Origin of the sequence: Pseudomonas sp. NPDC090203 (genome assembly GCF_044746765.1) — a bacterium.
GTDB lineage: Bacteria > Pseudomonadota > Gammaproteobacteria > Pseudomonadales > Pseudomonadaceae > Aquipseudomonas > Aquipseudomonas putida_AD.
Genome location: NZ_JBIVCV010000021.1, coordinates 1 through 57129 on the forward strand (window position 1 = coordinate 1; position 57129 = coordinate 57129).

At 61.5% G+C, this 57129-nt stretch carries 49 protein-coding genes (1 of these 49 only partly in view); 25 read left to right on the forward strand and 24 right to left on the reverse strand.

From position 1 onward, the window contains the following. Positions 1-175: 175 nt before the first annotated feature. Together ACIPO9_RS26380 and ACIPO9_RS26385 are read right to left on the reverse strand one after the other, a co-directional pair. Positions 176-1669, reverse strand: coding sequence for a CoA-acylating methylmalonate-semialdehyde dehydrogenase (locus tag ACIPO9_RS26380; protein WP_400784292.1), 1494 nt, complete (start codon positions 1667-1669; stop codon positions 176-178). 70 nt (positions 1670-1739) lie between these two features. Further along, the gene (locus tag ACIPO9_RS26385; RefSeq protein ID WP_274135708.1) at positions 1740-3086 is read right to left on the reverse strand and encodes an aspartate aminotransferase family protein; all 1347 of its coding nucleotides are present in this window, start codon (positions 3084-3086) and stop codon (positions 1740-1742) included. A 139-nt stretch (positions 3087-3225) separates the two neighbouring features. Here ACIPO9_RS26385 and ACIPO9_RS26390 point away from each other — a divergent pair, with 139 nt between their 5' ends. From ACIPO9_RS26390 to ACIPO9_RS26410, 5 genes are all read left to right on the forward strand, one after another. After that, positions 3226-4146 carry a LysR family transcriptional regulator gene (locus tag ACIPO9_RS26390; protein ID WP_400784294.1) on the forward strand — a complete coding sequence of 307 codons (921 nt, stop codon included), beginning with the start codon at positions 3226-3228 and terminating at the stop codon, positions 4144-4146. An 89-nt stretch (positions 4147-4235) separates the two neighbouring features. Further along, positions 4236-4895, forward strand: a complete 660-nt coding sequence (locus ACIPO9_RS26395) for a TetR/AcrR family transcriptional regulator (protein WP_274135710.1) — start codon at positions 4236-4238, stop codon at positions 4893-4895. A 36-nt stretch (positions 4896-4931) separates the two neighbouring features. After that, positions 4932-5525, forward strand: coding sequence for an IMPACT family protein (locus ACIPO9_RS26400; protein WP_400784296.1), 594 nt, complete (start codon positions 4932-4934; stop codon positions 5523-5525). 473 nt (positions 5526-5998) lie between these two features. Beyond that, on the forward strand, positions 5999-6685 hold the full coding sequence (locus ACIPO9_RS26405; RefSeq protein WP_400784297.1) for an SDR family oxidoreductase: 687 nt from the start codon (positions 5999-6001) through the stop codon (positions 6683-6685). A 158-nt stretch (positions 6686-6843) separates the two neighbouring features. Beyond that, positions 6844-8199 carry an 8-oxoguanine deaminase gene (locus ACIPO9_RS26410; RefSeq protein WP_400784299.1) on the forward strand — a complete coding sequence of 452 codons (1356 nt, stop codon included), beginning with the start codon at positions 6844-6846 and terminating at the stop codon, positions 8197-8199. Positions 8200-8396: 197 nt separating this feature from the next. On the opposite strand, the gene ACIPO9_RS26415 is transcribed toward ACIPO9_RS26410, so the two are convergent. Beyond that, positions 8397-9488 carry a calcium:proton antiporter gene (locus ACIPO9_RS26415; RefSeq protein ID WP_400784301.1) on the reverse strand — a complete coding sequence of 364 codons (1092 nt, stop codon included), beginning with the start codon at positions 9486-9488 and terminating at the stop codon, positions 8397-8399. A gap of 180 nt (positions 9489-9668) precedes the next feature. Between ACIPO9_RS26415 and ACIPO9_RS26420 the strand changes: the two genes are divergently transcribed. Then, entirely contained in the window at positions 9669-10622 is a 954-nt protein-coding gene (locus ACIPO9_RS26420; RefSeq protein WP_274135717.1) for an adenosine deaminase, read from the forward strand. An 88-nt stretch (positions 10623-10710) separates the two neighbouring features. Here ACIPO9_RS26420 and ACIPO9_RS26425 read toward each other — a convergent pair whose 3' ends face one another. Together ACIPO9_RS26425 and ACIPO9_RS26430 are read right to left on the reverse strand one after the other, a co-directional pair. Next, entirely contained in the window at positions 10711-11403 is a 693-nt protein-coding gene (locus ACIPO9_RS26425) for a helix-turn-helix transcriptional regulator (RefSeq protein WP_274135719.1), read from the reverse strand. Positions 11404-12077: 674 nt separating this feature from the next. After that, positions 12078-13286: a multidrug effflux MFS transporter gene (locus ACIPO9_RS26430; protein WP_274135721.1), complete on the reverse strand. Its 1209-nt coding sequence runs from the start codon at positions 13284-13286 to the stop codon at positions 12078-12080. 228 nt (positions 13287-13514) lie between these two features. Between ACIPO9_RS26430 and ACIPO9_RS26435 the strand changes: the two genes are divergently transcribed. Together ACIPO9_RS26435 and ACIPO9_RS26440 are read left to right on the forward strand one after the other, a co-directional pair. Beyond that, on the forward strand, positions 13515-13874 hold the full coding sequence (locus tag ACIPO9_RS26435; RefSeq protein ID WP_400610887.1) for a hypothetical protein: 360 nt from the start codon (positions 13515-13517) through the stop codon (positions 13872-13874). 84 nt (positions 13875-13958) lie between these two features. Then, entirely contained in the window at positions 13959-14456 is a 498-nt protein-coding gene (locus tag ACIPO9_RS26440) for a GreA/GreB family elongation factor (RefSeq protein ID WP_274135724.1), read from the forward strand. Positions 14457-14741: 285 nt separating this feature from the next. Here the strand turns inward: ACIPO9_RS26440 and ettA are convergent, their stop codons facing one another. Beyond that, the gene (ettA, locus tag ACIPO9_RS26445; RefSeq protein ID WP_274135726.1) at positions 14742-16406 is read right to left on the reverse strand and encodes an energy-dependent translational throttle protein EttA; all 1665 of its coding nucleotides are present in this window, start codon (positions 16404-16406) and stop codon (positions 14742-14744) included. 386 nt (positions 16407-16792) lie between these two features. On the opposite strand from ettA, the gene ACIPO9_RS26450 reads away from it, so the two are divergent. After that, a complete protein-coding gene (locus ACIPO9_RS26450) occupies positions 16793-20632 on the forward strand; it encodes an EAL domain-containing protein (protein WP_400784303.1) in 3840 nt (1279 codons plus the stop codon). 233 nt (positions 20633-20865) lie between these two features. Next, positions 20866-22119, forward strand: a complete 1254-nt coding sequence (glyA, locus tag ACIPO9_RS26455) for a serine hydroxymethyltransferase (protein ID WP_274135727.1) — start codon at positions 20866-20868, stop codon at positions 22117-22119. A 165-nt stretch (positions 22120-22284) separates the two neighbouring features. Here glyA and yjiA read toward each other — a convergent pair whose 3' ends face one another. The 3 genes from yjiA to ACIPO9_RS26470 form a co-directional block, all read right to left on the reverse strand. Next, on the reverse strand, positions 22285-23256 hold the full coding sequence (yjiA, locus tag ACIPO9_RS26460; protein WP_400784305.1) for a GTPase: 972 nt from the start codon (positions 23254-23256) through the stop codon (positions 22285-22287). Between the two features lie 178 nt (positions 23257-23434). Next, positions 23435-23632, reverse strand: coding sequence for a YbdD/YjiX family protein (locus ACIPO9_RS26465; RefSeq protein WP_274135730.1), 198 nt, complete (start codon positions 23630-23632; stop codon positions 23435-23437). Between the two features lie 26 nt (positions 23633-23658). Beyond that, a complete protein-coding gene (locus ACIPO9_RS26470; protein WP_400784306.1) occupies positions 23659-25728 on the reverse strand; it encodes a carbon starvation CstA family protein in 2070 nt (689 codons plus the stop codon). A 134-nt stretch (positions 25729-25862) separates the two neighbouring features. Here ACIPO9_RS26470 and ACIPO9_RS26475 point away from each other — a divergent pair, with 134 nt between their 5' ends. Next, positions 25863-26231 carry a PilZ domain-containing protein gene (locus ACIPO9_RS26475; RefSeq protein WP_400784308.1) on the forward strand — a complete coding sequence of 123 codons (369 nt, stop codon included), beginning with the start codon at positions 25863-25865 and terminating at the stop codon, positions 26229-26231. Between the two features lie 119 nt (positions 26232-26350). Here ACIPO9_RS26475 and radA read toward each other — a convergent pair whose 3' ends face one another. After that, the gene (gene radA / locus ACIPO9_RS26480) at positions 26351-27721 is read right to left on the reverse strand and encodes a DNA repair protein RadA (RefSeq protein WP_274135734.1); all 1371 of its coding nucleotides are present in this window, start codon (positions 27719-27721) and stop codon (positions 26351-26353) included. 196 nt (positions 27722-27917) lie between these two features. Between radA and mscL the strand changes: the two genes are divergently transcribed. Further along, positions 27918-28367: a large-conductance mechanosensitive channel protein MscL gene (mscL, locus tag ACIPO9_RS26485; RefSeq protein ID WP_274135735.1), complete on the forward strand. Its 450-nt coding sequence runs from the start codon at positions 27918-27920 to the stop codon at positions 28365-28367. Between the two features lie 170 nt (positions 28368-28537). Here the strand turns inward: mscL and ACIPO9_RS26490 are convergent, their stop codons facing one another. Then, positions 28538-29314, reverse strand: coding sequence for a ferredoxin--NADP reductase (locus ACIPO9_RS26490; RefSeq protein WP_400784309.1), 777 nt, complete (start codon positions 29312-29314; stop codon positions 28538-28540). Positions 29315-29639: 325 nt separating this feature from the next. Here ACIPO9_RS26490 and ACIPO9_RS26495 point away from each other — a divergent pair, with 325 nt between their 5' ends. Continuing rightward, positions 29640-29876 carry a helix-turn-helix transcriptional regulator gene (locus tag ACIPO9_RS26495; protein ID WP_400784310.1) on the forward strand — a complete coding sequence of 79 codons (237 nt, stop codon included), beginning with the start codon at positions 29640-29642 and terminating at the stop codon, positions 29874-29876. Between the two features lie 154 nt (positions 29877-30030). Continuing rightward, positions 30031-31155, forward strand: coding sequence for a methyltransferase (locus ACIPO9_RS26500; RefSeq protein WP_400784311.1), 1125 nt, complete (start codon positions 30031-30033; stop codon positions 31153-31155). 112 nt (positions 31156-31267) lie between these two features. Here the strand turns inward: ACIPO9_RS26500 and ACIPO9_RS26505 are convergent, their stop codons facing one another. The 5 genes from ACIPO9_RS26505 to choX all read right to left on the reverse strand — a co-directional run bounded on the left by ACIPO9_RS26505 (position 31268) and on the right by choX (position 36353). Further along, positions 31268-31435: a DUF2474 domain-containing protein gene (locus ACIPO9_RS26505; RefSeq protein WP_400784312.1), complete on the reverse strand. Its 168-nt coding sequence runs from the start codon at positions 31433-31435 to the stop codon at positions 31268-31270. A 10-nt stretch (positions 31436-31445) separates the two neighbouring features. After that, on the reverse strand, positions 31446-32453 hold the full coding sequence (cydB, locus tag ACIPO9_RS26510) for a cytochrome d ubiquinol oxidase subunit II (protein WP_274135745.1): 1008 nt from the start codon (positions 32451-32453) through the stop codon (positions 31446-31448). A gap of 3 nt (positions 32454-32456) precedes the next feature. Beyond that, the gene (locus ACIPO9_RS26515; protein WP_274135746.1) at positions 32457-33896 is read right to left on the reverse strand and encodes a cytochrome ubiquinol oxidase subunit I; all 1440 of its coding nucleotides are present in this window, start codon (positions 33894-33896) and stop codon (positions 32457-32459) included. A 445-nt stretch (positions 33897-34341) separates the two neighbouring features. Then, complete coding sequence (locus ACIPO9_RS26520) at positions 34342-35274, reverse strand: alpha/beta hydrolase (protein ID WP_400784359.1); 933 nt, start codon at positions 35272-35274, stop codon at positions 34342-34344. Between the two features lie 137 nt (positions 35275-35411). Next, positions 35412-36353: a choline ABC transporter substrate-binding protein gene (gene choX, locus ACIPO9_RS26525; RefSeq protein WP_400784314.1), complete on the reverse strand. Its 942-nt coding sequence runs from the start codon at positions 36351-36353 to the stop codon at positions 35412-35414. 306 nt (positions 36354-36659) lie between these two features. Here choX and ACIPO9_RS26530 point away from each other — a divergent pair, with 306 nt between their 5' ends. From ACIPO9_RS26530 to ACIPO9_RS26540, 3 genes are all read left to right on the forward strand, one after another. Continuing rightward, positions 36660-37955 (forward strand): NCS2 family permease, encoded by a 1296-nt coding sequence (locus tag ACIPO9_RS26530; protein ID WP_400784315.1) that lies wholly within the window; start codon positions 36660-36662, stop codon positions 37953-37955. Further along, positions 37952-39037, forward strand: coding sequence for a tRNA (uridine(54)-C5)-methyltransferase TrmA (trmA, locus tag ACIPO9_RS26535; protein WP_400784317.1), 1086 nt, complete (start codon positions 37952-37954; stop codon positions 39035-39037). The genes ACIPO9_RS26530 and trmA overlap by 4 nt, the downstream gene beginning before the upstream one ends. A 276-nt stretch (positions 39038-39313) precedes the next feature. Then, a complete protein-coding gene (locus ACIPO9_RS26540; protein ID WP_400610912.1) occupies positions 39314-40600 on the forward strand; it encodes an MFS transporter in 1287 nt (428 codons plus the stop codon). Positions 40601-40701: 101 nt separating this feature from the next. Here ACIPO9_RS26540 and araD1 read toward each other — a convergent pair whose 3' ends face one another. From araD1 to ACIPO9_RS26565, 5 genes are all read right to left on the reverse strand, one after another. Further along, positions 40702-41697 (reverse strand): AraD1 family protein, encoded by a 996-nt coding sequence (gene araD1 / locus ACIPO9_RS26545; RefSeq protein ID WP_400784319.1) that lies wholly within the window; start codon positions 41695-41697, stop codon positions 40702-40704. A 131-nt stretch (positions 41698-41828) separates the two neighbouring features. Beyond that, positions 41829-43004 (reverse strand): L-rhamnonate dehydratase, encoded by a 1176-nt coding sequence (locus ACIPO9_RS26550; RefSeq protein ID WP_074756263.1) that lies wholly within the window; start codon positions 43002-43004, stop codon positions 41829-41831. Between the two features lie 385 nt (positions 43005-43389). Further along, the gene (locus ACIPO9_RS26555) at positions 43390-44394 is read right to left on the reverse strand and encodes a 4-hydroxythreonine-4-phosphate dehydrogenase PdxA (RefSeq protein WP_400784321.1); all 1005 of its coding nucleotides are present in this window, start codon (positions 44392-44394) and stop codon (positions 43390-43392) included. Further along, the gene (locus ACIPO9_RS26560; protein WP_400784323.1) at positions 44391-45350 is read right to left on the reverse strand and encodes an amidohydrolase family protein; all 960 of its coding nucleotides are present in this window, start codon (positions 45348-45350) and stop codon (positions 44391-44393) included. Before ACIPO9_RS26560 ends, ACIPO9_RS26555 begins: the two co-directional genes overlap by 4 nt. Then, a complete protein-coding gene (locus ACIPO9_RS26565; protein WP_400784324.1) occupies positions 45343-46692 on the reverse strand; it encodes an MFS transporter in 1350 nt (449 codons plus the stop codon). The genes ACIPO9_RS26560 and ACIPO9_RS26565 overlap by 8 nt, the downstream gene beginning before the upstream one ends. Positions 46693-47280: 588 nt before the next feature. On the opposite strand from ACIPO9_RS26565, the gene ACIPO9_RS26570 reads away from it, so the two are divergent. The 8 genes from ACIPO9_RS26570 to ACIPO9_RS26605 all read left to right on the forward strand — a co-directional run bounded on the left by ACIPO9_RS26570 (position 47281) and on the right by ACIPO9_RS26605 (position 54909). After that, the gene (locus ACIPO9_RS26570; protein ID WP_400784325.1) at positions 47281-48297 is read left to right on the forward strand and encodes a Bug family tripartite tricarboxylate transporter substrate binding protein; all 1017 of its coding nucleotides are present in this window, start codon (positions 47281-47283) and stop codon (positions 48295-48297) included. A 64-nt stretch (positions 48298-48361) separates the two neighbouring features. After that, the gene (locus tag ACIPO9_RS26575; RefSeq protein WP_400784327.1) at positions 48362-48895 is read left to right on the forward strand and encodes a tripartite tricarboxylate transporter TctB family protein; all 534 of its coding nucleotides are present in this window, start codon (positions 48362-48364) and stop codon (positions 48893-48895) included. Beyond that, entirely contained in the window at positions 48892-50418 is a 1527-nt protein-coding gene (locus ACIPO9_RS26580) for a tripartite tricarboxylate transporter permease (protein WP_274136050.1), read from the forward strand. Before ACIPO9_RS26575 ends, ACIPO9_RS26580 begins: the two co-directional genes overlap by 4 nt. Before the next feature lie 71 nt (positions 50419-50489). After that, a complete protein-coding gene (locus ACIPO9_RS26585; RefSeq protein ID WP_274136052.1) occupies positions 50490-51428 on the forward strand; it encodes a LysR family transcriptional regulator in 939 nt (312 codons plus the stop codon). A 118-nt stretch (positions 51429-51546) separates the two neighbouring features. Continuing rightward, the gene (locus tag ACIPO9_RS26590; protein WP_400784329.1) at positions 51547-52518 is read left to right on the forward strand and encodes a hypothetical protein; all 972 of its coding nucleotides are present in this window, start codon (positions 51547-51549) and stop codon (positions 52516-52518) included. Further along, positions 52518-52880, forward strand: a complete 363-nt coding sequence (locus ACIPO9_RS26595; protein WP_400784330.1) for a hypothetical protein — start codon at positions 52518-52520, stop codon at positions 52878-52880. Before ACIPO9_RS26590 ends, ACIPO9_RS26595 begins: the two co-directional genes overlap by 1 nt. A 147-nt stretch (positions 52881-53027) precedes the next feature. After that, the gene (locus tag ACIPO9_RS26600) at positions 53028-53915 is read left to right on the forward strand and encodes a neutral zinc metallopeptidase (protein WP_400784331.1); all 888 of its coding nucleotides are present in this window, start codon (positions 53028-53030) and stop codon (positions 53913-53915) included. Positions 53916-53919: 4 nt separating this feature from the next. After that, positions 53920-54909 carry an alpha/beta hydrolase gene (locus ACIPO9_RS26605; RefSeq protein ID WP_400784332.1) on the forward strand — a complete coding sequence of 330 codons (990 nt, stop codon included), beginning with the start codon at positions 53920-53922 and terminating at the stop codon, positions 54907-54909. Between the two features lie 187 nt (positions 54910-55096). On the opposite strand, the gene ACIPO9_RS26610 is transcribed toward ACIPO9_RS26605, so the two are convergent. From ACIPO9_RS26610 to ACIPO9_RS26620, 3 genes are all read right to left on the reverse strand, one after another. Beyond that, a complete protein-coding gene (locus ACIPO9_RS26610) occupies positions 55097-55690 on the reverse strand; it encodes an HAD family hydrolase (protein ID WP_400784333.1) in 594 nt (197 codons plus the stop codon). Next, positions 55687-56556 carry an acyl-CoA thioesterase II gene (gene tesB, locus ACIPO9_RS26615; protein ID WP_400610938.1) on the reverse strand — a complete coding sequence of 290 codons (870 nt, stop codon included), beginning with the start codon at positions 56554-56556 and terminating at the stop codon, positions 55687-55689. The genes ACIPO9_RS26610 and tesB overlap by 4 nt, the downstream gene beginning before the upstream one ends. An 88-nt stretch (positions 56557-56644) precedes the next feature. Next, positions 56645-57129 carry the 3' portion of a GNAT family N-acetyltransferase gene (locus ACIPO9_RS26620; RefSeq protein WP_274136066.1) on the reverse strand. Its footprint extends 79 nt past the window's final position, so the window shows 485 of its 564 coding nt (coding positions 80-564); its start codon lies beyond the right edge, outside the window; the stop codon is at positions 56645-56647.

Genomic DNA, 57129 nt, shown 5'->3' on the forward strand with positions numbered 1-57129 from the left:
CGTCTAACTCGTTGATATTCAAGGAGTTTTCCGTTCCGACTGCGCCGGAAGTGGGGCGAATTATAGAGAGATTCGAGGGGGCGTCAACACTTAATTACATTAAATTGTCATATCGGTCAGAACGGCCTGAAAAGCAAAGGGGCGAGCCTTGCGGCCCGCCCCTTTCGGTCAAACATTACAAGCTTGGGAAGGCGAACTGCGACGCCTCGTGGCTCGCACGTTGCGGCCAGCGCTGGGTGATCGCCTTGCGACGGGTGTAGAACCGCACGCCATCCGGGCCATAGGCATGCAGGTCGCCAAACAGCGAACGCTTCCAGCCACCGAAGCTGTGGTACGCAACCGGCACCGGCAGCGGTACGTTGACGCCCACCATCCCGACTTCGATTTCATCGCAGAACAGACGCGCCGCTTCACCGTCACGGGTAAAGATGCAGGTGCCGTTGCCGTATTCGTGGTCGTTGATGAGCTGCATCGCCTGCTCAAGGCTGTTCACACGAACGATGCACAGCACCGGCCCGAAGATCTCTTCTTTATAGATGCGCATTTCTCGGGTCACCTGATCGAACAGGCAGCCACCCAGGAAGAAGCCGTCTTCGTGACCGGCCACGGTCAGGCCACGACCATCGACCACCAGCCTGGCACCGCTGCTGACGCCGTCTTCTATATAGCCGCTGACCTTGTCGCGATGTTGACCGGTCACCAGAGGCCCCATGTCCAGGCCACAGGAAGTGCCCGCGCCAATCTTCAGCGCCTTGATCTGCGGGACCAGCTTGGCCACCAGTGCATCGGCCACCTGGTCACCCACGCACACGGCAACCGAGATCGCCATGCAACGCTCGCCACAGGAACCGTAGGCGGCGCCCATCAGAGCGCTGACAGCGTTGTCCAGATCCGCATCCGGCATCAGGACCGCATGGTTCTTCGCGCCACCCAGTGCCTGTACGCGTTTGCCACGGGCGGTCGCTTCTTTATAGATGTACTCGGCGATAGGAGTCGAACCCACGAAGCTCAGCGCCTTGACTTCCGGCGCCTCGATCAGCGCATCCACTGCAACCTTGTCGCCATGTACCACGTTCAGCACGCCTTTGGGCAAACCGGCTTCGTGCAGCAACTGGGCGATCAGCAAGGTGGAGCTTGGGTCGCGCTCCGATGGTTTCAGGATGAAACAGTTGCCGCACGCAATTGCCAGCGGATACATCCACAGCGGGACCATCGCCGGGAAGTTGAACGGTGTGATACCGGCCACCACGCCCAGCGGCTGGAAGTCCGACCAGGCATCGATGTTCGGGCCCACGTTGCGGCTGTACTCGCCCTTGAGGATTTCAGGGGCGGCACTGGCGTACTCGACGTTTTCGATACCACGCTTGAGTTCACCGGCGGCATCTTCCAGCGTCTTGCCATGTTCTTCGCTGATGAGCTGGGCGATGCGTGCCTCGTTCTGCTCCAGCAATTGCTTGAAGCGGAACATCACCTGGGCGCGCTTGGCAGGTGGTGTGTTGCGCCATGCCGGGAATGCAGCCTTGGCCGAGTCGATGGCTTGCTGGACGGTTTCACGGCTGGCCAGCGAAACCTTGTGAATCGCCTGACCGGTGGACGGATTGAAAACATCGGCGGTACGGCCGCCGTCGCTGACCAACTCGCCATGAATCAGGTGTGCAATGGTGCTCATGCGTTAACTCCGAGGAAGTGGTGCCCGCAGGCGCAACCCGGGCTGCGCCTGTTGATAAGTGAGAGGGGAATCAGTCGATCTGGTTGAGCGCTTCGCCCACCGCATCGAACATGCGGTCCAGGTCCTGCGGCTTGCTGTTGAACGTTGGGCCGAACTGCAGGGTGTCGCCGCCAAAGCGGACGTAGAAACCGGCTTTCCACAGCTTCATTGCAGTCTCGAACGGCCGAACGATGGCATCGCCATCACGGGCAGCGATCTGGATTGCGCCGGCCAGGCCGTAGTTGCGGATGTCGATGACGTTCTTGCTGCCCTTGAGGCCGTGCAGCGAATTCTCGAAATGCGGGGCAGTTTCAGCCACTTGCTGCACCAGGTTTTCGCGCTTGAGGATATCCAGCGCCGCCAGACCTGCTGCACACGCTACCGGGTGCGCCGAGTAGGTGTAGCCGTGGGGGAATTCCACCGCGTATTCCGGCGTCGGCTGATTCATGAAGGTCTGGTAGATCTCGCTGCTGGCAATCACGGCGCCCATTGGGATTGCACCGTTGGTGACCTGCTTGGCGATGCACATCAGGTCAGGGGTGACGCCAAAGCTGTCGGCACCGAACATGGAGCCAGTGCGGCCGAAGCCGGTGATCACTTCGTCGAAGATCAGCAGGATGTTGTGCTGATCGCAGATTTCGCGCAGACGCTTGAGGTAACCCTGCGGCGGAACGATCACGCCAGCAGAACCTGCCATCGGCTCGACAATGACGGCCGCGATGTTCGAGGCGTCGTGCAGCTCGATCAACTTGAGCATTTCATCGGCCAGCGCGATGCCGCCCTGCTCCGGCATGCCGCGGGAATAGGCATTGCTGGCAAGCAGGGTGTGAGGCAGATGATCGACATCCATCAACTGGCCGAACATCTTACGGTTACCGTTCACGCCACCCAGGCTTGTGCCCGCAATGTTCACACCGTGATAGCCACGGGCACGGCCGATCAGTTTGGTCTTGGTCGCCTGGCCTTTCAGGCGCCAGTAGGCGCGCACCATCTTCACGGCGGTGTCCGCACACTCGGAACCGGAGTCGGTGTAGAACACGTGGTTCAGGTTGCCCGGCGTCAGCTCGGTGATCTTTTCAGCCAGCTGGAAAGACAGCGGATGCCCGAACTGGAAAGCCGGCGAGTAATCCAGCGTGCCCAGTTGTTTGGCGACGGCTTCCTGAATCTCCTTGCGGGTGTGCCCGGCGCCGCAGGTCCACAGACCGGAAAGGCCATCGTAGATCTTGCGCCCCTTGTCGTCTGTCAGATAACTGCCCTCTGCCGCCACGATCAGTCGCGGATCGCGCTGGAAATTGCGGTTCGCGGTGTAGGGCATCCAGTGCGCATCGAGCTTGAGTTGGCTGGCCAGCGACATATCGGACGATTCGGGCATGTTCATTGTAATAACCTCACAAGGACGTGGGTGGCCTGTCTTCCTCTCCCTTCAGGGAAGCAGGGCCGGTTGCAGCTAAGTTGCCATGGGCATAAAGTCGCTAAAATCCTGCTTTTATGATCTTTAGTTGGTGGACTACTAAACAATGAGCACACGCCGTCCCGATCCCCTGGCCCAGGTCAGCGACTTCGACATTCGCCTGCTGCGCATTTTTCGAAGCGTCGTCGAATCAGGCGGCTTTTCTGCTGCGGAAAGTGCGCTGGGCATCGGGCGGTCGGCCATCAGCCAGCAGATGAGCGATCTGGAGCAACGCCTGGGCCTGCGCTTGTGCCAACGGGGTCGAGCGGGGTTTTCTCTGACAGAAGAAGGCCGCGAGGTCTATCAGTCATCGCTGCAGTTGTTGAGTGCACTGGAAAGTTTTCGTACAGAGGTGAACGGTCTGCACCGACACCTGCGCGGTGAACTGAACATCGGCCTGACCGACAACCTGGTCACCCTCCCCCACATGCGCATCACTCACGCACTTTCGCACCTGAAGGAGCGCGGCCCGGACGTTCACATCAATATCCGCATGGTCGCCCCCAATGAAGTGGAACAGGGCGTGCTCGATGGCAGCCTGCACGTGGGCGTCGTGCCCCAGGCCAACGCCTTGTCGGGCCTGGAGTACCAGCCGCTCTACAGCGAACGCTCGTTGCTGTATTGCGCGGTCGGCCATCCGTTGTTCTATGTTGACGATGTGCAACTGGACGACACTCGCCTGGCTGAACAGGAAGCGATTGCGCCGACGTTTCGTCTGCCCGCCGACGTTCAGGCCCATTATCAGGCCCTGCGGTGCACCGCCAGTGCGTCGGATCGCGAGGGGATGGCGTTTCTGATTCTCACGGGGCGCTACATCGGCTATCTGCCGGATCACTACGCCAGTTTCTGGGTGCAGCAAGGGCGGTTGCGTGCGCTGAAACCCCAGTCACGTTTCTACGACCTGAGCCTGGTGACCGTGACCCGTAAGGGCCGGCGCCCGCATCTGGTGCTCGAAAGCTTTCTGGAGAGTCTGGCTGCGACGCGCTGAACCTATTTGCGCAGCCGACTCTTGTGGGATCGTGCCGGGTGCGTTATCAGTTCACCCCGTCGCAGCCAATGATCCGTCTGGAATCGCACATGACCCTTGAAGTACCTGCTCACAGCGTCAGCACCAGCAAGCCGGCAAGCCGCATTCGTCAAAAGAACGAAGAAACGATCATGAAAGCCGCCGAGGACGAATTCGCCCGCCACGGTTTCAAAGGCACCAGCATGAACACGATCGCGCAGAACGCGGGATTGCCCAAGGCCAACCTGCATTACTACTTCACCAACAAGCTGGGGTTGTACGTCGCGGTACTGAGCAACATCATCGAGCTGTGGGACAGCACCTTCAATAACCTAAGCGTCGAAGACGATCCGGCCCAGGCGCTGACCCAGTACATTCGCGCGAAGATGGAGTTTTCCAGGCGCCAGCCACAGGCTTCGCGGATCTTCGCCATGGAAATCATCAGCGGCGGCGAGTGCCTGAACGAGTACTTCAGCCAGGACTATCGCGAGTGGTTCAAGAGCCGTGCGGCGGTGTTCCAGGGCTGGATCGACGCAGGCAAGATGGACCCCGTCGACCCGGTGCACCTGATCTTCCTGCTGTGGGGCAGCACCCAGCATTACGCCGACTTCGCCACCCAGATCTGCCAGGTCACCGGGCGCACACGCCTGACCCGACAGGACATGGAAGAAGCCGGTAACAATCTGATCCGCATCATCCTCAAGGGCTGTGGCCTCACGCCGCCCCTTTGAATGCTCAAGAACCTTGCCTTATAGCTGGAACCGTCAATGCCCTCTACTCTCGTCGGCCCTTGTGAGTTTCGCGAAGAAATCCGCAAGAGCCGCTTCATCACCCTGGCCGCGCCCATCAACAGCCCAGCTGAGGCCCAGGCGTTCATCGAGCAGAACAGCGACCTGAATGCCACCCACAATTGCTGGGCATGGAAACTCGGCGCCCAGTACCGCAGCACCGACGACGGCGAACCGGGCGGTACCGCTGGCAGGCCCATACTGGCCGCCATCGAAGCGCAGGATTTCGATCAGGTCGTGGTGTTGGTGATTCGCTGGTATGGCGGCATTCAACTGGGCACCGGTGGCCTGGCTCGCGCCTATGGCGGAGGGGCGAACAAGTGCCTGCAACAGGCGCCGCGCTTGCCGTTGATTGACCGGGTGTCGCTGGAGTTCGACTGTTCCTTCAGCGAACTGGCTCTGGTGAAGCTGCGCCTGGCCGAACTCAACGGGCTGGTCGATCAGGAGACCTTCACCGCCTCGGGTGTCGATCTCGTCGTCGCGCTGGGCCCGGAGCAGATTGAAACCTTTCAACGACAGCTCTCGGACATCAGTCGCGGGCGCATCGTGCTGCAACGCCAGGGCGGTGCATAACCTGCACCACCTGCGTATGTTCAAAGCCAGCACTTTGCCCACATCTACTGTGCATCCGCCTGTGGACAAGCTGAGCACATTCGCCCACAGCCCTTGCTGCACACGGCCTGCAGCAGTTCGATCATTATTTGATCAATTTACTTATCCACCGGACAAATTCACCGCAAAACAGGATGTTAGAGTGCCTTATCGCGACTCGGTACTACCGCAGAGGTGCTTATACCGCGGGCTTTCGCTTGCGCACATTAACTGTGGAGCAACCTGTGGATAACAGGTGCAAGCTTGTCCACAGGGCCGGGGATATCTCGCTTGCTGACATTTGGTCATTTTTCATCCAAATTTCATGAACTCTGATCAACCGACGGCCAGGCTCTGGTCAAACGCCGATCCCGCCGCCGCGTCGCCCATTCTTGTGGCAAGCTGAGGGTGACTTCCTGGCACTGCCAAATCCACTGTTGCAAGGAGATGCACTGATGGCTTCAAACAAAACCGCACTCATTATCGGCGCCTCACGGGGCTTGGGCCTGGGGCTGGTACAACGCCTGAACGAGCTTGGCTGGGAGGTGACCGCCACCGTCCGGGATGTGAACAAGGCCGACGAGTTGAAAGCCGTTTCCGGCGTTCACATCCAGACATTGGAAATGGACCAGCCAGCCTCGCTGGATTCACTTGTCCACAGCCTGAAGGGCCAGGTCTATGACCTGCTGTTCGTCAACGCCGGCATCATGGGCCCGCTGCACAGCAATCCCACCGACGCCAATGCAGAAGAACTGGGCCAACTGTTCCTGACCAATGCGGTCGCCCCCGTACGCCTGGCCAAGCGTTTCGTCGATCAGATCCGCCCAGGCACCGGCGTCATTGCCTTCATGAGTTCGGTACTCGGCAGCGTCACCATGCCCGACGCGCCCGAAATGGCCCTGTACAAGGCCAGCAAGGCGGCCTTGAACTCCATGACCAACACCTTCGTCACGCAACTGGGCGACAACAAACCCACCGTCCTCTCGATGCACCCCGGCTGGGTCCGCACCGCAATGGGCGGCGAAGGCGCCGATATCGACGTGCAAACCAGCGCGCGCGGGATGGTCGAACAACTGGAACGCTTCGCCGGAAAAGGCGGGCATCACTTCGTCAATTACAAGGGTGAGACGATTCCCTGGTGACACCCCACTGCTCGGGCGGGCACTTGATCCACACCCCGCCCACGCCCTAAACTCCCGACCCTCGCTTCGCGGCGCATTCGATGCTGCGGCGACCCTGGATCAGCAGACAGGGCAAAACTGAGCTGGCGACCTGAACCCACTTTCAGAGGAGCCGGCCCATGCCCGCTATCCGTATCTGGTTGAAAAATCCCCTTGCCGTGTTCACTGCCAACGACCTCGATGCCCGAGGCGGGCTGGTGGTCGAGGACGGTGTGATCGTTGAAATGCTCACCGCCGGGCAAACACCTGCCCAGCCTTGCGATCAGGTATTCGATGCCCGTGAGCATGTGCTGCTGCCGGGTCTGATCAACACCCATCATCATTTCTACCAGACGCTGACTCGCGCCTGGGCGCCGGTGGTCAATCAGCCGTTATTCCCGTGGCTCAAGACGCTGTACCCGGTCTGGGCACGCCTGACTCCGGAAAAACTCGCGCTGGCCAGCAAGGTCGCCCTCACGGAATTGTTACTGTCGGGCTGCACCACGGCAGCGGATCACCACTACCTGTTTCCGGATGGACTGGAAAACGCCATCGACGTGCAGGTGCAGAGTGTTCGGGAGCTGGGGATGCGCGCGATACTGACCCGTGGTTCGATGAGCCTGGGTGAAAAGGATGGCGGCCTGCCACCGCAGCAGACCGTGCAACAGGGGCAGGTGATTCTGGAAGACAGCCTGCGCCTGATCGACCGCTATCACGAACGTGGCGACGGCGCGCAGATCCAGATCGCCCTGGCGCCGTGTTCGCCGTTTTCGGTGACCACCGAAATCATGTCTGAAAGTGCCGCGCTGGCCGAGAGGCTCGATGTGCGTCTGCACACGCATCTGGCTGAAACCCTGGATGAAGAAGACTTCTGCCTGCAACGCTTTGGCCTGCGCACGGTGGATTACCTGGACAGCGTCGGCTGGCTCGGGCCTCGCACCTGGCTGGCCCACGGCATTCATTTCAATGAGCAGGAGATTGGGCGTCTGGGCGAGGCAGGTACGGGGATTTGCCATTGCCCGAGCTCGAACATGCGCCTGGCCTCGGGCATCTGTCCGACGCTGGAGCTGACGGCCGCCGGGGCGGCCATCGGATTGGGCGTGGATGGCTCGGCTTCCAACGATGCCTCGAACATGATTCTGGAGGCGAAACAGGCGCTCTATCTGCAGCGCTTGCGCTATGGCGCCGAGAAAATCACTCCGGAACTGACATTGGGCTGGGCAACTCGCGGTTCGGCGAAGCTGCTGGGTCGCGAGGATATCGGTCAACTGGCGGTCGGCAAGCAGGCCGACCTTGCGCTGTTCAAACTCGATGAACTGAGATTCTCGGGCAGCCATGACCCGATTTCAGCGCTGCTGTTGTGCGGTGCCGATCGCGCCGACCGGGTGATGATTGGCGGCAAATGGCGGGTGATCGATGGGCAAGTTGAGGGGTTGGACCTGAAGGGTCTGATTGCAGATCACCGCCAGGCGGCAGCGGAGTTGATTCGCGGCTGATCCAGACGCGGTTCGGCTCGCCGACGTTGGCGACCTCAGGATCGCTCCCGCGGGCAAGCCCGGCTGCTACAACGATCTATGTTGCTGCACTGTCCGTAGCAGTCCGGCTTGCCGGCGTCGGCGTTCTCAAGATCCCCGACGCCGGCAAGCCGGACTGCTACGGGCGGGAGAGCACAAGAAATCGTCGTAGCAGCCGGCTACATCCCCAACAACGACAACATTACAAAGGTCGCGAACAGCACGAAGTGCGTCATGCCTTCGATGGCGTTGGTTTCGCCGTCGTTGAGGTTGATGGCACTGACCAGCAAGGTGACGAACACCATCACGGTCTGCACCGGCGTCATCGCCATCTGGAACGGCTGACCGGTGTAGAGCGCCATCGCCTCCATCACCGGCACGGTCAGGATCACCGTGGACAACGATGCCCCCAGCGCAACGTTGACCACCGATTGCATGCGATTGGCCAGCGCCGCTCGCAGCGCCGTGAGGATTTCCGGCGCAGCGGAAATCGCCGCCACCAGAATCGCAGTCATGACCGGCGGTGCGCCGCTGCCTTCAAGGCCCAGGTCGATGGTCTTGGACATGACCTCCGCCAGCGCGCCAATGACCACCACCCCAAACACCAGCGTGGCGATCGACAAGGTCAGATTCACCGGCGTGCCCTCCTGTTCGGGCTGATCCTTGCGCCGCTTCTTGTCCGGGTAGCTGTAGCTGAAGAAATAACTGTGCGGCCCCACCTGCATGCGCAGAAACAGACCGTACAACAACACCATCGCGCCAATGGTAAAGGCCGAGTACACCTTCCATTTGGACTCGGGTATGAACTCCGGCACCACCATCGATACGGCCATGGCGGTCAGGATCATCACACTGTAAGAGCGCGCGGAGTCATCGTTGTAGGACTGCTCGCCGTGCTTGAGCCCGCCCATCAGCGCCGCGAGCCCCAGGATGCCGTTGATATCCAGCATCACCGCCGAGTAGATGGTGTCTCGCACCAGCGTCGGCGACGGCTCGTTGCTCATCATGATCGCCAGGATCACCACCTCGACCAGCACCGCCGACAGCGTCAGGATCATCGTGCCGTAGGGGTCGCCGAACTTCTCCGCAAGCAACTCGGCATGGTGGGCGACGCGCATCGAGGCACAGACGATGAACACCACCAGGGCGACGCCCGCGAGCAACGCAACGGTGTGCCCATGGCCGAGCAACTGGTGTTCGAAGAAGTAGGCGAGACAGGCCGCAATCACCGCCAACAGGAGAAATTTTTCTTGCTTGAGAATCGTGGCCATCGTTGCCTTATTGCCTCTGCGACGCGGGTCGCTCATCCGTGGAGTATTGCCTGCTCAAGCGGTGAGAGTGCAGTTTGTAAATAAAGGTTTCAAGACAGCTGAACCTTCCGGTCAGGTTTTTAACCAGTCATCGCCCTTGAATCTGTAGAATCACTCCATTGCACCTGATGAGAAAAGAACATGTACGACTGGCTGAATGCCCTGCCCAAGGCTGAACTGCACCTGCACCTTGAGGGTTCGCTGGAACCTGAACTGCTGTTCGCCCTGGCCGAGCGCAACAAGATCGCACTGCCGTGGAACGACGTCGAAACCCTGCGCAAGGCCTACGCCTTCAATAACCTGCAGGAGTTTCTCGACCTTTATTACCAGGGCGCGGACGTCCTGCGTACCGAGCAGGACTTCTACGACCTGACCTGGGCCTACCTTGAACGCTGCAAGGCTCAGAACGTGATTCACACCGAACCGTTCTTCGATCCGCAGACCCACACCGACCGGGGCATCCCCTTCGAAGTGGTGCTCAACGGGATCACTGGCGCGCTCAAGGACGGCAAGGAAAAACTCGGCGTGGGCAGCGGCCTGATCCTGAGCTTCCTGCGGCACCTGAGTGAGGAAGAAGCCGAGAAGACACTGGACATGGCACTGCCCTTCCGCGATGCCTTCGTCGCCGTCGGCCTGGACAGCTCGGAAATGGGCCATCCGCCCAGCAAGTTCAAGCGCGTGTTCGACCGCGCCCGTGGAGAAGGCTTCCTGACCGTGGCCCACGCCGGCGAGGAAGGTCCGCCCGAGTACATCTGGGAAGCGCTGGACCTGCTGAAGATCGAGCGGATCGACCACGGCGTGCGCGCCATCGAAGACGAACGGCTGATGCAACGCATCATCGATGAGCAGATCCCGTTGACGGTCTGCCCGCTGTCCAACACCAAGCTCTGCGTGTTTGACCACATGAGCCAGCACAACATCCTCGACATGCTCGAGCGTGGCGTGAAAGTCACCGTAAACTCGGACGACCCGGCCTACTTCGGTGGCTACGTGACCGAAAACTTCCACGCGCTGCACACTCATCTGGGCATGACCCAGGATCAGGCCAAACGCCTGGCACAGAACAGCCTGGATGCGCGTCTGGTCAAACCGTGACCTGAGCGTGATTCATGGCAGCAGGGCCTGCCAGCGGGTGCCACTCCAGGCCTCCCGCCGGCAAGCCGTGCTGCTACAGCGTCTGCATTCAGGCAGCGGACGCGATCTTGTTGATCTCACGCTGACCATTGGAAGACACCTGCAAGGTGGTGGCCTCTTCCGTGGCACGCAACCACCCCAGTTGCATGAAAAGCTGCAGCAATCCCGCCCCCAGCGCACCGCCCAGGTGCGGACCGCGGTCACTGCATTCGGCGCACTCGCAGACAGTCTCGCGCTGCCGGTGGGCCAACGCAGGGATGAAAATGCCCCGCTCGGCAAATCTCGATATTCCGACACTCGTCACTTCCAGACGATGCTCCGACTGCTCGATCCAGCCCGCCCCGAGCATCCGCTGATACAGATCCGTGGCCAGGTCGCCGCCCAGATGATCGGCGCACACCAGAGCCCGGCGCAGTGGCAGCGGCGGCAAGGGCTGGGCGACGCTGCGGCTGATGATCTCGGCGCTGACCATCGATGCGCTGGCCAGTGCCTGCACCGCCGCTCCGACCTCAGGCGCCGCCAGCCTGAAGAAGCGCTTACGGCCGCGCGACTCCTGGCGCAGCAAGCCTCCCGATGCCAGCCGCGCCAGGTGCGCGCCCACCGATGAGGTGGACAAGCCCACCAGCAATGCAATCTCGTCAGCTGCCCGCGACGCGCCGTCCATTAACGCCCACATCATGGCACTGCGTTTGGGGTCGGCCAGCAGCGCGGCAATCTGACTGATGCATGGTGCGTGTTCCATGTATTCACTCCCTGTTGAATCATTGGTCTTTTGCGATGGCCGACTCGCCCTCTACAGCGGCCATCATCGTTGCATAGGGCGAACGGCAGCCTTGATCTGCATCACCTCATGGGAGCTTTGAGCAGAACAAGTGCCGCACTAGTACAGATTTAGTTAAGTAACCGTGACAGTATCGAGCATCCGTTATTGGATCGGATCCACTCTAAAGACACAGTATAAGGGCTGGAGGACAGCGGCGGATTGCTCAGGATTTGTTGTACCCGAAGCACCGTAGGGCCGCCGTGCGAAACATCAGGCAAAGTCTCCCGTTAGACAACAGCCTCTCCAGCACATGTTTTAGCGCCGAAAAGGCCGGAATAGCGGGCCTCTGATGGCATTTCGGGGAAGTGACGTCAACTGAAGGCAGCGCAAATTCCTACAGCAAAAACTCCATTATCCCGCAGGAAAAATAGCCAGGGTTTTCCATAGGGAGGCGGATTTTTTAACCAGATATACTGTCACGCCTTCCCCCCAACGAAGTGCGTGTACGAAAGGTCTGCCGGGAGAGTAGTAATAGTCTGCACTTCTCTCATTTGTTCACTGCCATTAACAATCAATAACAGTGCACCGGTCAGCACAGCTTTTCAATAAAAGAAGCAGGAAGTCCGGCAACGCGGTGACGTTGCCGGAGCGGGTCAGATGCGTACGTCAGTGGGCGCAACCTGCGCATCACGCCTGCCCTGGGCGCGTCGGGTAATCATCGCGAGCGTCACGGCCAGCACCCCACACAGGGTGATAACCGTCGCCATGGGCACGGCGGTGCCATCATGCAACACCCCGACCAGCGCCGCTGCCCCCGCCGCCACGCTGAATTGCAGGCAGCCCAGCAAGGCCGAAGCGCTGCCTGCACGCTTGCCCTGCCCCGCCATCGCACAGGCCGAGGCGTTGGGGATGATGCAGCCAAGGCTGGCGATATAGATGAACAGCGGGATCAGCAACGGCCAGAGCTTCTCGGTGTGCATCGAGGCAATCGCCAGCAGCACCACGGCGGCGCTCAGGTAGATCCATACCGCGCGGGACAGCAGCCACGCCGGGCCAAAGCGGCCCACGAGCCGGGCGTTGACTTGCGCGACGAGGATAAAGCCCGCCGCGTTGGTGCCGAACAGCCAGCCGTAATGCTCGGCAGGCACGCCATACAGCTTGATGAACACGAAGGGAGAGCCTGCGATATAGGAAAACATACCGGCAATCGCAATGCCGCCGGTCAAGGCGTGCCCCAGGAAGATCCGGTCGCCCAGCAACGCCCAATATGAGCCCGCCGCGCCGGACAGCGGTGGACGGGGGTGGCCTGCGGGCATGCTTTCAGGCAAGCCTGCAGCCACGGCGCATGCCGTGAGGGCACTGAAGAATGTCAGGCTCAGGAAGATCGACTGCCAGCCGTACACATTTACCAGCAAACCGCCGAGCATCGGGGCCAGGATCGGGGCCAGGCCCATGACCAGCATCAACTGGGAAAACACTTTCGCCGACTCGACGGGCGAGCACTTGTCGCTGACAATCGCCCGCGACAGCACCATCCCCGCACAGCCACCCAGGGCCTGGACGAAACGTGCAACGATCAGCCACTCAAGGTTCGGCGCAAACGCGCAGGCCAGCGACGCCAGCGTGAACAGTCCGACGCCGAACAGCAGCGGGATGCGGCGGCCAAACCGGTCAGCGATCGGCCCATAGGCCAGTTGCCCGATGCTCAAGCCCAGGAAGTAAGAGGCCAGGGTCATCTGGACGTGTTTTTCGTCCGTGCCAAATGCCAGTGCCATTGCCGGAAAGCCGGGTAGATAAAAGTCGATGGCCAAAGGGCCAAATGCGCTGAGAGCGCCAAGAATCAGAATCGTTCTAAGGTTCATTGATCTTCCAAAGCAGTTGCGCGCAGCCTGACAGTTTAACAACCCGCCATCTTCTCAGGCCGTCGCAGGGAAAATTATTAAAAGTTTTTCAGGTTTAATTACCGTCAGGCGGGATCGCGGAACTAATCGACCCGTACCGGACATCGGCCAATGGATTTCTCACACCGCTTTTACAAATAACTCACAGATATGCTTCTAGAATTTTTCATATCTGTAGAGGAAATGGATATGAACGCGCGTTGGGTTGTGCTGTGGTGTCTTGTGGTTGTCGCCGGCTGTCAGTCTACCCACGACCAGTTACTGGCCGAAGGTTATCCGCCGGCATTTGCGGACGGTTTCCAGGATGGCTGCGGCAGTGGGCGGCAGTCAGTGGATGTCATGAAGGGCCAATACAAGAAGGACGTGCCGCGTTACTTGCGTGACACGATTTACGCGCAGGGCTGGGGGGATGGTTTCCGCCAGTGTCAGGCGCAACTGGAGAACCGCAACGTTCAGGATCAGGGTCGCGACAGCATCTGGAACGACCGCGACCGCGCCTGGGAACAAGAGAAGACCCAGGACGCGGCCAAGGCGTATCGCTCTCGCTGAAGGCCATGTCGCTGCGGGGCATCTGGCGAAACTTCTGGAGTGCAAGGATGGCCCAACCTTCATGTACTGAACAGGGAGCACGCCATGAGTCGGGCCTTCGTCAACGAAGACGCCGCTGCCGCGCAGGTCAGCCAGCCGGTGGAGCGGCACGTCAGCGCGCAACCCAATTACGTGACCGCCAGCGGTCTTGCCCAGTTGCAGGCCCATGTCGCCGCGTTGCAGGCGCAGCACAGCGAGCAGTCCGCGCGCGGTGAGCGTGCAGACAAGCAGCGGCTGGCGGATATCGAACGGGATCTGCGTTATTTCAATCAGCGTCTTCACAGTGCTCAGGTGGTGACACCTGCCATCTCTACTGACAAGGTGCAGATCGGCAGCTGGGTGACCTTCGCCGATGAAGAGGACGTGCAGCAGCGGGTGCAATTGGTGGGTGAAGATCAGGCTGATGCCGCGAGCCAGCTCATCAACTGGGCCTCGCCGCTGGGCAAGGCGCTGATGGGCGCGCACGTGGGCGACGAAGTCACCTGGCAGCGTCCGGCGGGAGATCAGGTGATCGAGGTGGTGCAGATTGAGGCGGATGTTTGAAAAAACGGAGCCACTGCGCCCTTGGATACTCTACAGGGGATCAAGCTCGAATTTATGTATGTACTCGCAGCCGATACGCCAAGCCATATTTGTGGGAGCGGGCTCGCCCGCGAATGCGTCACACCTGCCGCATCAAAGGAGTCTGACACACCGCTTTCGCGGGCAAGCCCGCTCCCACAAATCATCACTGATCGACAATCGTCGTTATCCCCATCCCGCACGACAGAAACTTGTCCAAAAAAAAACGGAGCCCGAAGGCTCCGTTTTTCATGACGCTGGCCCCGATCAGGCCAGCTTCTTGTGACGCACGCGGTGCGGCTGGGCTGCGGCTTCGCCCAGGCGTTTCTTGCGGTCGGCTTCGTACTCGGTGTAGTTGCCTTCGAAGAACACCGCCTGCGAATCATCTTCGTAGGCCAGGATGTGAGTCGCGACGCGGTCCAGGAACCACCGATCGTGGGAGATCACAATCGCGGCGCCCGGGAAGTCCAGCAGGGCTTCTTCCAGGGAACGCAGGGTTTCAACGTCCAGGTCGTTGGACGGTTCGTCGAGCAGCAGGACGTTGCCGCCCTCTTTCAGAGTCAGCGCCAGGTGCAAGCGACCACGCTCACCACCGGACAGATCCTTCACGAACTTCTGCTGATCGCCACCCTTGAAGTTGAAACGGCCGACATAGGTACGCGACGGAATCTCGTAGCTGCCGATCTTGATCTGATCGGAACCGTCGGAGATCTGCGCGAATACGGTCTTGCTGCCGTCCAGGTCGTCACGGCTCTGATCGACGCAGGCCAGTTGCACGGTTTCACCGATTTCGATGGAGCCCGAATCCGGTTGCTCCTTGCCCATCAGCATGCGGAACAGCGTGGATTTACCCGCACCGTTACCACCAATCACACCAACGATGGCGCCTTTAGGCATGGAGAACGACAGGTTGTCGATCAGCACGCGGTCGCCGTAACCCTTGGTGACGTTCTTGAATTCAATGACCTTGTCACCCAGGCGCGGACCGGCCGGGATGTAGATCTCGTTGGTTTCCGAACGCTTCTGGAATTCCTGCGACTGCATTTCTTCGAAGCGCTGCAGACGGGCCTTGGATTTGGACTGACGAGCCTTGGCGCCTTTGCGCACCCACTCCAGTTCCTCTTTCATGGCCTTCTCGTGAGCCGACTGCTGCTTGGATTCCTGGGCCAGACGATCGGATTTGGCTTCCAGCCAGCCCGAATAGTTGCCCTCGTACGGAATACCGGCGCCGCGGTCGAGTTCCAGAATCCAGCCAGCGACGTTGTCCAGGAAGTAACGGTCGTGCGTGATCGCAACCACGGTGCCCGGGAAGTCGTGCAGGAAGTGTTCGAGCCAGGCGACGGAATCGGCGTCCAGGTGGTTCGTCGGTTCGTCCAGCAGCAGCATGTCAGGGGCCGACAGCAGCAGGCGGCACAGGGCCACGCGGCGCTTCTCACCACCGGACAGGTGCTCGACCTTGGCATCCCAGGCCGGCAGACGCAGCGCATCGGCGGCGACTTCCAGCTGGCGCTCGAGGTTGTGGCCGTCGCTGGCCTGCAGGATGGCTTCGAGCTTGGCCTGTTCGGCGGCCAGTTTGTCGAAATCGGCATCCGGTTCAGCGTAGGCCGCGTAGACCTCGTCCAGACGCGCCTGGGCGTCCTTGATGACGCTGACCGCTTCCTCGACCACTTCGCGAACGGTCTTGGTCGGGTCCAGTTGCGGTTCCTGCGGCAGGTAGCCGACGTTCAGTTCCGGCATCGGGCGCGCTTCACCATCGAACTCGGTGTCGACACCGGCCATGATTTTCAGCAGCGTGGATTTACCCGAACCGTTGAGGCCGAGGACGCCGATCTTGGCGCCCGGGAAGAACGACAGGGAGATGTTTTTCAGGATTTCCCGCTTCGGCGGAACAACTTTGCTCAGCCGATGCATGGTGAAGACGTATTGAGCCATGGAATGAAAACCTGGATTGGGACAGTGAATAAGGGCGCGAGCTTAGTGCTCCGTTGCAAAAAATGCTTTTTATTTATCGTCGCAACTTGCCGTGTGGCGTATCCGGGCCTTGAATTGGTTAAGGCTTGACCAGAAAAGCCGCGACAGAAAACTTACCGCGTAAGTCATAAAGCTGGAGCAAGGATTGCAAGCATTATGAAAAATTACAGGAATCGGGCACCTCGCGCGTGCCGCAAAGCTACCCGAATGCCGTCAACAGGGCAAACCGCGCAGCCCAATGGGGCTGGCACTTAGCCACAACTCAAGGCATGCTAGCCGCCCTTTGGGCGTCCAGCTTATAGTGCATTTCGCACACGCTGATTCAGTCCAGCAGTCAGGATCACAGTTTGTCCACACCAGCACCCACTCCTCCGTTGCGTTCCTCCAATAGCGCGGCGTCCGCGCCTTTACGAGGCTCGTTCAAAGGCGCACTGGCAGTGCTGGTGCTGCTGATGCTCGTGCTTTTGTTATGGCAGCTGGTTGAGCAGTTCCAACAGACCCAGGATCGCCAGCATCAGCGCAGCGTCGATTACAGCATCCAGTTGGCCGACCGCCTGAGCCTGAACATGGCGCTCAACGCCCAGGTCGCGTTGAACCTGCTGGACGACGCCAACGGCAAGCCCGAGACCCAGGCGCAGACCGCCGCGATGCTTGAGCGCCTGCGCAAATCCATGCCGGGGCTGCTCAGTGTCGCCTGGCTGGACAGCTCGGCGGGTATCGCAATGGACAGCGCCACGGACAGCAAGGACGTCAGTTTCTTGACTCAATTGCACGCACGGGTCGAAGGGCATCCTTACTACTATGCCGATGCGCCGGACGGCTCGCTGTTCTACCTGCTGGTTCGCCAGCCCGGCAATGACAACCAGCGCTACTGGGCCATACGCCTGGACCCACAGGCGCTGAATTCCCTGACCCGCCAGAGCGCACAGGACTACCGGCCACTCTGGCGGCTTGAGAACACCTCGTCCCTGCACCTGGTTTTCCAGGGTGAGCCCAGTGACAGCCAGGCCGCTGGTGGCAATCTGCAGACCGTGCTGCTGGAGCCTGTGGCCAACAGCGACTGGCAGTTGCGCGGGCTGTTCGACCCGGACCGGGCTCGGGAAGCGCTGATTGCGCCGTTGCTGGGCAAATGCCTGATCGCGCTGCTCTGCTCTATCGTGCCGTTGCTCGCGCTGCGCAGCCTGCGTCGTCGCCAGTTGCAACTGCATGAGAGCCGCCGACGCTACAAGGACATCTTCGAAGGCACCGGCGTCGCGCTGTGCGTGCTCGACCTCTCGGGCCTGCCGGAATACCTCAAGCACCTGCAACTGAACAGCAGCGAGGAGTTGCACAAGCGGCTGATCAATCACCCAGACCAACTCAAGGGCCTGCTGCATCAGTTGCGCATCACCGAGGTCAATCAGGTGGCCTCCAGCCTGCTGCGCGCTGATTCCGCGCAGAAGGTCTGGCAGCAGTTGATCGAGGGCTGCCCGCGTTCCCGCCAGGGCATTGGCGTGCAACTGATCGGCGCGGTACTCGATGGCCGGCCTCAGCTGGAACTGGAAATCCTGCTGCCCGACGCGCAAGGCCAGGACCAGCATCTATGGCTGGTGGTGCGCCTGCCCGAGCAGCCCGAAGACTTCAATTCGGTGATCCTGAACATCAACGACATCACCAACCGCAAGCAGACCGAAATCGAACTGCTGGAGCGCGAGAGTTTCTGGTCGGATGTGGTGCGCACCGTGCCCGACCATCTGTACGTTCAGGACGTCGTGACCCGGCGCATGATCTACAGCAACCACCACCTGGGGCACACGCTCGGTTATAGCCGCGAAGAACTGCAGCAGATGGGCGAATATTTCTGGGAAATCCTTCTGCATCCCGATGACGCCGAACCCTACGAGCAACTGCGCCTGGCCCGCAGCGAACAAGGTCTGAGCGCGCTGACCGAGTGCCAGTTGCGCTTTCGCGACCGGCGCGGCAACTGGCGGCGTTTCGACATCCGCGAGCAGGCCCTGGCGCCGGACAGCGATGGCCAGGTCACGCGCATCATCGGCGTGGCCAAGGACATCACCGAACAGATCGAAGCCAGCCAGTCCCTGCGTGACAGCGAGCAGCGCTACCGGATGCTCGCCGAAAGCATCAGCGACGTGATCTTTTCCACCGACCCCAAGCTTGCGCCCAACTACGTCAGCCCATCGGTCAACACCGTGCTGGGGTACAGCGCCGAATGGATTCTGGATAACGGCTGGAACTCGATCATCGCCAACCCGCAGCAACTCACCAGCCTGAATTCGCTGCTGCACGTGATTGGCAAAGCGCTGAACAAACCCGAAGCGCTGGCGGCCCTGCGCCGTGAAATCACCACGCAGTTGTTCCTGTTCGACTGCCTGCGTGCCGATGGGCGCAAGATTCCGGTGGAGTTGCGTCTGGTTCTGGTGTGGGACGAATCCGGCGCATTTGAAGGCATTCTCGGTGTTGGCCGTGATATCAGTCAGCAGCGCCGTGCGGAAAAAGACCTGCGCATGGCCGCGACGGTGTTCGAGCACTCGACCTCGGCCATCCTGATCACTGACCCCGCCGGTTACATCGTGCAGGCCAACGATGCGTTCAGTCGGGTCAGCGGCTACGCGGTGTCCCAGGTGCTGGACCAGTTGCCGATGATGCTGACCGTCGACGACCAGCAGGAAGCCCACATGGGCTACATCCTCAAGCAGTTGAACCAGCGCGGCAGTTGGGAGGGCGAGCTGTGGCTCAAGCGTCGTGACGGCGAACACTATCCGGCATGGGTCGGCATCACTGCGGTGCTGGACGATGAAGGCGACCTGGCCAGCTACGTGTGCTTCTTCAGTGACATCAGCGAGCGCAAGGCCAGCGAACAGCGCATTCACCGCCTGGCCTACTACGACGCCCTGACCCACCTGCCCAACCGCACGCTGTTCCAGGACCGCCTGCACACCGCGCTGCAGCACGCCGAGCGCCAGCACGCCTGGGTGGTGCTGATGTTCCTGGACCTCGACCGCTTCAAGCCGATCAACGACTCCCTCGGCCATGCCGCAGGGGATCGCATGCTCAAGGAAATGGCCTCGCGCCTGCTCGCCTGCGTGGCCGAAGACGACACCGTGGCGCGCATGGGTGGCGACGAATTCACCCTGCTCCTGCAACCCGGCGCCACCCAGCAGGCAGCACTGACCCGGGCCATTCATGTGGCCGAACAGATTCTCGCAAGCCTGGTGAAACCCTTCGTGCTGGAAGGCCGGGAGTTTTTCGTCACCGCCAGTATCGGCATCGCCCTGAGCCCCCAGGACGGCAACGAGCTGAGCCAGTTGATGAAGAACGCCGACACGGCGATGTACCACGCCAAGGAGCGTGGCAAGAACAACTTCCAGTTCTACCAGGCAGACATGAACGCCAGCGCCCTGGAGCGCCTGGAACTTGAAAGTGACCTGCGCCACGCGCTGGAGCAGGAGGAGTTCACCCTCTATTACCAGCCGCAGTTCAGCGGCGACGGCAAGCGCCTGACCGGTACAGAAGCCCTGCTGCGCTGGCGCCATCCGCGCCGTGGCCTGGTGCCGCCGGGGGATTTCATTCCGGTGCTCGAAGAGTTGGGGCTGGTGGTGGAAGTCGGCGAATGGGTGCTGAAGGAAGCCTGTCGCCAGTTGCGCGAGTGGCATCTGGCCAAGGTTCGCGTGCCGAAAGTGTCGGTCAACATTTCCGCGCGGCAGTTCTCCGATGGCCAGTTGGGCACGCGCATCGCCAACATCCTCCAGGAAACCGGCCTGCCGCCGGCGTGCCTTGAGCTGGAGCTGACCGAAAGTATCCTGATGCGCGAAGTCAGCGAGGCCATGCATATCCTCGACAGCCTCAAGCGCCTGGGGCTGAGCATCGCGGTGGACGACTTCGGCACCGGTTACTCATCGTTGAACTACCTCAAGCAGTTCCCCATCGATGTGCTGAAGATCGACCGCACCTTCGTCGACGGCCTGCCCTCGGGCGAGCAGGACGCCCAGATCGCCCGCGCCATCATCGCAATGGCCCACAGCCTGAACCTGGCGGTGATCGCCGAGGGCGTGGAAACCCACGAGCAGCTGGATTTCCTGCGTGAGCATGGTTGCGACGAGGTGCAAGGCTACCTGTTCGGCAGGCCGATGCCGGCGCAGCGCTTCGAGGCGCAATTCAGCAATGATGCCCTGTTCATGATCGACTGATCCGTAGCAGTACGGCTTACCGAGGCTTGATCCTTGTAGGAGCGCGCTTGCCCGCGACCGCGTCCGGGCAGACACCGCTGCACTGGCTGACACACCCGGTCGCGGGCAAGCGCGCTCCTACAGGTCGTGAGTGAAAGCCGCTTGTCCACGACATGACCGCCTTTCATATGCCATATAAAACCCGATGTTGTAGAATGCCCCCCTTTTCTACTGCACGATCCCCGAGGACCGCCATGTTCAGCCGTAATTTGACTATCGCCAAGTACGACTCCGACCTGTATGCCGCTATGGAACAGGAAGCCAAGCGCCAGGAAGAGCACATCGAGCTGATCGCCTCGGAAAACTACACAAGCCCTGCCGTCATGGAAGCCCAGGGCTCGGTGCTGACCAACAAGTACGCCGAAGGCTACCCAGGCAAGCGTTACTACGGTGGTTGCGAGTACGTCGACATCGTCGAGCAACTGGCCATCGACCGCGCCAAGGAGCTGTTCGGCGCCGACTACGCCAACGTCCAGCCGCACGCAGGCTCCCAAGCCAACAGCGCCGTTTACCTGGCTCTGCTGAACGCCGGTGACACCATCCTGGGCATGAGCCTGGCCCACGGCGGTCACCTGACCCACGGCGCCAGCGTTTCTTCGTCCGGCAAGCTGTACAACGCTGTTCAGTACGGCATCGACGGCAACGGCCTGATCGACTACGACGAAGTCGAGCGCCTGGCTGTCGAGCACAAGCCAAAAATGATCGTGGCCGGTTTCTCGGCTTACTCGCAGGTGCTGGACTTCGCCCGTTTCCGCGCCATCGCTGACAAGGTCGGTGCCTACCTGTTCGTCGACATGGCCCACGTGGCCGGTCTGGTCGCCGCTGGCGTCTACCCGAACCCGGTTCCGTTCGCTGACGTCGTGACCACCACCACCCACAAGACCCTGCGCGGTCCACGTGGCGGCCTGATCCTGGCGCGCGCCAATGCCGAGATCGAGAAGAAACTGAACTCCGCCGTATTCCCGGGCGGCCAGGGCGGTCCTCTGGAGCACGTCATCGCTGCCAAGGCGATCTGCTTCAAGGAAGCGCTGCAGCCTGAGTTCAAGACTTACCAGCAACAAGTCGTCAAGAACGCCAAGGCCATGGCCGCCGTGTTCATCGAGCGTGGCTTCGACGTGGTTTCCGGCGGTACCGAGAACCATCTGTTCCTGCTGTCGCTGATCAAACAGGACATCTCCGGTAAAGACGCCGACGCCGCACTGGGCAAGGCTTTCATCACCGTGAACAAGAACTCGGTGCCAAACGACCCGCGCTCCCCGTTCGTCACCTCCGGCCTGCGCTTCGGCACCCCGGCTGTGACCACTCGCGGCTTCAAGGAAGCAGAGTGCAAGGAACTGGCTGGCTGGATCTGCGACATCCTGGCTGACCTGAACAACGAAGCGGTGATCGACGCCGTTCGCGAGAAGGTCAAGGCCATCTGCGCCAAGCTGCCGGTTTACGGCGCTTGATAGCGGTTGCCTGATATGAAAAAGCCCGGCTCTTGAGCCGGGCTTTTTTGTGGGCAACGATGATCGCTTGCAGGAGCGCGCTTGCCCGCGATAGCGGTTTGTCTGACGCCGGTGCGGTGAATGACACACCGCCGTCGCGGGCAAGCGCGCTCCTACAGTTGTCAGCTACGCTGCAGCGACCCTGGCAAACCCTTCGCGAATCTTCTCTTCCGGCAACTCGTCGGCGATGAACACGATCACGCTTTCGCGTTGCTCGTCCGCTGCCCACTCCACGTCGAAATCAAAACCGTAGAGCTTGAGCACGCCCTGAAACACCAGCTTGCGGTCTTCGCCGGCGATGTTCAGCACGCCCTTGTAGCGCAGCAATTGCTTGCCGTGGTCTTCCAGCAGTTCGTTCATGAACTCGCTGAGCTTGTCGATATCCAGCGCCTTGTCGCTGCGCAACACCAGGCTGCTGATGCGGTCGATGCCGCGCCCTGCCGGTGCGACCGGACGCAGGACCATCCCGCCGACATCCGCGTTCAGGTTGAAGCCGCGCACGTCCAGCAGTTCGGCGAGGTCGATCTTGCCGTGCTCGACCACGCGGATCGGCGCACGGCGGTTGATGCGGGTCAGGCGCTCACTCAGGGCCTTGAACGTCGCCTCGTCCACCAGATCGGTCTTGCTCACCAGCAGGCGGTCGGCGAAACCGATCTGCGCCTGGGCGATGGTCTGCTCCAGGTGGGTGTCGGCGTGGGCGGCGTCCACCAGGGTGATGATGCCGTCGAGGATATAGCGCTCGCGCAGTTCTTCATCGATGAAAAAGGTCTGGGCCACCGGTGCCGGGTCGGCAAGGCCGGTGCATTCGATCACCAGGCGGTCGAAGGCGATCTCGCCGCTGTCCAGCCGCTCCAGCAGCAGGACCAGCGCTTTGGTCAGGTCGGTGTGAATGGTGCAGCACACGCAGCCGTTGGACAGGGTCATCACTTGTACCGGCTCATCGCCCAGCAACTGGGTGTCGACACCTGCGTCGCTGAATTCGTTTTCGATCACGGCGATCTTCAGGCCGTGTTCCGCCTTGAGCAGGTGACGTAGCAATGTGGTCTTGCCCGCGCCGAGGAAACCACTCAGAACGGTGACGGGGATGGGTGTGAACACAAGAAATCTCCAGCACTCATGAATAACCGTAGGAGCGCGCTTGCCCGCGACTGCGTAGTGTCAAACGACGTATGGGGTGCAGACACACCGCAGGTCGCGGGCAAGCGCGCTGCTACAAAAGAAAACGCGCCACGACAGGCGTGACGCGTTTTTAACACAAGTTGCGACAGTCAGCCGATCAACAGCACTTCGGCCCACCCTTGCCGCCGTAACGCGCATCCTGGCGTTCCCGGAAGAACGCCTCGTACGACATCACCGGCTTGTCAGGGTGTTTGGTCTGCATATGTTCGACGTAGGTGTCGTAGTCCGGCATGCCGACCATCAGGCGCGCGGCCTGACCCAGATACTTACCCAGACGACTCAGGTCATTGAACATATGCAGCTCCTCGCCTTACAGCGCACTCAGTTGGTTTTCGGGAAGGCCTGGAATGGCGCTTCCTTGTCGCTGCGTTCTTTCTTGATCCAGGCGGCCCGGCCGACCTTGATCGCGTAGAACAGGATGCTCAGCACCACGAACAGGAACAGCGTGGTCAGCGCCGCGTTGGTGTACGCGTTGAAGATCACATGCTGCATCTGGTCGGCGGTCTTGGCCGGGGCCAGGATCTGACCGGCGTCAGCCGCCGCGCTGTATTTCTTCGCCAGGGCCAGGAAGCCAACGGCCGGGCTTGGGTCGAACAGTTTGATGAAGCCGGCCGTCACGGTGCAGATCAGCAGCCAGGAGGCCGGCAGGATGGTGACCCAGACGTACTGCTGACGCTTCATTTTAATGAGCACAACAGTGGCCAACATGAGGGCAATACCGGCCAGCATCTGGTTGGAGATACCGAACAGCGGCCACAGGGTGTTGATGCCGCCCAGCGGATCGATCACACCTTGATACAGCAGGTAACCCCACAGCGCCACGCAGCCACCGGTACCGATGGCGTTGGCAGTCCAGGACTCGGTGCGTTTGAGCGAAGGCACGAAGCTGCCGAGCAGGTCCTGCAGCATGAAGCGACCGGCACGGGTACCGGCGTCAACGGCCGTCAGGATGAACAGCGCTTCGAACAGGATCGCGAAGTGGTACCAGAACGCCATGGTGTCCTGACCAGGGAAGGCCTGATGCAGGATCTGCGCGATACCGACGGCCAGGGTCGGCGCACCACCGGCACGGGCCAGTACGGTGTTCTCACCAATTTCCTTGGCCACGGCGGTCAGTTGATCCGGGGTGATGACAAAGCCCCAACTGCTGACCATCTGTGCAACCGCGTTGACGTCACCGCCGACAATCGCCGCCGGGCTGTTCATCGCGAAGTAGATGCCTGGCTCGATGACCGAAGCCGCCACCATGGCCATGATTGCCACGAAGGATTCCATCAGCATGCCGCCGTAGCCGATGTAACGGGCGTTGACTTCGTTATCCAGCAGTTTCGGCGTAGTACCCGACGAAATCAGCGCATGGAAGCCCGACACTGCACCGCAGGCAATGGTGATGAACAGGAACGGGAACAGGGTGCCTTTCCAGACCGGGCCGGAACCGTCGGTGAACTGGGTCAGGGCTGGCATTTTCAGCTCAGGCGCCAGAATCAGGATGCCGATGGCCAGGGCGACGATGGTGCCGATCTTCAGGAAGGTCGAAAGGTAGTCGCGCGGTGCCAGTACCAGCCAGACCGGCAGCATGGCCGCAACGAAGCCGTAGCCCACCAGCAGCCAGGTGATCTGCACGCCGGTGAAGGTGAACACCGGTGCCCACTCAGGGCTTGCAGCGACATGGCCACCGACCCAGATCGACAGCAGCAGCAAGACCACGCCAATCACCGAAATTTCACCGATACGGCCCGGGCGGATGAAGCGCATGTACACGCCCATGAACATCGCAATCGGGATGGTCGCCATGACGGTGAACATGCCCCACGGGCTCTCGGCCAGGGCCTTGACCACGATCAGCGCCAGCACCGCAAGGATGATGATCATGATCAGGAAGCAGCCGAACAGGGCGATGGTGCCCGGGATGCGGCCCATTTCCTCGCGGACCATGTCGCCCAGCGAACGGCCGTTACGGCGAGTGGAGAGGAACAGGATCATGAAGTCCTGCACCGCACCGGCCAGCACTACGCCAGCGATCAGCCACAACGTGCCGGGCAGATAGCCCATCTGCGCAGCCAGCACCGGACCGACCAGCGGGCCTGCCCCGGCAATGGCAGCAAAGTGGTGGCCGAAAAGAATGTGTTTGTTGGTCGGAATGTAATCAAGACCGTCATTGTTGAGCACGGCAGGCGTGGCCCGGTTCGGGTCCAATTGCATGACGCGCGATGCGATGAACAGGCTGTAGTAACGATAGGCAACCAGGTAGATAGCGACCGCAGCGACCACGATCCAGAGTGCGTTGATTGCCTCTCCCCGACGCAATGCAACCACCCCCAGGGCCCAGGCCCCGAGAATCGCAACAATCAGCCAGGGCACATGGCGCAGCAGACTATTATTGTTTTTCATTTTTTATTTCCAACTGAGTGGACTTGTTTTGAACGGCCTATTGAGTTTAGCGCCGCTGAAGCGAAAGGCCACCCCCACAATGGTCTAGCGCCGGATTTGACCTATAGTCAAAACATCCAAGGAGAAGTCGACTCATGACAGATTCCCACGAAGAGCGTCGCCGTTTTAAACGTATCTCGTTCGATGCCAAGACCGAACTGACCCAAGGCCCGAAAAGCTGGCCGGTGCATTTGATCGATCTGTCACTCAAAGGACTTTTGATCGAACGCCCCTCGCCCTGGCTGGGCAATCCGGATGAGCCGTTCATTGTCGATATCCATTTGAACGTCGATATCGACGTGCGCATGGAAGTGCGCCTGACCCACGACGATCACAATCATCTGGGGTTTGTCTGCGAACACATCGGGCTGGAATCGGTGACGCACTTGCGGCGGCTGATCGAGTTGAACCTGGCCGATCCTGCAGAGCTTGAGCGGGAGTTGGCGGCGTTGATCGAGGTCTGAACAACACCACTGTAGGAGCGCGCTTGCCCGCGATTGCGATGTGTCTGAAACATCAATGCTGTCTGACACACCGCAATCGCGGGCAAGCGCGCTCCTACAAGGGTTGCGGCCGCCAGGTGCTACTCCTCGAACAACGCATCCAGCGCCTGATCGAGCCGGGTCACGGCGATCACGGTCAGGCCTGGCGGAGATTCCTTCGGCGCATTGCCCTTGGGCACGATGGCGCGTTTGAAGCCGTGCTTGGCGGCCTCTTTCAATCGCTCCTGCCCGCTCGGCACCGGCCTTACTTCACCCGACAGCCCCACCTCGCCGAACACCAGCAGGTCACCCGGCAGCGCGCGATTGCGCAGGCTCGACATCACGGCGGCCATCAAGGCCAGGTCAGATGCCGTTTCCAGCACCTTCACCCCGCCGACCACGTTGAGAAACACGTCCTGATCGTGGGTCGGAATGCCGCCATGGCGATGCAGGACCGCCAGCAGCATCGCCAGGCGGTTCTGATCCAGGCCCAGGGTCACTCGGCGCGGGTTGGAGAGGTGACTGTCATCCACCAGCGCCTGCACCTCCACCAGCATCGGCCGGGTGCCTTCCCACGTGGCCATGACCACGCTGCCTGCCACGGCTTCCTGTGCACGGGTCAGAAAGATCGCCGACGGGTTTGAGACTTCTTTCAGGCCCTTGTCAGTCATGCCGAACACGCCCAGTTCGTTGACCGCGCCGAAGCGGTTCTTCACCGCCCGCAACAGGCGAAGACGACCGTCCGATTCGCCCTCGAAATACAGCACGGTGTCGACCATGTGTTCGAGCACGCGAGGCCCGGCCAGTGCGCCCTCTTTGGTCACGTGGCCTACCAGGAAGATCGCCGTGCCGCTCTGCTTGGCGTAGCGCACCAGCAGGGCTGCGCTTTCACGCACTTGCGAGACACCGCCCGGCGCCGATTGCAGTTGCTCGGTGAAGATGGTCTGGATCGAGTCGATGACCATGACCTTGGGCTTCTCGACCCGGGCCGTGGCGATGATGCTCTCGATGCTGGTTTCGGTCATGACCCGCAGCTTGTCCTGAGGCAGGCCGAGGCGGCGGGCGCGCATGGCGACCTGTTGCTGCGATTCCTCGCCGGTCACGTACAGCGCGGGCATGCGTTCGGCGATGGCGCAGAGCGTCTGCAGCAGGATGGTGGATTTGCCGATACCGGGATCACCGCCGATCAGCACCACCGAGCCGTCCACCAGGCCGCCGCCCAGCACCCGGTCAAGCTCGGCCGAGTTGGTGGAGAAGCGCGGAATCTCTTCGACGCTGACTTCGGCCAGGGTCTTGATCTGCGCCTGCTGGCCGGTCCAGCCCGAGCGGCCGCTGGGGGGCGCTGCGCCGCCGCTTTCGATCATGGTCTCGGTCAGCGTGTTCCACGCGCCGCATTCGCCACACTGCCCCGCCCACTTGGGAAAGGTCGCGCCGCACTCGGTGCAGCCATACATGCGTTTGGCCTTGGCCATGGAACCCCCGCCGCAAAAAAGGGCCAATCATACCTCATGGCCAGAAACCCGGTGGAATGCGGCTCGTGACGAGGTTTTGCACGCAATCGGATAAAACTTCCACGTACAGACCCGGTCGATTGCAGGGATTACGCGAGATGCGTGTAGCTGTCATACACTGCATCCACCACCCTCATCTGTAACAAAGGAATACACCATGAGCGTACTAAGCGAGTTCAAAGCCTTTGCCGTCAAAGGAAACGTGGTCGACATGGCCGTCGGTATCATCATTGGCGCGGCATTCGGCAAGATCGTTTCGTCGTTCGTCGGCGATGTAATCATGCCGCCCCTGGGGCTGCTGATTGGCGGCGTGGACTTCAGTGATCTGGCGATCACGTTGCGAGGCGCGGAAGGAACAGCCCCGGCAGTGGTACTGGCCTACGGCAAATTCATCCAGACCGTGATCGACTTCATCATCGTGGCGTTCGCCATTTTCATGGGTGTGAAGGCGATCAACCGCCTCAAACGCGAAGAAGCCAAGGCCCCGACCGTGCCACCGGTTCCGACCCCACAGGAAACCCTGCTGACCGAAATCCGCGACCTGCTCAAAGAGCAGAACAGCAAACCGGCGGCGCCGATCCAGGTCAATCCTGATCGTTTGGTCTGATACCGCACTATCGTCCAAACAATGCTTCACCTGTGGGAGTGAGCTTGCTCACGAAGGGGCCGGTACATCCGCCAGATATGTAGCGGATGGAACACAGCCTTCGTGAGCAAGCTCACTCCCACAGGTTTTGTGATCACCCGATGACCGCGCAGCGCCAGCGGGCGTTTGTTTTACCAATAATTCTCAACGGCGATCTGGCCCGGCTTGCGGGTCAATGCCAGGCGCATGTCGCGGGTCTTGAGCAGCGCGCGGGTGTCTTCGATCATCTGCGGGTTGCCGCATATCATCACTCGCGAATGTTCAGGCGTCAGTTCCACGCCCGCCACTCGCTCCAGCTCCCCGTTCTCGATCAACGTGGTAATACGCCCATGCAACGCGCCGGGGTGTTCTTCGCGGGTCACCGTGGCGATGAACTGGAACTTGTGGGCGTATTCGGCCAGGTATTCGCGCCGGGTCAGCTCGGCGATCAGCTCCTGATACGCCAGCTCCGCCGCCTCGCGCACGCTGTACACCAGAATGATGCGCTCGAATTTTTCCCAGACTTCGAAGTTCTGCAGAATCGACAGGAACGGCGCTACGCCAGTGCCTGTGGATAACATCCACAAATCACGGCCATCGGTGAAGCGGTCCAGGGTCAGGTAGCCGGTGGCCTGCTTTTCCACCATCAGCGTGTCGCCCGCACGCAGGCGGCTCAGTTCGCTGGTGAACTCGCCACCCGGCACCACGATAGAGAAGAAATCCAGATACTCGTCGAACGGCGACGACACCACCGAATACGCCCGCCACACGGTGCTGCCGTCGGCCTTGGTCACGCCCAGGCGCGCGAACTGGCCTGCGGTGAAGCGAAAGCCGGCATCACGGGTCGTGCGCAGGGTGAACAGGCTGGGGGTCAGCGGCGTGACGTCGAGCAGCGTTTGCCGGGTGAATTTCTCTGCACTGGCGTTCATGGGCGCTCCGGGCTCCTTCGATTGCAATCAATACGCTCAGTGTCCCGCAAACCGACGGTTATAAACACCGCAGGTTTGTAGTGGTATCGGCAAATCCGTGGCGCGGCTTTTAGAGTATTTCGCGATAGGCGTTATCGCGAAGGCGTCGCACCCATGCATCGCAAGGCGACCAACCCCTTGATCTGAAAGGAAATGAGGAATGCCGCCGACAGCCTGGCCGCGATCCAGGCTGCCCCCCCACGCTGCGAACACCCTGCCACTGAGAGGCATCCTTTCCTAGACTTCAGTGAGGACGGGATCTGACAAGGCACGCATGGAGGCTGGCATGGAACATACAAATCCGGACATATCAGTACAGACACACTGCTACAAAGGCCTGACGCTTCGGGAGGTTGAAGTGCTCAAATGGTCGGCCGAGGGCAAGACCGCCGCGGAGGTGGCGATCATTCTGGATTTGAAGATACGCACGGTGAACTTCCACATCGGCAGCGCCAAGCGCAAGATCGGGGTCACCAACAAGACGTCGGCGGTCGTCCACGCCGCGCTGCAAGGACTCTTCTAGCCGGGATGCGGGCGCATTCGCCAACCCACAAAAACCTCAGGTACAGGCAGCGGAAAACACGTAAAATCGCCGATTTCGCGAGTCACCCAGCACGGCTTGAATAGCTGTCACTTAAAGCCCGACCGCGTCGTCAACGAATGGAAATGCCCTACCCATGCCCCTGCTCACCACGCCTTTCGCACAGCTCGACCTGATTCGCCAGCCCGAGCAGTCGGATGAACCGTTGCAGGCCTTCGATGCGGCCGACGAGTACCTGCTCAACCACCTGGCCGAGCATGGCCTGACCTTGCAGACCCGAGTGCTGATCCTCAACGATAACTTTGGCGCACTGGCCGCAAGCCTTGCGCCCCATGCAGCGGTTTTCAGCAGCACGGATTCGTTTCTGGGCGTTCAGGCACTGGAGAAAAACCTCGCCCGTAACGGCCAGGCGTTCGATGCCGTGCCGGTGATTCCGGCGAGCGAGCCGCTGGTCGGGCCCTTCGACTGGGTTTTGATCCGCGTGCCGAAAACCCTGGCACTGCTGGAGGAACAACTGATTCGCCTGCAAGGCCAACTGGCCCCGGATGCCAGGGTAGTCGCGGCAGGCATGATCAAACACCTGCCACGCTCGGCCGGTGAGCTGATGGAAGAGTACATCGGCCCGGTGCAGGCCTCGCTTGCGGTGAAGAAAGCCCGGCTGCTGTTCTGCACCCCTGAAGCCAAGCCGTTTCAAGCATCGCCCTTCCCGACCCGCTACACCCTGGATGAGCCGAAGATCGAGCTGGTCAATCACGCCAACGTTTTCTGTCGCGACGGCCTGGACATCGGCACCCGAGCGTTCCTGCCGCATCTGCCGAAAAACCTCGGCAATGCCCGGGTGGCGGACCTGGGCTGCGGCAACGGCGTGCTGGCGATTGCCAGCGCACTGGCCAACCCCGACGCGCAGTACACGCTGGTGGATGAGTCGTACATGGCGGTGCAATCGGCCCGGGAAAACTGGCGGCTGGCGCTGGGGGAGCGTGAGGCGGTGATCCGCGCGGGCGATGGCCTGGCGGGTCAGGAAGAGGATTCGCTGGACGTGGTGCTGTGCAATCCGCCGTTCCATCAGCAGCAAGTGGTGGGAGATTTCCTGGCCTGGCGCATGTTCCAGCAGGCGCGCTCGGCGCTGGTCACCGGCGGCGCGCTGTACATCGTCGGCAACCGGCACCTGGGCTACCACGCCAAGCTGGCGCGGCTGTTCCGTGGGGTGGAGCAAGTGGCGGCGACGCCGAAGTTCGTGATTCTCAAGGCCCGCAAGTAACACCACCCCACAACGTAGGAGCGCGCTTGCCCGCGACGGCGGTGTGTCAGTCAACTAACATGTGTTGACCCTGCGCCGTCGCGGGCAAGCGCGCTCCTACAGGGTGGTTTGATCAGTGGGTTTTCATCCCCGCCGCCGTCATGAACATCCGCAGCAGGCTGGCGACCACGAACAACGCCAGCACACTGCCTGTCCAGATCACCACCAGCCAGCCAAGCCGCTGCCAGAGCGGCTTTTTCACAGCCGCATCGTCATCATTCAGAGAATCCTTGCCGGTCATCGCCGCGTCCTCAGTGGTAGCCGTCTTCGTGGGTGACCTTGCCGCGGAACACGTAGTAGCTCCAGAAGGTGTAACCCAGGATGAACGGGATGATGAACAGCGTACCGACCAGAATGAACCCCTGGCTCTGCGGCGGCGAAGCGGCGTCCCAGATCGAGACCGCTGGAGGGATGATGTTCGGCCACAGGCTGATGCCGAGCCCGCTGTAGCCCAGGAACACCAGCACCAGCGTCAGCAGGAACGGTGTGTAGTGCGCGTTGCGCTCGATCGCCTTGAAGAAGAAGTACAGGGTGACCAGCACCAGCCCCGGCACAGGCATGAACCAGAACAGATTCGGGATGCTGAACCAGCGGTCGGCAATTTCCGCATGGGCCAGCGGCGTCCACAGGCTGACGGCGGCCATCACCGCCAGCGTGACGAGTGCCAGAGGCCGGGCCAGATCGTGCATCGCCTTCTGCAGGGCGCCTTCGGTTTTCATGATCAGCCAGGTGCAGCCCAGCAACGCGTAGGCCGCGATCAGCGCGACACCACAGAACAGCGAGAACGGCGTCAGCCAGTCCAGCCCTCCGCCCGCATAGGCGCGATTGACCACCGGAATGCCATCAATGTAGGCCCCCAGCGCCACACCCTGGAAGAAGGTCGCCACCAGCGAACCGCCGATGAACGCCTTGTCCCACAGGTGGCGCTTGGCGTCGGTTGCCTTGAAGCGAAACTCGAACGCCACACCACGGAAGATCAGGCCGATGAGCATGAAGATCAGTGGCAGGTACAGCGCTTCGAGAATCACCGAATACGCCAGCGGAAACGCGCCGAACAACGCAGCGCCGCCCAGCACAAGCCAGGTTTCGTTGCCGTCCCAGACCGGTGCGACGGTGTTCATCATCACGTCACGATCGGTCTTGCCCTTGATGAACGGAAAGAGAATGCCGATCCCGAGGTCGAAGCCGTCCATGACGACGTACATCATGAGGCCGAAGATGATGATCACGGCCCAGATCAGTGGAAGATCGATACCCATGACTCAGTTCCCCTCACGCACGGTGTCTTTGTGGCCTTCTTCGCTGCCTTCGTCGGCAGCAGAGAGAGGACGTGCAGGCGTGCGTTTCTGGCCCGGCCCGCCATGTGGCGTGTCATCGCCCTCATGGGTTTTCGGCCCTTTGCGCACCAGGCGCATCATGTAGCCGAACCCTGCGCCGAACAGCATGAAATACACCAGGACGAACAGCACCAGAGTGATGGTCAACTGCTCTACGCTGTGGTTTGAAGATGCGTTGGCCGTGCGCATCAGCCCGTAGACTACCCACGGCTGGCGTCCGATTTCCGTGGTGAACCAGCCCGCCAGCATCGCGATCAGGCCAGCCGGACCCATGCACATCACCAGCCCCAGGAACAGACGATTGCTGTACAGCCCGCCGCGCCAACGCAGCCAGGCACTCCAGAGGCCGACGAAGATCATCAGCATGCCCAGCGCCACCATGACCCGGAACGACCAGAAGACGATCAACGAGTTGGGACGGTCTTCAGGCGGGAACGACTTGAGCGCCGGGATCTGTTTGTCCAGGCTGTGGGTCAGGATCAGGCTGCCCAGATACGGGATTTCGACGGCGTATTTGGTGCGCTCCTCTTTCATGTCGGGGATGCCGAACAGGATCAGCGGGGTGGGTTCGTCGCCGATATTCTCCCAATGCCCTTCGATGGCCGCGATCTTCGCCGGCTGGTGTTCCAGCGTGTTCAAACCGTGGGCATCACCGACCACCGCCTGAATGGGCGCGACGATCAGCGCCATCCACATGGCCATCGAGAGCATTCGGCGAATGGCCGGGTTATCGCGCCCGCGCAGCAGGTGCCAGGCCGCCGAGGCACCGACGAAGAACGCCGTGGCGACGAATGCGGCAATGGCCATGTGCGCTAGGCGATAGGGGAATGAAGGGTTGAAGATGACGGCGAGCCAGTCTACCGGAATCACCCGGCCGTCGACGATTTCGAAGCCCTGCGGGGTCTGCATCCAGCTGTTGGACGCCAGGATCCAGAAGGTCGAAATCAAGGTGCCCACTGCAACCATGACGGTGGCGAAAAAGTGCAGCCCGCGCCCCACGCGGTTCCAGCCGAACAGCATCACGCCCAGGAAACCGGCCTCGAGGAAGAAGGCGGTGAGCACTTCGTAGGTCAGCAAGGGACCGGTGATCGCGCCGGCAAAATCCGAGAACCGGCTCCAGTTGGTGCCGAACTCGTAGGCCATGACCAGCCCGGAGACCACGCCCATGCCGAAGTTGACGGCGAAGATCTTCGACCAGAAGTGGTACAGATCGCGGTAGGTGTTGTCGTGGGTCTTGAGCCACAGACCTTCGAGCACCGCGAGAAAGCTCGCAAGGCCAATGGTGATGGCAGGAAACAGAATGTGGAACGATACGGTGAACGCGAACTGAATTCGGGCGAGATCGAGCGCCTCTAAACCGAACATAGGTCTTCCTCTATCAGGTGATACCGGCATCAGACCTGGGGGCCTTTGGGCGACTGCCCCCACGAAGTATTGAGTACGCCTGCGTGCAATTGTTCTTTTTGATTTCGCGCTCAGGCCACACGGAAAAAGCCTCGCGAGTGAAGCGGGTCTGTTTGAGCGTTGCGTCAAGCCGACCGGTCAATCAAAGCGCCCGAGGCGATTGATTCAGGTCAACCAACGTTGAAAGAGTAGTCCCATTTCGGCACATGGCCTGCGTGGTCTTTTGCCGCGTGGCGAGTTGTCTCACCTGTTGATGCCTGTAGGAGTGAGCTTGCTCGCGATTCGGTGTGCCAGACGACACAGCGGTGTCTGAACGGACGTATCGCGAGCAAGCTCACTCCTACAGGCGGGGGCGATCTTGAGGCCGCCCCCGCGGGCAAGCCCAGCTGCTACGGGACCGCGTGAATCATAGGGAGCTGCGCAGAAACCCCAGCAACGCCGCGACCAGACGCCGATACAGCGCATCCACTTCCGGTACCCGGCCTTTGCCGCGCAGGCTGCCGTGGACCAGGCCGAGGCCCGGGTCGAATTCGGTGGGCACGTCGGCCTCGCGCAGGGCGCGCTCATAGCAGACGCCGTCATCGCGCAGCGGATCGAACTGGGCGACGGCAATGAAGGCCGGGGCCAGCCTGCGGAAGTCAGTGGCATTGAGCGGCATGGCATAAGGGGAGCGCTCGTCCTGCGCCAGGTACAGATTGCGGTAGAACGCCAGATCCGCCGTGCCCAGCAATGGCGCATCGAAACACTCGCTGCGCGACGGCAGCTCATCGGCGCCGCCCAGCCCTGGGTAGATCAGCGCCTGCCCCACCGGCTGGCGCTCGCCCGCTTCGCGCAAGGCCAGGCAGACTGCTGCGGCGAGGTTGCCGCCGGCACTGTCTCCGGCGATGGCAACACGGCGCGGGTCGATATCCAGCCGTTGTGCCTGGGCCTGCAACGCATGCCACGCCTCAAGGCAATCCTCAAGCCCGGCGGGAAAAGGGTGTTCAGGTGCCAGCCGGTAGTCCACGGCGATCACCACGGCGTTGAGGTCCGTGGCCAGGGCTGCGGTGAGAAAGTCGTGGGAATCCAGATCCCCCACCACCCAGCCGCCACCGTGCAGGTACAGCACACAGGGTGAGGGATGTTCGAGGGAAAGATGATGAGGGCGGTAGCTGCGGACCGCCACCCCACTCAGGCTAAAATCCTTGACGGAAAGTTCAGCGGGGCGCGTCGGCGTAAAGGCTTCGCACATGCGCGAATAGGCACGACGCTGGTCAGCGATATCCAGCGAGTCAACGCTGTAGGAGAGGGTCTTTTCGACGAAGTTCGCCATTTCTGGCGACAGGGAATAAGGCATCAGGCGCCTCCACTATCTATCAGGCGCAAACGCCCCGTAGCAGCACGGCTTGCCGGCGGGGCGGTGTGTCTGTGACGAATAAGTCGCCTGATACACCGCTCCCGCCGGCAAGCCGTGCTGCTACATATGATCGTCGTTGCTTACTTGTTCACCGCCACCTGCACGGCCGCTGTCGCGTCCTTGCCCTCGAAGGTGGTCACGCCATCGAGCCAGCGCTTCACATCTTCCGGGTGATCCTTGAGCCATTGTTTGGCGACGTCGTTCGGGGCCTTGCGGTCCATGATCGGCACCATCATCTGGCTTTCCTGCGCCGCCGTGAACTTGAGGTTGCTCATCAGCTTGTTGACGTTCGGGCAACGGGTCGCGTAGTCAGGGGCGGTCACCACCGATACGGTCGCCGCACCTTCACCCGGGCCAAACACGTCCTCGCTGCCGGTAAGGTAAGCGATTTTCATGTTGATGTTCATCGGGTGTGGGGTCCAGCCCACGAAGACCACCCATTCGTTACGCTTGGTAGCGCGCTGCACGGCGGCCAGCATGCCCGCCTCCCCCGACTCCACCAACTGGAAGCCGCCCAGACCGAACTGGTTCTTCTCGATCATGCCCTTGATGTTGGCGTTGGCGCCGGTGCCGGGCTCGATGCCGTAGATCTTGCCGCCCAGCTTGTCCTTGAATTTGGCGATGTCGGCGAAGGTCTTCAGGCCGCCGTCGGCCACGTACTGCGGCACGGCCAGGGTGGCCTGGGCGTCGTTCATGCTCGGGGTGTCGAAAACCTTGACCTGATTGGCCGCCACGAAGGGTGCGATGTTCTTGTCCATCGCCGGTTTCCAGTAACCCAGGAACACGTCCAGGCGGTCATCGCGCAGGCCACCGAAGACGATCTGTTGAGCGGCGCTGGTCTGCTTGACGTCGTAACCCATGTTCTGCAGCAGCACCTCGGCCACGGCGCTGGTGGCGATCACGTCGGTCCAGTTGACCACACCCATGCGCACGCTCTGGCATTTGGCAGGCTCGGCTGCCATCAAGGCCGTGCTGCTCAGCATCAACACACCGCAACTGATCTGACGAATAAATCTCTTCATGCGTGCTCCTCGGGTCGGCTCGTTATTTTTAATCAGCTCTTTTTGGCAGTTCTTTTAAGGCTTCAAGACCCACGGCTATCTGAATGCTGCCGCGTTGGAGCAAATTACGCAGGCCCACCCGGCGCGAAACGCACCAGCGCGACCTGTGCTTGCACTGGGGCGACATCCCACCCCATTGGCCAAACCTGCTGGTATGATGCGCGGCTTTTTCCGACTGGCAGAATTTATGCAGGCTGTTTCGACAGGCTGTGCTTTTCTCTATTAGTCGATTCAACTCACGGCGCCATGCGCCAAAGGAAGCCATAAATGCTGGAGCGGCTGTTTCAACTCAGGGCACATAACACCAATGTGCGCACCGAAATCCTGGCCGGGGTCACCACCTTCCTGGCCATGGCCTACATCCTGTTCGTCAACCCGAGCATCCTCGGCGAGACCGGCATGGACAAGGGTGCTGTATTCGTCGCCACGTGCCTGGCCGCCGCCATCGGCTCCACGGTCATGGGCCTGATCGCCAACTACCCGATCGCGCTCGCGCCGGGCATGGGCCTGAACGCCTTCTTCACCTACACCGTGGTGCTGCACATGGGGCACACCTGGCAGGTGGCGCTGGGTGCGGTGTTCATTTCGGCAGTGATGTTCTTCCTGCTGTCGATCTTCCGCATCCGCGAATGGATCATCAACAGCATCCCGTTGCCGCTGCGCTCGGCCATCGCAGCCGGTATCGGCCTGTTCCTGGCGCTGATCGCCCTGCACAACGCCGGCATCGTGGTCAGCAACCCGGCGACCATGGTCGGCCTGGGCGACCTCAAGCAACCGGCACCGATCCTGGCGACCCTGGGCTTCGTGCTGATCGTGGCGCTGGAAGCCCTGAAAGTGCGCGGTGCGGTGCTGATCGGCATTCTGGCGGTGACCATCGTTTCGATCCTGCTGGGCTTCTCTCCGTTCGGCGGCGTGATGTCGATGCCGCCTTCGCTGGCCCCGACCTTCCTGCAACTGGATATCCCGGGCGCCTTGAACATTGGCCTGGTGAGCGTGATCTTCGCGTTCCTGTTCGTTGACCTGTTCGACAACTCCGGCACCCTGATCGGCGTCGCCAAACGCGCCGGGCTGATGGGCAAGGACGGGCACATGCCGAAAATGGGCCGTGCGCTGGTCGCCGACAGTACCGCAGCGATGGCCGGCTCCCTGCTGGGCACCTCGACCACCACCAGCTACATCGAGTCGGCGGCGGGCGTCAGCGCCGGTGGCCGCACGGGCCTGACCGCCATCGTGGTCGCGGTGCTGTTCCTGCTGGCGCTGTTCTTCGCCCCGCTGGCAGGCAGCGTTCCGGCCTACGCCACCGCCCCTGCCCTGCTGTTCGTGGCCGTGCTGATGACCTCGGGGCTGGCGGAAATCAACTGGGACGACATCACCGAAGCCGCACCGGTGGTCATCACCGCCCTGGCGATGCCGTTCACCTACTCCATCGCCAACGGCATCGCCTTTGGCTTCATTTCCTGGACAGCGATCAAACTGCTCAGCGGCCGTGGCCGTGAGCTGAATCCGGCACTGGTGATTCTGTCGATCCTGTTCGTGATCAAGTTGGGCTGGTTCAACGCATGAGTTCTGTTTTCGACCCCGCGAGCTACAGCCGTCAGCTCGACGAAAAAGCCGAGCGGCTGCGCGAACTGCTCAAGCCGTTCGACGCACCCGAGCCGCAGGTTTTCGATTCGCCGCGCGAGCATTACCGCCTGCGCGCCGAGTTCCGGCTGTGGCGTGACGAGGGCAAGCGCCATTACGCGATGTTTGCTCCCGGCGACAAGCACACACCGATCCTGATCGACGATTTTCCCATCGCAAGCCTGCAGATCAACGCGCTGATGCCGGTGCTGCGCGAGCGCTGGGAAGCCAGCAAGACGCTCAACCACAAGCTGTTCCAGGTGGACTTCCTGACCACCCTGGCAGGCGACGGCATGGTCACCCTGTGCTACCACCGCCGGCTGGACGAGGCCTGGCAGCAGGAAGCCGAGCAACTGGCGAAGGACCTCGACGTCAGCGTGATCGGCCGCTCCAAGGGCCAGCGTCTGGTGATCGGCCGCGACTACGTGACCGAGCAACTGGACGTGGCCGGACGCACCTTCAGCTATCGCCAGCCCGAAGGCGCGTTCACCCAGCCCAACGGCACGGTGAACCAGAAGATGCTGAGCTGGGCCTTCGAAGCCCTGGGCGAGCGTGAGGATGACTTACTGGAGCTGTATTGCGGCAACGGCAACTTCACCCTGCCGCTGGCAACCCGCGTACGCAAAGTGCTGGCCACCGAGATCAGCAAGACCTCGGTCAACGCTGCGCTGAGCAATCTGGCGGACAACGCTGTGGATAACGTCACCCTGGTGCGGCTGTCGGCTGAAGAGCTGACCGAAGCGCTGAATGACGTGCGCCCGTTCCGGCGTCTGGCCGGTGTGGATCTTAAAAGCTACGACTTCGGCAGCGTTTTCGTCGACCCGCCCCGCGCCGGCATGGACCCGGACACCTGCGAGCTGACCCGGCGTTTCGAACGCATCCTGTACATCTCCTGCAACCCGGAAACCCTGGCCGCCAACATCGCCCAGCTGCACGACACTCACCGGGTAGAGCGCTGTGCATTGTTTGACCAGTTCCCGTATACCCATCATATGGAATCGGGTGTGCTGCTGGTCCGCCGGTAAACGCCTTTATGATCGTTCCCACGCTCCGCATGGGAACGATCAGCATGAAATAGGGTGTGCTGCTGGTCAGACGCTAACCCTGTAGAAGCGCGCTTGCCCGCGATTGCGGTGTGTCAGGTACAGAGATTTCGTCTGGCACGACGCCATCGCGGGCAAGCGCGCTCCCACAAGAGCATATTGCACCCCGCGACCTTAAAATTTCTGACAGTAAGCGGCATATACCTGCTTACCGGTGTATAACAGTCGGCCGTCTCTCGCTTCGATGGATGTCCTGCCTTGAGTTCCGAAACGCCTGCCTCTGCGACCGCTTCCGAAAGCGCGCTCAAACTTCCCGGCTTCTTCGCTTTTTTGACGGCACGCCTGGCGGCCGTTTTCGCCATGCAGATCCAAGCGGTGGTCGTGGCCTGGCAGGTCTACGACATGACCCGCAGCCCGATCTCGCTGGCGTATGTGGGCCTGGCGCAATTCATCCCGATGCTGTTGCTGTTGATGCCGGCCGGCGATCTGATCGACCGCTACGACCGCAAGCTGATCCTGAGCATCAGCTGGATCGTGCAGGCCCTGTGCAGTCTGATGCTGATGCTGTTCTCGGTGACCCATCACCAGGACACCCGCCTGATTTACGCCACCCTGGCCCTGTTCGGTTGCGCCCGGGCCTTTACCGGTCCCGCGCTGCAAAGCCTGTTGCCTCAGGTGGTTCCACGGGAAAAACTGGCCTCGGCGATTGCCACCAACAGCATGATCATGCGCATTGCGACCATCGCAGGCCCCTTGGTCGGCGGCGGACTTTACGCACTGGGCGGCGGAGGCCTGACCTATACCGTCTGCATGTGCAGTTTCATTGCGGGCGTGTTGCTGCTGACGCGGGTTCCAGTGCTCTTCGCGGGCAAGAAACAGATTCTTGAATCCACGGCCTGGAAACGCTTCACCGCCGGCATCGCCTTCATCCGCTCGCGGCCAATCATTCTGGGGACCATTTCCCTGGATCTGTTCGCCGTATTGCTGGGCGGCGTGGTGGCACTGCTGCCGATCTACGCCCACGAAGTGCTGCATCTGGGGCCGCAAGGCTTGGGCGCCCTGCGCAGTGCGATGAGCCTGGGCGAAGTGAGCACCGGCCTTTACCTGGCAGCGCGGCCATTCGACCGCCATGTGGGCCTGGTGATGTTCATCGCGGTGGCGGTGTTTGGCCTGGCGAACCTGGTGTTCGCGCTGTCGACGCTGTTCTGGCTGTCGTTGCTGGCGCTGATGATCGCGGGCGCCGCTGACATGGTCAGCGTCTACATTCGCTCGACCCTAGTGCAGTTCTCGACACCCGATGAGATGCGCGGCCGGGTCAACGCCGTGAACATGCTGTTCATCGGCTCATCCAACGAGCTGGGCGAGTTCCGCGCCGGCAGCAGCGCGGCCCTGTTCGGCGCAGTTCCCGCCGCTGTGATTGGCGGGCTCTGCACCCTGGGCGTGGTGGGCACCTGGATGGTCGGGTTCAAGACCCTGCGCCAGGTGAACCACTTCGCCGAGGCGTCACCCGACTCAGTCACTGCCATGGCGGCTAAAGCCGCATAACCCTGTAGGAGCGCGCTTGGTCTGGGCCGCATCCGGACGACTGCGGTGTGTCAGTTGAGCGGTCTTGTCCGGACACACCGCCGTCGCGGGCAAGCGCGCTCCTACAAGGGTCTGATCTGGCCTATTGCGACCGGCCGGGTGCCCTCGCCAATACCGTTCTCCAGCGGCGCCCCGAATTCATCGAGGCTGATCTGGAAACGATCCCCCGGCTGGGTCTTCACGCCATCGGCGAACGACAGGGTCGCGGTGCCGAAGTAGTGAATGTGCACATCGCCCGGACGCAGGAACTGCGCGTACTTGAAGTGGTGGTATTCGAGGTTGGCCAGGCTGTGGCACATGTTGTCCTCGCCACTCAAGAATTCCTTCTCCCAGATCACTTCACCATCGCGCTTGATGCGGCTCATGCCGGACAGGTGACGCGGTAACTCACCGATACGCAGTTCAGGGCCGTAAGCGCAGTAGCGCAGCTTGGAGTGGGCCAGGTACAGGTAGTTGCGGCGTTCCATGACGTGGTCGGAGAACTCGTTGCCCAGCGCGTAGCCCAGGCGATAGGGCTGGCCGTCGTCACCGATGACGTAGAGGCCGGTCAGCTCGGGTTCTTCTCCGGCGTCTTCAGCGAACCCCGGAACCGGAAAGTCAGCGCCCGGCCGCACCACGATGCTGCCGTCACCCTTGTAGAACCACTCCGGCTGCGCACCGACCTGGCCCTGCGCCGGTTTGCCGCCCTCGATACCCCATTTGAAAATCTTCATGGTGTCGGTCATGCCGGCTTCGACCTGACCGTCATGCTGGTGCATCTTGTCCCGGGCCGAGGCGCTGCCCAAGTGGGTCAGGCCGGTGCCGCTGATGAGGCAGTGGGCAGGGTCTTGGTGATCCAGCGGTGGCAGGACCTGGCCGTTTTGCAGCAGGCCTGCGTAGTCAGGGCCTGGCTCGGTGCCGCGCTGGCTGACTTCTGCCTGGAGGTTGTGCTTGCCGCGAATGGCCGCCAGCGCCAGTTCGCGGGTGCTGGTGGTGTCGCGTACGACGTGGACCTGGGCACCTTCGACGACGCCGACCTGGCGTTGTCCGGTGCTGTTTTCGAATTGGATCAGGCGCATTGAGGAGTCTCCTGGGAAATGACCCTGTAGGAGCGCGCTTGCCCGCGACCGCGGTGTGTCAGTTGACAGGTCTTGTACAGACACAACGCAGTCGCGGGCAAGCGCGCTCCTACAGCGGGAACTGGCGGGGGTTACTCGATGATGTTGAACTCGCTCAGGTACTCATCCGAGATTTCCAGGCCCAGGCCCGGCTTGTTGTCGTCCAGCTGGATGTAGCCGTTGACCGGCGCAGGCTCGCCCTTGAACACGTAGTAGAACAGCTCGTTGCCGACCTCGACGTCGAACACCGGGAAGAACTCGGCCATCGGCGAGGCGGTGGTGGACATGGTCAGGTGGTAGTTGTGCATCTGGCCAGCGTGGGGGATCACCGGCACCGACCAGGCTTCGGCCATGGCGTTGATCTTGCGCGCAGCGGTGATGCCGCCCACGCGGTTGGTGTCGTACTGGATCACGTCGACGGCGCGGCGTTCGAGCATATCCTTGAAGCCGTATGAGGTGAACTCGTGCTCGCCGCCGGAGATCGGCATGATGCCCATCTTCTTCAGCTCGATGTAGCCTTCCAGATCGTCCGCGATCACCGGTTCTTCCAGCCAGCGCGGCTCGAACTCGGCGAGTTTGGGCAGCATGCGGCGGGCGTATTCCAGGGTCCAGCCCATGTAGCATTCGAGCATGATGTCCACATCGGGACCCGCCAGTTCACGCAGCGCACGCACCTGTTCGATGTTGCGACGCATGCCTGCCGGGCCGTCTTTGGGGCCGTAGCCGAAGCGCATCTTCATCGCCGTGAAGCCCTGGCTCAGGTAGCCCTGGGCTTCTTCGAGGAACAGGTCCAGGTTGTCGTTGGCGTACAGCTTGGAGGCGTAAGTCCAGATCTTCTCCTTGGTACGGCCACCCAGCAGTTTGAACACCGGCTTGTTCACCGCCTTGCCCATGATGTCCCAGATGGCGATGTCGATGGCCGAGATGGCCGCCATGCCGATGCCCTTACGACCCCAGGCGTGGCTCTGGCGGTACATTTTCTGCCAGATGTATTCGTTGTCGAACGGGTCTTCGCCGATGGCGATGGGAGCCAGGTAGGTGTCGATGATTTCCTTGGCCACCCGCGGCGCCAAGGCGCAGTTGCCGATACCGACGATGCCGTTGTCCGTCTCGACTTCCACCACCAGCCAACCGTGGAAACGGAAGGAGCCCATGGCATCGCCGCGCTCGAAGAGGATGTCGCTGGCGTTGGTGCAGAAGTGCGCCTGCGGTGGGACGACCTTGCCTTTCCATTCGAATACGCGGGTACGGATTGCCTTGATTTTCATGAGAGCGGTTCCTTTCAACCGGTGGCACGCTGGCCTTTTTGTAGTTGTCGTTCGATGCGGCAAGCGCTGCGCCGCGGGTCGATGGGGAGAATTTAGCGACAGGCCAGGCGGGTCGGCTAATCACTTATGCGTATCCAGTGATAGCCGCAGGTGATCGCTGCAAATCAAGATTGCTCAATAGAGTTATAGGAGCGAGTGCCTTCCCCGTAGCAGCACGGCTTGCCGGCGGGGGCGATCTTGAGGGCGCTCCCGCCGGCAAGCCGTGCTGCTACGGGTATGCTGGCGTCTGGTCAGGCAACCCCAACCGACCAGGCACAAAAAAGCCGCAAGGCGCTCGAAAGCACCTCGCGGCAAACGTGGTTTTTCATGAGAAAGGGCTAACCCCTCAAACGTTGCTCTGCCCCATCCGGCAGGCAATCTCGAACGCCTGACGAATCGCCCCGACGTTGGCCTTGCCCTGCCCTGCGATATCGAACGCAGTGCCGTGGGCAGGCGTGGTGATCGGGATCGGCAGGCCGCCCTGCACCGTGACGCCACGGGAGAAACCCATCAGTTTTATCGCGATCTGCCCCTGGTCGTGGTACATCGTCACCACCGCGTCAAACGCGCTGGCATCGCCCTGCACTTTCAGGAAAATCGTGTCGCCCGGATACGGCCCATCGGCGTTCATCCCCTGAGCCTGCGCGGTTTTCACCGCAGGGCCGATGGTGTCCAGCTCCTCGCGACCGAACGAGCCGTTGTCGCCGTTGTGCGGATTCAAGCCGCACACACCGATGCGAGGCGCCTTCAGGCCGTTGCGCTTGAGGGCAGTGTCGATCAGGCGGATCGCCTCGATCACCCGCTCCTGGGTCAGCATGCCGGGCACGGCCGAGAGCGCGACGTGGGAGGTCACGCGGGACGTCCACAACCGGTCCAGCACGTTGAACTCACAGAACGGCCCGTCGAAGCCCAGCAACTCGGCAAACCAGTGCAGCTCGTCGTTGTGAGCCATGCCGGCCATGTGCAGCGAGGTCTTGTTCAATGGCCCGAACAGCACCGCGTTAGTCGTCTTGGCGGCGGTCAGGTCAAGGGCGATTTTCAGCGTATCCAGACAGTAACGTCCACCGTTGGCGCTGGCTTCACTGCGTGGAAACTCCCCCACGGCATCGCCGCGATAGTTGTAGAACAGCGGCGTGTCATCGCGAAAATCCAGCCCGTCCAGCGAGTCGATCTGCCGGTAGGGAAACGACAGCCCGGCGATGTCCATGCCCCGGCGCATTTCGCTCTCGTCGGCGATCAACAGGACCTGGGCCTGGCTGCGTACATTTTCATCGCTGAGTAAGCGTGCGATCAGTTCCGGACCGATGCCTGCGGGGTCGCCGAGCACCATCGCGATTCGGGTTTTGTTCATGCCTGACTCCTCAACTGTTCTTGCCACGGGCTCGCCACGGCAGACGGCGCACAACGGTAGATACGCTGTGCGTTGCTGTAGAAAAGACGCTCCTGATCAGCGTGCGGCAGATCACGAACGATGTGTTTGAAACCGCTGTAGATGTCGTCGAACGAGCCGCACAGGCTGTCGACCGGAAAGTTGCTGGCGAACATCGCCCGCTCGCTGCCGAACATGGCGATGATTTCGCGCACGATCCAGCGGTTGTCCTGGCTGCTCCAGCGTTTGCCCTTGACGCCAAGACCGGAAATCTTCACCGCTACGTTGGGCTGCTCGGCCAGCCGTGCCATTGCCCCGTGCCAGCCGGCCAGGCCTTCGGCGCTGCGATCCGACGGCAGGCCGGCGTGGTTGAGAATCAGCGTGGTCTCTGGAAAGTCCCGCGCCAGGAGTTCGGCTTCGGGCAGGTTCCACCAGGGCGTCTGCAGGTCGAAACGCAGCCCCAGTTCGTGCAATGCCGCGTAGCTGCGTCGCCAGTGGTCATCGCTCATCAAGGTGCGTTGTTCACCCACCTGCTCCGGCGACTGCGGCCCGCCCGGCTTGTGCCGCACGCTGCGCACGCTGGGAAACAGCGCCTGCTCGGCCAACACCGCCAGCGCGTCCGGATGATCGAGCCAGGCCTGGGCCACCACGGCATTGGGCACGCCGTAGCGGGCGGCGATCTGCTCGATGAATCGAGTTTCGCCAATCGGGTCGCGGGGGTCCCATTCGGTCTCGACGTAGACGGTCTGCACCACGTTGTGGGGCGTTGCGTCAGCGAAATACTCCGGTGGCAGGTAGCGCCGCTTGATCGCCGAGTAATTCCCGTAGCGAAACGGGATGTTGGCGTCTTCGGCGAGCCAGGGATAGTAGTTGGCCTGCGGGTCCCAGAAGTGATGATGGGCGTCGATGATAGCCCCGTTGTAAAGCGCCTCAGACATTGCCCGCCTCCTGCTTGCCATCCAGGCTGATCAGCAGCGTGGCGAGGACGAACAGCGCCGCGCAGATCGCGAAGAACGCCAGCACAGCACCGAAGCCGCCGAAGTACTGCAGGATCACGCCCACCAGGATCGGCACGAAGATGCCACCGATACTGCCCGCCAGGTTCATCACACCGCCGATCAGGCCGACCCGAGCCGGTGCCGCGAGCAACGCCGGGAAGCTCCAGTACAGGCTGCCCCACATCAGGAAGAACGCGGTCATGGCCAGCAGCGCGACGGCAGCGATCGGGTCGCTCATTCGTGGCAACAGCAGCAGCGCGCAGAGGGCGATGACACCGGAGAACGTCAGCAGGCCCTTGACCGCGAGACCACGGCGCACGCCCTTGCGGATCAGCCCGTCGCAGAGGAAACCGCCAGTCAGCGAACCCAGGGAGCCACAGATGAAGATCACGAAGGTGGCGAAACCGATGCCCTTGATGTCGAAGCCCCGGGCCTGGGCCAGATAGCTCGGGCCCCAGGTCAGCAGACCGAAATAGACCATCGCCCAGGTCGAACGCCCCACCAGCAGGCCAGTCAGGGAACGGGCCGCGATGCCGAGCCCTTTGACCTTGGCCCGCGCGGCTTCGGCGGCCGGGGTATCGCGGCCGGCGTTGATCTTCTCAAGCTCGGCTGCGTTGACCTGTGGATGCACGGAGGGGTCGTCCCGCAGGTAGCGCCACGACACCCAACCCAGCACCAGCGTGGCGATACCGGCGATCACAAACGCCATGCGCCAAGAATCCAGCGAGACAATCAGGTATGCGATGATCAGGCCGCCCAGCGCCACACCCAATGGGCTGCCGCTGTCCATCATCACTGCGCCGCGGCTGCGCTCGCTCGGCGCCAGCCACAGGGAAATCAGCTTGCCGCCCGACGGAAACAACGGCGCTTCGGCGGCGCCCAGAAACATCCGCGCAAACAACAGCGACGCACCGCCCGTGGCAAAACCGGCCAGCACCTGGAACGTTCCCCACAGCCCGGTGGACCAGGTAATCACCCGGCGCGGCCCGAAGCGATCGATCATCCAGCCGCCGGGGATCTGCAACAGGGCATAGGCCCAGAAAAAGCTACTGAGAATCAGGCCCTGCATGGCCGGGGAGAGTGTGAATTCCTTGGCGATGGTCGGCATGGCGATGGACAGCGAAACCCGGTCGATCAGGTTGACCATGGTCAGCACGAAGATAATGGCGAAGATACGCCAGCGCACCGTGCTGGCCCGGGCCGAACTGGCCACGGTGGAAACAGGAGGAGCAAAGGAGTCGCCCGTTGCGGACAAGGGCACATCGGCGCTGCTGCGAGCCATGGGTGCGTACCTCGATTTGTTGTTCTTATTGTCGACGCACTTCTGCGAACGCGCCGGTCTTGGCAGCCACTATCGAGGCGCAAGCGATAACCGTCTAATCAAAACTGGAAATACGGTGATAGCTGGAGGATATAGCGCGACGTGTCGGGTTGGGTGTGTTTTCGGGTATCTCTGCGCGGCTGAAACCTGATCGCGAGCAAGCTCAGGGTAGCGGCGCCCTGTAGGAGCGCGCTTGCCCGCGATGACGCCGGTACAGCCGCCACATCTCCATCGCCTCACACATCCTGTCGCGGGCAAGGCGCTCCTACAATCATCCCCACCTTTCGGCGCCTGCACCCCGTAACAGCCACCACGCCCTGTAGGAGCGCGCTTGCCCGCGATGACGCCGGTACAGCCGCCACATCTCCATCGTCTGACATGCCCCGTCGCGGGCAAGCGCGCTCCTACATGGCTGTGAATGACCTATAACCCCAGGCTATCGGTGTATCTGATGTTTTGACTAGACGCGACATAGCAACTTTCACACACTCGGTCCATGGTCGATCACGATGACGGCCGCTCATAACAAATACAAAAAAGAGGATCATCATGCGAACCGCATCCTTCCGACGCGCGTCCCGTTTGCTGCTCGGCTGCACACTGATGTGCGCCACGGCACTTCCCACCCTCGCTCTGGCAGCATGGCAACCTGACAAGAATGTCGAGATCGTCGTGGCCGGTGGCCCAGGCGGCGGCACCGACCAGTTGGGGCGGCTGATTCAGTCGATCATCAGCACGCATAAGTTACTGGATGTAAACACGGTGGTGCTGAACAAGGGCGGCGGCAACGGTGCCGAAGCCTTCCTCGACATGAAAGTCTCCAAGGGCGACGCCGACAAACTGGTGATCGCCACCAACAACATCTACCTGCTGCCGCTGGTCTCCAAACTCGGTTACGAATGGCAGGAACTGACACCTGTAGCAGCTGTGGCCGAAGACGACTTCATCCTCTGGACCTACAAGGATGCGCCATGGAAAGACGCCAAGGGCTTCGTCGAAGCGGTCAAGGCTGACCCGTCGAAACTGCGCATGGGCGGCAGTCAGTCCAAGGATGTCGACCAGACCCTGACCCTGCTGCTGAACCAGACCAACAGCACCAAGCTGACCTACATCCCGTTCAAGAGCGGCAGCGAGACCGCCACCCAACTGGCCGGCAAGCACATCGCCGCCAACGTCAACAACCCCGCCGAAAGCATCAGCCAGTGGCGCGGCGATCAAGTGCAGCCGCTGTGCGTCTTCAGCCAGGAGCGCATGGGCTACACCGACAAGGTCGCCGGGGATAAATCCTGGGCCGACGTACCGACCTGCCACGAGGCCGGCCTTGGCATCGATCAATACCGCTTCCCGCGCACCATCTTCATGCCGGGCAATGTCACCGCAGAACAGCGGGCGTTCTACACCGAACTGATGCGCAAGGTTTCCGAGACGCCTGAATTCAAGGCCTACGTGAAACAGAACGCGCTGGTGCCGACCTTCCTCGAAGGTGAACAGTTGACGGCCTACATCGAGAAAGACACCGCCCGCGTCACACCGGTGTTCAAGGACGCTGGCTGGCTGCGCAACTGACCTGCCCTGTCACCGCCCGCCTCCTGCCGGAGCGCGGGCGGCCGTCATTCGCTGGAGGTGTCTGATGTCCAATTCTTCTCACTCAAGCTCCCTGGTCGGTACTCGCTGGGTCGAGCTGGGGCTTGCGTTGTTCACGCTGGTGATTGGCGTGGTGGTGATGTTCGGCAGTGTCGAGCAAGGCATCGGCTGGGGCGACGCCGGTCCCGAGCCTGGTTATTTCCCGTTCTACATCGGCCTGCTGCTGGCTTCGGCGAGCCTGGCCAATGGCGTGCTCACGCTGATTCGCTGGAAACCGCTAAGCGTCAGTTTCGTCAGCCGTGGTGAGTTCCGTCAGGTGCTGTCGGTGTTCATTCCCATCGCGCTGTTCGTCTGCGCCATGCCGCTCACCGGGATCTACCTCGCCTCAGCGGTGTTCATCGCCTGGTTCATGTGGCGCGACAAGACCCGCGCCAAGCCCTACGGCACGTGGAAGATCGGCGCGGTGTCAGTGGGCGCGGTGCTGGCCAGCTACCTGATCTTCGATCTGTGGTTTCGGGTGCCGCTGGATGCAGGCCCGCTGGGCGACCTGATCGGCTCTGTGTGGAGATCGCTGAAATGAGCGAGTTCGATTCCCTGCTGCAAGGCATGAACCTGATCCTCACGCCGGGCCACATCGGCCTGATGGTCGTTGGCGTGCTGCTGGGCATCCTGGTCGGCGTGTTGCCGGGCCTGGGCGCCCCCAACGGCGTGGCGCTGTTGCTGCCGCTGACGTTCACCATGTCGCCGGTGTCGGCGATCATCCTGCTGTCGTGCATGTACTGGGGGGCGCTGTTTGGCGGGTCGATCACCTCGATCCTGTTCAACATTCCCGGTGAGCCGTCGTCGGTGGCGACCACCTTCGACGGCTACCCCATGGCCCGCGATGGCCGTGCCGCCGAAGCCCTGACCGCGGCCTTCAGCTCGGCGCTGATCGGTGCGCTGGCCGGGGTGTTGCTGCTGACATTCCTTTCCACGCGGATCGCCGAATTCGCCATGACCTTCAGCTCGCCGGAGTTCTTCGCGGTGTACCTGCTGGCCTTCTGCACCTTCATTGGCATGAGCAAGAACCCGCCGCTGAAAACCGTGGTCGCGATGATGATCGGCTTCGCCATGGCCGCTGTGGGCATGGACACCGTTTCCGGCAACCTGCGCCTGACCTTCGATCAACCGGCACTGATGACCGGCATCAGCTTCGAAGTCGCGGTGATCGGCCTGTTCGGCATCGGTGAAATCCTCTGCACCGTCGAAGAGGGCCTGGTGTTCCGTGGCGAACATGCGCGCATCACGCCGATGGTGATCCTGCGCACCTGGGCCAAACTGCCGCGTTACTGGTTCACGATCCTGCGCAGCACCCTGGTCGGCTGCTGGATGGGCATAACGCCTGGCGGTCCGACTGCCGCCTCGTTCATGAGCTACAGCATCGCGCGCAAGTTCTCGAAAAACCGCGACAACTTTGGCAAGGGCGAAATCGAAGGCGTCATCGCCCCGGAAACCGCCGACCACGCCGCCGGCACCAGCGCCTTGCTGCCGATGCTGACCCTGGGCATCCCGGGTTCTGCGACCGCTGCGGTGATGCTCGGCGGGCTGATGATCTGGGGCCTGCACCCGGGGCCGACGCTGTTCGCCGAGCAACACGACTTCGTCTGGGGCCTGATCGCCAGCATGTACCTGGGCAACGTGGTCAGCCTGCTGGTTGTGCTGGCGACCGTGCCGCTGTTCGCCTCGATCCTGCGCATCCCGTTCTCGATCATCGCTCCGATCATCATCATGGTCTGCGCCATCGGCGCCTACTCGGTGCACAACTCGATGTTCGACGTCATGCTGATGCTGGGCTTCGGCGCACTGGGTTATCTGTTCAAGAAACTCGGCTACCCGATTGCCCCGCTGGTGCTGGCCGCCGTGCTGGGCGACAAGGCCGAGGATGCGTTTCGCCAGTCGATGCTGTTTTCCGATGGGCAACTGGGCATCTTCTGGTCCAATCCGCTGGTGGGCAGCCTGACCACCGCTGCGTTGGCGATGCTGTTCTGGCCCATCATCAGCGCTGGCATAAAAGCGGCCTTTGGCTGGCGCAATCGTCATGCAATCAAGGCCAAAACCCTGTGATGACACGCAATGCTGGCAATGCGCTGCAGTTCTTGGCAGGCTCGCCGCAGACTTTTGCGCGAGCCACTGCCATGACCCGAATTCCGGAAGCCAGCGTTATCCACAGCCGCCTGCGTTTGCGCCAGTTGCGGCTGATGCTGGCGCTGCAGGAGTTCGGCTCGCTGCGCCGGGCGGCCGACAACATCGGCATGACCCAGCCGGCGGCCACCAAGATGCTGCACGAAGCCGAGGATCTGCTGGGCGTTGAACTGTTCGAGCGCCTGCCCCGCGGCATGCGCCCGACGCCGTTCGGCGAAACCGTCATCTATTACGCGCGCATGGTGTTTGCCGAACTGAGCGGCATGCGCGAGGAATTGGTGGCGCTGGAATCCGGCAACCTGGGGCGCGTGGCGGTCGGCGCCATCCCAGCCCTGGCCTCCGGGCTACTGACCCGCACCATCGCCAACCTGAAAAAAAGCCACCCGCGCCTATCCATGAGCATTCAGGTCGACACCAGCGACGTGCTGGTCCAGGCCCTGCTGCAAGACCAGCTCGATGTGGTGCTGGGCCGCATCCCCGGCGGCGCACGTGCGGAAGAACTGTTGTTCGACAGCCTCGGCGAAGAAGCCCTGTGCGTGATCGCCGGCGCGCAGAACCCGCTGGTTCACGCCAAGGACCTGAGCTGGGCCGCCCTGCAAAACGAAACCTGGGTGCTACAACAACAACCCAGCCCCATGCGCGCGATCATCAACCAAGTATTCCACAACGCCCGCGTCGACATCCCCAACAGCATCGTCGAAACCACCTCGATCATGACACTGCTGTCACTGGTGCAACAGACCGACATGCTCGGCGTCACCCCGGTATCCGTGGTCGAAGACTACGCCGGACGCGACCTGCTGGCAGTCCTGCCCATCCACTTCGAAGCACGCCTGCCACCCTACGGACTGATTACCCGACGCCACCGGATTCAGTCCTCGGCAATGCAGGCGTTTATCCAGTCGGTGAAGGCTGAGCAGCCTGACTTGTAGGAACTTTGAGCCCTTTGAGTAGGGCTGTTCTGAATTTGCTCAAACTGCTCGCCTGTCCATCGTATCGCCTCGACTCTTTTCCTATCCTGCGGGCTTCCCATTTCTCAAGGACAGGAAAATGGCAGTCGCAGGCAAGCCGTACGTATTCATCAACGACCGATTCCAGAACTACCCCCTCATCAAGGCGCAGGTAGGTGGTGGCGCCAAGTTCGATCAGCTCAACGCCCACTTGCGCAACAACATGGTCATGCCCGGCCAGCTCATGGTGGTTGCCGACGAATCCACGCCACGCATCTCGCCCGAAGAAGCGGAGATGACCAAACTCGCCTATGGCACCTACCACTCGCTGTTCCGGAACGAAGTGGGGTCGGATCGCGAGATCATCACGAACTACGATCTTCTGCAGAAAATCCTGGGCTACAGCTCACTGGGCATCGGCGCCGCTACTGGCAGTTGGGAAAACCACCTCAAAGGCGTGGAGAAGACGCTGCAGGATATCCAGCAGTTGCATCAGCTCTCTCTCAAACGCGGCACGCCCATCGCAAGGCAGGAGTTCATCAACCAGCGGCGCGTGCTGTTCGCCAGGCTCGATGGCCAACTAGAGGGTATCGCTCGCTGGGGGACCGGGATGCATAACAAGGGGTCGATCAAGAAAATGCTCGGGATATCCACCAAGAGTTACCTGCATACGCGGGAGCTTCGGGGGTATACGGACCGTTTGAATCATATTGCCAAGGCTTCGAAATTGTTGAAGGCCGGGACGCCGATCGGCATTGCGTTGAACGCTTACTCGACGCATCTGGAGATTAAAGAGGCTTGCACCACGGGGCGGGAGGAGATGTGCAGGAAGGCGAAGTATGTTGAGGGGAGCAGGCTGGTAGGCGGAGTTGCAGGTGGCATGGTCGGGGGCAAAGCAGGTGCCTTAATCTTGATGCCACTCTGCTTGGTCGTGTTTGGCGTTGCAACTGCGGGAGTAGGTGTAATTGGTTGCGGCATAGCGGCAGCTGCCATCGGGGGATATGCAGGCGGCTGGGCGGGAGAAGAACTCGTAGGGACCTTGGGTGAAGTTATCTACGAGTGGAGGCCGTGATGCCGATACTACTCGTCCTGATTTTGATTTGGCTGTTTTCCACACTCATCAATCTCATCGTGATTATGCGGTTCACTTATAAACATATTGAAACCATCGAGCAGTACTTGACCGACTGCGACGGCATCGTCAATACCAGAAGTCTTTGGGGAGGAGGAGTGTGGGGCAGGCACATGCGGCTCAGCATGATATTCGCCGCCATGTATATGCCTGGGATCATGTTCCGCAGAGGCTACATCACTGAGAATGCACATTTGAACATTCCTCTCCACATCAGGCAGCGAATCTGGGCGATTAATATCTGGCTGCTAATCAACTGTACCTGCATGGCGGTGCTGTACTACTCGGTCAAAAGCCGCTGATCAGCCTCAGCATTCAGGGCATATTCGCCTTTCGAGAGCATGCCCTGAACCATTCCTCACCTCCCCCCCTCTTAACTCCCGGCTAACCAGACGGCCGGCCTCCCCCGCCGTCTACACTTCCTACACCACTAACCGAGGGTTCCTACCATGCTCTGGAAAAAAGGACGTCGCAGTGACAACGTCGTCGATGCGCGCGACGACACCGGGGGTGGGGGTGGGTTGCGCATTGGGGGCAAGGGGCTGGGGCTTGGCGGGATTGTGATCATTGTCGCCATTGGCCTGCTGACCGGTCAGGACCCGATGCAGATCCTGGGGCAGATCGCCGGGCAGATGGGCCAGCAGCAGACGTCGGCGGTCAATCCGCAGACGCGTCAGGCGCCGCCGGCCAACGATGAGCAGGCGGAGTTCGTGCGGGCGATTCTGGGGGACACCGAGGACACCTGGCGCCAGCTGTTCCAGGCAGGCGGGCGGCAGTACAAGGACCCGACGCTGATTCTGTTCCGTGGCCAGGTGCAGTCGGCCTGCGGTTATGCCACCTCGGCCAGTGGTCCGTTCTATTGCCCGGGGGATCAGCGGGTTTACCTGGACATGGCGTTCTTCCAGGAGATGAGCCAGCGTTTCAAGGCGGCCGGGGATTTTGCCCAGGCGTACGTGATTGCGCATGAAGTTGGCCATCATGTGCAGACCTTGCTCGGGGTTTCGGCTAAAGTTGACGCCGCCCGTCAGCGCGGCATGCGCATGGAGGGTGACAACGGCCTGCTGGTGCGCCAGGAGCTTCAGGCGGACTGCCTTGCCGGTGTTTGGGCCTATAACGCGCAAAAGCGTTTGAACTGGCTCGAACCCGGTGATATTGAAGAGGCGCTGAATGCGGCCAATGCCATCGGCGATGACCGTTTGCAGCAGCAAAGCCAGGGACGTGTAGTACCGGACTCGTTCACCCACGGGACGTCTGCCCAGCGCGTGCGCTGGTTCAAGGCAGGTTTTGCCCAGGGACAAATCAACCAATGCGATACATTCGCCGCCAAGAGCCTCTGATCACATGATGAAACCGCTTTCGATCCTGTTGTTGGGCACCCTGATGAGCGTAACCGCTCATGCTGCGGATCAGGCGGTCAAATCCATCAGCCCCGACCGGCTGCTGATCAACGGAACGTCCCAGGCCACCCTGGGGCTGAGCCAGAGCTGGGTGCGCCCGAGCCCGCAGATCCAGCGAGTGGTGATTGTGCTTCACGGGCGTTTGCGCAATGCCCAGACCTACCTGCGCAGCGTCGAGCGCGCGGCCAACCAGTCCAAGCAGCGGTCGAAAACCCTGCTGATTGCGCCGCAGTTCCTCGATGAGAAAGACATCACTGCTCACCATCTGCCGGAAACCGTCCTGCGCTGGCATCGCAATGACTGGATGGCAGGCGACAAGTCGCTGGGGGCCAAGCCTGTCAGCTCGTTCGTGGTCATCGACCATATTCTCAAGCGCCTCTCCGACAGCAAGCTGTTCCCCAACCTCAAGGAAGTCGTGATTGCCGGGCACTCCGGTGGCGCGCAGGTGGTGCAGCGCTACGCAATGATCGGCGGCAAGGAGGATGCGCTACTGAGGAAGGAAGGCATCAAGCTGCGGTATGTGATCGCCAACCCGTCTTCCTATGCGTACTTCGACGCGACCCGTCCGCTGCCGGTGACCACCGCCAGTTGCCCGGGCTTCGACACCTGGAAGTACGGCCTGAACAAGTTGCCACCTTATGCGGGCAAGGAAACGGCGGCCGAGCTTGAAGCGGCCTATGTGAAACGCGACGTCACCTACCTGTTGGGCGAGCAGGACACCGACCCGAATCATCCGGCACTGGACAAGGACTGCGGCGCCGAAGCGCAAGGGCCTTATCGCCTGGTGCGCGGGCACAACTTCTTCGATTACCTGACCAAGCGCCATCCCGAGGGCTTGAACCAGCGTGTGGTCGAGGTCAAAGGCGTGGGTCACAACGGCGACGCGATGTTCACCTCGCCCGAGGGGCAGGCGGCGTTGTTTAAAAGCAATTGACTGACGTCCTTGCGTAACAGCAAGGCTTGCTGGCGATAGCGATCTAGAGGACGCCCCCGCCGGCAAGCCGTGCTGCTACGGATCTGTGGAATGCCTCGACTTCACCGAGCGGCACAGACCCCGTAGCAGCACGGCTTGCCGGCGGGGCGATTCTGGCGTCACCACGACTGGCAAGCCGTGCGGCTAATCACGCACCAATCATCGCCTGCAACGCCGTGCAATCATCGGCATGCCAGTCGGTCAGTTCCGGCCAGGGGTTTTCGGGCAGGTTGACCAGCACGGTGTGCGTCCCCGCGGCTTTGCCGCAGGCCAGGTCGAACTGGTAATCACCGACCATCACCATCTTCGACGGCTCGACGTTCCAGGCCTGAGCGAGTTTGAGCAGCCCGCCTGGATCGGGCTTGGGCGGTGCTTCGTCGCGGCCCAGCACGTCATCGACGTGAAAACAGTCGGCAATCCCGATGGCCTTCAGCGTCACGTGGGCCAGCTCCCGGGCGTTGCGGGTCAGGATGCCCAGGCGATAGCCACGCCCGGCCAGCTCCTTGACCAGTTCCACGGCACCCGGCGCAGGCTTCGACGCCACTGCCAGTTCACGCTCATGTTCCAGCAACCACGCATGCTTGGCCGCCGCAACATCGGCGGGCAAGGCTGCCAGATGGCCGAGAATGTCGTCTTCCTGGGGAATGCCCAGCGCACGCTTGATGGCCGGGAAGTCATGCACGGCGATGGTCAGCGTGCCGTCCATGTCGAATACCCAGTGGCGCAGCTGCGAAAGGCTCATGCCCAGTCCTTGCGATGGCGAATCAACCCTTCCTGGCTGACCGAGGCTACGAGCGTACCTGCGCGGTTGTACACGCTGCCGCGAGAGAAGCCACGGGAATTGCCGGCCCAGGGACTGTCCATCGCGTAGAGCAACCAGTCATCGGCGCGCAGTTCACCGTGGAACCACAGCGAATGGTCGAGGCTGGCGATCTGCATGTCTTTCTGCCAGACCGTCTTGCCGTGAGGCAGCAGGGAGGTGGTCAGCAAATTGAAGTCCGAGGCGTAGGCGAGCATGTATTTGTGCAGCGCGGGGATGTCCGGCAACTCGCCATCGGCCCGGAACCACACGTATTTCACAGGATCGGTCGGCTTGGGGTTGTAGGGGTCGGACTCGGTCACCGGGCGAAACTCGATGGGTTTGGGGCACAGCAGCTTGTCTTTCATGTGCGCCGGAATCAGGTGCTCGCGCTGGCGCATCAGCTCCAGTTCCGAAGGCAGGTTTTCCGGACCGACCACTTGCGGCATCTGGCTCTGGTGCTCGAAGCCTTCTTCGTCGTATTGAAATGACGCGCTGCAGGTGAAGATCGGGTGCCCCTTCTGGATCGCCGTCACGCGCCGGGTGCTGAAGCTGCCGCCGTCGCGAACCCGGTCAACCTGGTAGACCACCGGCAGATGGGCGTCACCCGGGCGCAGGAAATAGCCGTGCAACGAATGCACATGGCGGGCGTCTTCGACGGTCTTGCTCGCCGCCGACAACGACTGGCCCAGCACTTGCCCGCCAAACAGCTGGCGAAAGCCCAGGTCCTGGCTGCGGCCACGGAAAAGGTTTTCTTCGATCGGTTCAAGGCTCAGCAGCGCTACCAGATCATCCAGCACATGGCTCATTCCCAGCTCCTCACACACAGTCGTCTCGCACGTATTCGTCACAGTCTGTGCGAAATGATACAGATGTTTGTAGCGCGATTCCCGCCAATCACAAGGTGGCGAGCCACTGCTGACGGTTGATGCGGTACAGCACATGCGGGCGCAACGGGTGCTCGGCGGGCAGGTTCGGATGCTCGAAATCGTCGCTCGGCTCATGACGCATGCCGATGGCCTGCATGACCTTTTGCGAAGGCAGGTTGCTGACCGCCGTAAAGGACACGATCTCGTCCAGCTCCACGTGCTCGAAACCGCAGCCGAGCACGGTCCAGGCCGCTTCGCTGGCGTAACCCAACCCCCAGTGCTCGCGGGCCAGGCGCCAGCCGATCTCCACCGCCGGGGTGAAGGATGCGTCGAAGCCCACCACGTTCAGCCCGGTGAAACCGATGAATTGGCCGGTGTCCTTGCGCTCCAGCGCCCAAAGGCCGAAACCGTATTCGGCGAAATGGCCACGAATGCGCCCGATCATCTTGGCGCTCTCCAGGCGGCTCATGGGTGCCGGAAAGTACCGCATGACCTGCGGATCGGCGCACATCG

What these genes read in the sequence shown, in the direction of transcription:
- ACIPO9_RS26380 (WP_400784292.1), bottom strand. Translation starts at nt 1,669, where the DNA reads ATGAGCACCATTGCACACCTGATTCATGGCGAGTTGGTCAGCGACGGC.
- ACIPO9_RS26385 (WP_274135708.1), bottom strand. Translation starts at nt 3,086, where the DNA reads ATGAACATGCCCGAATCGTCCGATATGTCGCTGGCCAGCCAACTCAAG.
- ACIPO9_RS26390 (WP_400784294.1), top strand. Translation starts at nt 3,226, where the DNA reads ATGAGCACACGCCGTCCCGATCCCCTGGCCCAGGTCAGCGACTTCGAC.
- ACIPO9_RS26395 (WP_274135710.1), top strand. Translation starts at nt 4,236, where the DNA reads ATGACCCTTGAAGTACCTGCTCACAGCGTCAGCACCAGCAAGCCGGCA.
- ACIPO9_RS26400 (WP_400784296.1), top strand. Translation starts at nt 4,932, where the DNA reads ATGCCCTCTACTCTCGTCGGCCCTTGTGAGTTTCGCGAAGAAATCCGC.
- ACIPO9_RS26405 (WP_400784297.1), top strand. Translation starts at nt 5,999, where the DNA reads ATGGCTTCAAACAAAACCGCACTCATTATCGGCGCCTCACGGGGCTTG.
- ACIPO9_RS26410 (WP_400784299.1), top strand. Translation starts at nt 6,844, where the DNA reads ATGCCCGCTATCCGTATCTGGTTGAAAAATCCCCTTGCCGTGTTCACT.
- ACIPO9_RS26415 (WP_400784301.1), bottom strand. Translation starts at nt 9,488, where the DNA reads ATGGCCACGATTCTCAAGCAAGAAAAATTTCTCCTGTTGGCGGTGATT.
- ACIPO9_RS26420 (WP_274135717.1), top strand. Translation starts at nt 9,669, where the DNA reads ATGTACGACTGGCTGAATGCCCTGCCCAAGGCTGAACTGCACCTGCAC.
- ACIPO9_RS26425 (WP_274135719.1), bottom strand. Translation starts at nt 11,403, where the DNA reads ATGGAACACGCACCATGCATCAGTCAGATTGCCGCGCTGCTGGCCGAC.
- ACIPO9_RS26430 (WP_274135721.1), bottom strand. Translation starts at nt 13,286, where the DNA reads ATGAACCTTAGAACGATTCTGATTCTTGGCGCTCTCAGCGCATTTGGC.
- ACIPO9_RS26435 (WP_400610887.1), top strand. Translation starts at nt 13,515, where the DNA reads ATGAACGCGCGTTGGGTTGTGCTGTGGTGTCTTGTGGTTGTCGCCGGC.
- ACIPO9_RS26440 (WP_274135724.1), top strand. Translation starts at nt 13,959, where the DNA reads ATGAGTCGGGCCTTCGTCAACGAAGACGCCGCTGCCGCGCAGGTCAGC.
- ettA (WP_274135726.1), bottom strand. Translation starts at nt 16,406, where the DNA reads ATGGCTCAATACGTCTTCACCATGCATCGGCTGAGCAAAGTTGTTCCG.
- glyA (WP_274135727.1), top strand. Translation starts at nt 20,866, where the DNA reads ATGTTCAGCCGTAATTTGACTATCGCCAAGTACGACTCCGACCTGTAT.
- ACIPO9_RS26465 (WP_274135730.1), bottom strand. Translation starts at nt 23,632, where the DNA reads ATGTTCAATGACCTGAGTCGTCTGGGTAAGTATCTGGGTCAGGCCGCG.
- ACIPO9_RS26470 (WP_400784306.1), bottom strand. Translation starts at nt 25,728, where the DNA reads ATGAAAAACAATAATAGTCTGCTGCGCCATGTGCCCTGGCTGATTGTT.
- ACIPO9_RS26475 (WP_400784308.1), top strand. Translation starts at nt 25,863, where the DNA reads ATGACAGATTCCCACGAAGAGCGTCGCCGTTTTAAACGTATCTCGTTC.
- radA (WP_274135734.1), bottom strand. Translation starts at nt 27,721, where the DNA reads ATGGCCAAGGCCAAACGCATGTATGGCTGCACCGAGTGCGGCGCGACC.
- mscL (WP_274135735.1), top strand. Translation starts at nt 27,918, where the DNA reads ATGAGCGTACTAAGCGAGTTCAAAGCCTTTGCCGTCAAAGGAAACGTG.
- ACIPO9_RS26490 (WP_400784309.1), bottom strand. Translation starts at nt 29,314, where the DNA reads ATGAACGCCAGTGCAGAGAAATTCACCCGGCAAACGCTGCTCGACGTC.
- ACIPO9_RS26495 (WP_400784310.1), top strand. Translation starts at nt 29,640, where the DNA reads ATGGAACATACAAATCCGGACATATCAGTACAGACACACTGCTACAAA.
- ACIPO9_RS26500 (WP_400784311.1), top strand. Translation starts at nt 30,031, where the DNA reads ATGCCCCTGCTCACCACGCCTTTCGCACAGCTCGACCTGATTCGCCAG.
- ACIPO9_RS26505 (WP_400784312.1), bottom strand. Translation starts at nt 31,435, where the DNA reads ATGACCGGCAAGGATTCTCTGAATGATGACGATGCGGCTGTGAAAAAG.
- cydB (WP_274135745.1), bottom strand. Translation starts at nt 32,453, where the DNA reads ATGGGTATCGATCTTCCACTGATCTGGGCCGTGATCATCATCTTCGGC.
- ACIPO9_RS26515 (WP_274135746.1), bottom strand. Translation starts at nt 33,896, where the DNA reads ATGTTCGGTTTAGAGGCGCTCGATCTCGCCCGAATTCAGTTCGCGTTC.
- choX (WP_400784314.1), bottom strand. Translation starts at nt 36,353, where the DNA reads ATGAAGAGATTTATTCGTCAGATCAGTTGCGGTGTGTTGATGCTGAGC.
- ACIPO9_RS26530 (WP_400784315.1), top strand. Translation starts at nt 36,660, where the DNA reads ATGCTGGAGCGGCTGTTTCAACTCAGGGCACATAACACCAATGTGCGC.
- trmA (WP_400784317.1), top strand. Translation starts at nt 37,952, where the DNA reads ATGAGTTCTGTTTTCGACCCCGCGAGCTACAGCCGTCAGCTCGACGAA.
- araD1 (WP_400784319.1), bottom strand. Translation starts at nt 41,697, where the DNA reads ATGCGCCTGATCCAATTCGAAAACAGCACCGGACAACGCCAGGTCGGC.
- ACIPO9_RS26550 (WP_074756263.1), bottom strand. Translation starts at nt 43,004, where the DNA reads ATGAAAATCAAGGCAATCCGTACCCGCGTATTCGAATGGAAAGGCAAG.
- ACIPO9_RS26555 (WP_400784321.1), bottom strand. Translation starts at nt 44,394, where the DNA reads ATGAACAAAACCCGAATCGCGATGGTGCTCGGCGACCCCGCAGGCATC.
- ACIPO9_RS26560 (WP_400784323.1), bottom strand. Translation starts at nt 45,350, where the DNA reads ATGTCTGAGGCGCTTTACAACGGGGCTATCATCGACGCCCATCATCAC.
- ACIPO9_RS26565 (WP_400784324.1), bottom strand. Translation starts at nt 46,692, where the DNA reads ATGGCTCGCAGCAGCGCCGATGTGCCCTTGTCCGCAACGGGCGACTCC.
- ACIPO9_RS26570 (WP_400784325.1), top strand. Translation starts at nt 47,281, where the DNA reads ATGCGAACCGCATCCTTCCGACGCGCGTCCCGTTTGCTGCTCGGCTGC.
- ACIPO9_RS26575 (WP_400784327.1), top strand. Translation starts at nt 48,362, where the DNA reads ATGTCCAATTCTTCTCACTCAAGCTCCCTGGTCGGTACTCGCTGGGTC.
- ACIPO9_RS26580 (WP_274136050.1), top strand. Translation starts at nt 48,892, where the DNA reads ATGAGCGAGTTCGATTCCCTGCTGCAAGGCATGAACCTGATCCTCACG.
- ACIPO9_RS26585 (WP_274136052.1), top strand. Translation starts at nt 50,490, where the DNA reads ATGACCCGAATTCCGGAAGCCAGCGTTATCCACAGCCGCCTGCGTTTG.
- ACIPO9_RS26590 (WP_400784329.1), top strand. Translation starts at nt 51,547, where the DNA reads ATGGCAGTCGCAGGCAAGCCGTACGTATTCATCAACGACCGATTCCAG.
- ACIPO9_RS26595 (WP_400784330.1), top strand. Translation starts at nt 52,518, where the DNA reads ATGCCGATACTACTCGTCCTGATTTTGATTTGGCTGTTTTCCACACTC.
- ACIPO9_RS26600 (WP_400784331.1), top strand. Translation starts at nt 53,028, where the DNA reads ATGCTCTGGAAAAAAGGACGTCGCAGTGACAACGTCGTCGATGCGCGC.
- ACIPO9_RS26605 (WP_400784332.1), top strand. Translation starts at nt 53,920, where the DNA reads ATGATGAAACCGCTTTCGATCCTGTTGTTGGGCACCCTGATGAGCGTA.
- ACIPO9_RS26610 (WP_400784333.1), bottom strand. Translation starts at nt 55,690, where the DNA reads ATGAGCCTTTCGCAGCTGCGCCACTGGGTATTCGACATGGACGGCACG.
- tesB (WP_400610938.1), bottom strand. Translation starts at nt 56,556, where the DNA reads ATGAGCCATGTGCTGGATGATCTGGTAGCGCTGCTGAGCCTTGAACCG.